The sequence below is a fragment of the Flavobacterium calami genome, from assembly GCF_038290035.1.
Classification (GTDB): Bacteria; Bacteroidota; Bacteroidia; order Flavobacteriales; family Flavobacteriaceae; genus Flavobacterium; species Flavobacterium calami.
Map to the genome: position 1 here is coordinate 1 of NZ_JBBYHS010000001.1, position 57,671 is coordinate 57,671.

Consider the following 57,671-nt stretch of genomic DNA (forward strand, 5'->3'; position numbering starts at 1 on the left):
ACAAAAATATAAAAAGTTAAAAATGAGGAAAAGAGTAGAAACAGCAATTAGTGACATCAAGAAAATGTTTCCTAGAACAATACATGCAGTTACACTTGAAGGTTTTCTAATAAAGTTAACTCTGTTTGTGTTTGGACTCCAATTAAACAAATCAATTAACTAGCAACTTGAATTAACTAACTAAACTAACTTAATAACAATGACAAAAATGAAACGCTTACATGCAAATCAAAGCTTTGCATCCCTTTGTTTTTTCTTCTTTTTTCTCTTTGCGAGTGCTCAGCAGAAGGAAATTCAGGGAATTATAACCGATGTGAATAAAAATCCGCTTCCCGGAGCCACTATCCTTGTCAAGGGAACAAAAAATGGCACCAATTCAGATTTCGATGGTAAATTTTCAATTAAAGCAAATTCAGGCGACCAGCTGATTGTTTCTTTTGTTGGATTTTCTGAAACTAAACTAACCGTTGACAGCTCTAAGTTTGTTACAATTATACTAAAAGAAAATATAAATAATCTTGAAGATGTTGTAGTAGTAGGATACGTAAAGGAGAAAAAAGCGGATATTGCCGGTGCAATCTCGGTAGTAAAAGTTTCTGATTTAGCCCAGGAATCAAGCCCAAACGTATTGACTGCACTGCAGGGAAGAGTAGCCGGTATCCAGGTAAATTCAGGAGGTACTCCTGGAGGGAATGATTCCCAAATCACCATCAGGGGACTTACAACCGTGAATAGCGGATCTGCTCCTTTATGGGTAATTGACGGGGTGCAGACCACTAATCCAACTGCTTTAAATACTGACGAAATTGAGTCGATGCAGGTCCTAAAAGATGGTGCCTCTACTGCTATTTACGGTACTTCTGCGGCCAATGGGGTTATTGTAGTAACTACTAAAAAGGGTAAAAAAGGAAGTTCTGAATTTACTTTTAAATCAGAAGTGACTGTAAATATGCTAAGAGATAAAATCAAAGTTTTAAATGCGCAGCAATGGGCAGATGTTGATTATCAGGCGCAACTCGGAGCGGGCATACAAACCCCTTCACATCCAGTTTTAATCAACAACGGATCCGGATTTACAATACCTCAGTACCTTGACCCAAATGGTGTGCAAAGCTCAGCTGATACCGATTGGGTTAAAACAATAACAAGTCCTTCAGTTTCTACCAATAATGACCTTTCATACCGAAAAGGAACAGAAAGATTGAACTTATACACCAGTGTTAATTATGCCAAAGATAACGGGGTTCAGCGTTACACGTATTTTGACCGTCTTAATCTAAGATTAAATACCTCGTATACTTTTTTTGACAAAAAATTGACACTTGGTGAGAATTTCCTTTATTCCAAATTTAATGAGGTAAAGGCAAATGAATATGAGAATGCTATTTTGCAGAATCCAATTATTCCTGTGTATACCAATTTAGGAGACTATGCAGCGCCGCTTTCAGGAGGATTTCAGGATAAGCCAAATCCGTTGGCCAATTTATGGGGCAATAGAAAGAATAAGCAAATGAGCCAGAGAATATTAGGAAATGTATACGGAAGTTATGCTATTATTCCTGATTTGGTTTTCAGTTCTACCCTTAATTTTGACTACGGTACATTTAAATTCAAAACTGCCTCAGAAGCATTCTCAGTAAATGGTGCAATTCCATCAACTTTCCAGAATATAACTACAGAGGATACCAATAATGATTATCTGGCGACCATTTTTACAAATACTTTAAAGTATGATAAAGATTTCAATAAGCACCGTATATCTTTTTTGCTAGGAGTAGAGAATACTGCGAGACAGGACAATGTTCACAGCGATCTTGTAAGAGGAGTAGATATTACGGATCCTTCAGGATATATTATCAGGCCTGATGCTGAATATCAAACGATAAAAAATGAAACAGAATTTTATAAGATATCGCAATTTATGTCAGGTAAGTATATTTATGACGATCGATATATCTTATCAGGAAGCGTTAGAAGGGATGGTTCTTCACGATTTGGACCTAACAACAAATTTGCAATATTTCCTTCAGCGGCAGTGGCATGGAATATTAATAAAGAGAGTTTTTTTCCAACCAGCAAATATTTTTCCAATGCTAAATTCAGGGCTTCATGGGGAGTAAACGGAAATGACCAGATTGGAGATTACCTGTATTTGTCAAGTTTTATAAACAATACAGTAGCCGGTGTAATTGAGTACTCTGATTATGATATTGAAGGTGACGGTTTCGGTACCCTTGGTGGAATATTGCAGACCAGACAAGCAAATCCTGATATCAAATGGGAAAAAACAACACAATATAATGTTGGCTTTGATTTAGGCTTTTTTAACAACAAACTTCAGATGCAAACGGATTTCTTCATAAAGACTACGGACGACTTGATACTTAACCCTATTGCTCTTGCGGTAAGTGGAGAATCAAGACCGCCGACGATTAATGCAGGAAGTGTAAGCAACAAAGGATTTGAAGCCGTACTTAGTTATAAAGACAAAATCAAAAATGATTTCACATACGGAATTGACCTTAATTTATCCCAGTACAAAAACAACGTAGAGAGCCTGGATACAGAATCAAATTTTCTATTAAATAATAGTATCTCTATTACAAAACAGGGCAGCCCTATCGCTTCTTTTTACGGACTGATAGCTGATGGAATTTTCAGGACTCCCGAAGAGGTAGCAGTTCATGCAGATCAGCCTGGTAAGGGCTTAGGACGTATCCGTTACAGGGACTTGAATGGTGATGGTGTGATCGATCAGAAAGACAGAACCATAATAGGGAATCCACATCCGGATTTTATATACGGAATCAATTTGTATGCTTCTTATAAAGCTTTTGATATATCGATGTATTTTGATGGGAAACAAGGAAATGATATTTACAATACGCAGAGAAACATAGGTGATTTTGCCTACTTCGGATATAACCACGGAACCAATACACTGGATGCATGGACACCTGAGAATGCAAATTCAAATATCCCGGCATTATCGACCTTGAATTCAAATAATGAAACGCAGCCATCCAGTTATTATGTGGAAGACGGATCTTATTTAAGGCTTAAAACGATCACTATCGGATATACATTGGATCCAAAGATCGTTAGAGGTTTTGGAATGACATCCTTACGTTTTAATTTGATAGGTCAGAACTTGTTTACCCTGACCAATTTCAGCGGATTTGACTATGAGGTAGCAGGGTTAAGTGCAGCAGGTATTGGAATTGCAGGTTACGGAATTCCGCACTCTAAGTCCGTAACATTTGGTGTAAATGCAAATTTTTAATTAGAAGAAAATGAAAAAGATAATTATAACAGGTTTATTAATAACAGCATCATTATCATTTAATGCATGTGTAAATGATTCTGACCTTGATGTAAAGGAATACAACGTAATTTCTGAGGCTAATATGGATGCTGAGCAGTTAGTTGTAGCGGCTTACGGTGCCTTGGATTATAGATTTAATACTGGACAAGGGCGTGATGACAGGCCATTTGACCACGCTCCTTCGAATTGGATATTCTCAGATATCCGCTCCGGGGATTCCTATAAAGGAGGTGGCGGTACAGGGGATAATCCGGCAGGGGGAACACACCAGATTGAAACGCATGATTTATTCCCGTCAAATGAAAACGGATATAATTTATGGAGGGCACTGTATTTTGGTTTGAAAAGAGTAGATACAGCCCTTCGTGCTATAACAGCCAAAACGACGGCAGATTTTCCAAACAGGGATATCAGAATTGGAGAATTAAAAGTTTTGAGGGCTCATTTTTATTTCGAGGCAATGAAAAATTTCGGTTCAATTGTATGGTATGACGAAAATACTCCAATTGATCAGATCAATAAAATCCCAAATACTTTTGACACTGCTTTTATATGGTCCAAAATTGAAGGGGATTTAAATGAAGCAATAGCTCTGCTTCCTGCAAATCAGGCAGATTTGGCCAGAGCAAATAAAATGACAGCTTACGCTTTTTTGTCAAAGGCGCAGTTGTATCAAAAAAAATGGGCTGATGCCATTACCAGCGCCGACATGGTAATCAATTCAGGACAATACGCACTAGTTGCGGATTTTGAAAAATTAAATTCTGAGCCTGGATATGGAAATCGTGAAAATATTTTTGCGATTCAGTTTTCGATTAATGATGGTTCAACTTACGGGAATGTGAACATGGGGGACTTACTGAACTCTCCTGACAGTCCTGGAGATGACCCTAACCATCCATATTTGAACGGGGATGATTTCCACAAACCATCACAGAACCTGGTAAATGCTTATAAAACAGGAGCCAATGGACTGCCTTTATTTGATTCTTACAATAATTCAGATGTAACTCCGGCGGACAATGTAGATCCTAGGCTGGATCATTCTGTTGGAAGACCAGGCATTACATGGAAAGACTGGGCAGCAATGCCGCAGCAATTAAACTGGAGCAGAGATATATCAACTTACGGACCATTTGTTGCCAAGAAAAATATGATTTCTCCTAATTCATCAGGTATGGCATCTAATCCAAATGGTTTTCCATGGGCTTTGGGTAATCTGGACTTTCCAATCATTAAATACAGTGACCTGCTATTATGGAAAGCCGAGGCGCTGATAGAATCGGGACAGAGTGCTGCAGGTATTACCATTATAAATACCATCAGAACCCGTGCTAAGAATTCACCTTACGTAAAAGATTTTAATGATCATTCCAAAAATGCGGCCAATTATGTAATAGGATTATACCCTACAACACTTTCACAGGCTGAAGCTCGTGAGGCTTTGCGAATGGAACGCCGATTAGAATTGTCAAATGAAGGTCATCGTTTTTATGATCTGGTAAGATGGGGAATTGCCGAGCAGTATACCGCTTCTTATATTGAGGTGGAAAAAACCAAAAGAACATATCTGCAGTCCGCTTCTTTACAACCAAAAGAAGAGTTTATGCCTATACCGCAGATAGAAATTGATGCAAGTTCAGGTATCTATAAACAAAGATCGGGATATTAACTTACTTAACTAAAACTAACTATAACATGAAACCAAAGAAATTTTTTATGGGCATTAAAGCAATTGCTGTTTTAATGCTGAGTATTCTAATGTTTAATTCCTGCGCAAGCGATGACAATTTTCAGGACAGGGTCCCTGATTATACCAATGCCATTATCCAATCTTTTAAGGTAGGGGCAAAATATGCTGAGATCAATCACACACTGGGAACTATAACAATGACACTGCCATCGGGTTCTGATCTTACAAAAGTTACCCCTGAGATAAGACTTCCTGAGGGAGCAACAATTACTCCTGATGTCAACGGAACATTTGACTTTTCGAAAGGCTCAATTGTTTTTGAAATCAAATCAAGCGACGGCGCTAACAGAAAATATACAGTATCATTGGGCGTTTATGGAGATCCAAGAATATTGTCCTTTTCAATTGGGGATAAGGCTGGTGTAATTGACCAGGCCACAGGAAAAATTACCGTTCAGGTGGGAAGCCAGGATGGCGATATTACCAAGTTAGCGCCAAATTTTGTTCTCTCTGAAGGAAATACAGTGGATGTATCATCGGGTGTTGCAAGAGATTTTTCAAAACCACAGACCTATACAGTACTTTCAAACAATGGATATACGGCAAAACAATATGAAGTAACTGTTACTCAAACTGCGGCACCTGTAATTTCTACTTTTGAAATAAATGGTGTTCAGGGAATTATTGATAACGGGGCCAATTCAATTTTAGTTGTTTTGCCTCCGGGAGCTGATCTAACGGCATTAAAACCAACTATAACTGCACCAATTGGACAATCTGTTTTACCATCTTCTGGTTCAGCTCAGGACTTCTCAAAAGGAGCGGTATCCTATGTGGTAACCAATACTGAAAATTTGAAAAAAACATACTCAGTATCAGTGCAGTCTATTCAGCCTACCAAGGTAGCTTTTATTGGAAATGCAAGTTCTGTGAGCAATATTTCAGAGCTGGATACAAAAAAGGCAGCACAGTGGGCAGCCACTACTTATGGAGCTGATTTTAAATATATTTCGCTAAGCAGTTTAAATGCAGCGGAATTGGCTGATGTTAAAGTTTTATTTTTCTATTACGATAACACAGGAACTACAGATTTGCCTGATGGGGGAGCCATGACAGCTAACCAGGTTGCTATTTTAGCAGATTTTGTAAAAAGCGGAAGAAATATGTTTTTGGCTGGTCTTGCCAACACATACTTAGATGATATGGGCAGAATACCTTTTAACCCAACGACAATTGGAACAGGCAACGGTACAGATAATATTGAGTACTGGGGACTTAACAACACAGCAGGCAAGCCAACAAATGTTACAGGACACCCTGCCTTTGCAGGGATTACCAGTACAAAAATAAACAATGCTCTTGGAGATACTTTTGCTTGGGATTTTGTTCCATTTTTAGATAATGGTTTTAAAGAAGATCATAATGCAGTTTGGGATTTAGGCGGGATTCCTGGTCTGAAAGAACAGCACTGCAGTGTTGCAAGAGGCGCAGAATTTGAAAAATTAACTAGCTGTACTATTTTAGGAGATTGGCAGTTTATTCCGGATATGTGCGTTGTCGTGGCTGCTGAATGGCATCCTGTAGGGGCATGGAAAGGTAAAATCATTTCTATGGGCGGCAGCTCTTACGAGTGGCAGACAAACGACGGACGAACTAATAAATTTCAATCTAATATTGAGAAATTCACTAAAAATGTAATTGATTATTTATTGCAATAAATAGCAATTCCAAAAAGTGATCTTTTGATTTAAAATAAAAAAGTATGAAAAATTATAATAAACGAACATTTTTCTATCAAGTGGTTTTATTTGGTTTTTTATCATTGCTGATTATCTCTTGCGACGCAAGGGATAATTACAATGATGATGCAGATTCCAAATTAAACATCTTAGAGAGTGTTAGTATCAATGGCGTACCGGCTTCAATTGATAATTTATCAGGGGTAATCAGCGTGGTTCTTCCCAACACCACTAATTTGGAAGCGGTGCTTTTGGAAACAGAGACACCATCGGGAGTGGTAAGTTTACCCGCATCAGGAACAACTGTCAATCTAAAGAGTAATGCTTCAATAGCTGTAACTTTCAGTAACAGCAAAAGAAATTACGTGATCGACTACAAAATACTTCCAAGCAGAATTGCCTTTATTAACGAAGCTTCGGATATTGCTGGTATTGCAGATGATGACACCAAAGCTTTTGCGCAGTGGGCAAAAGAGACCTATAAGGAAGATTTTGTATATATTGCTTTTAACGATTTGACAATACAATCCCTTGCAGAGGTTAATGTGCTATTGTTTTACCATGATCAGGTGGGAAGCTCTGCGCTTCCATCTGCGATTTTAAACAAAAAAAATGTAATTACACAGTTTGTTGTTGAAGGAGGAAAGATGCTGACAGGTGGAATGGCCAATTCCTATATAGCCGAGATAGGAAGGGATAAAAGCGGGCTTTTGACTATTCGAAGCAATGGTGCAGGAGGAAACAATAATGATATCTGGTCTATAGATGCGGGTGTGAATTTTCAGAATGACCAGCGCAACAGCCCTGTTTTTAATATTACAACTGTAATTTCCACAGATTCAAATGGTTATTTCCCTGTTATAAATGGAGGTTTTAAAGAGGACCATAACACAATGTGGGACTTAGCGCCATTATTGGCACCGGGCCATCAGCTTGGCCAGTTTGCTGAATTCCAAAGGCTTTACGGTGGGAAAGTCCTGGCAACATGGAGCGGTGTTTCCGATGATGCGGTTGCTGGCATTATTGAATTTATGCCAACCCCTGTATTCGCCGGGACAATAATCGGAATTGGTTTTGGAGGTATGGAATGGTCGATGAATGATGGCAGAATAAATACTTATGATAATAACGTAAAGGGTATTTACCGTAACTCAATTGATTACTTGAGAACAAAATAATTAAATTAAAAAAAGTAAATTTTTAAATCCAAAGGATATTTATTTATTAAATATCTTTTGGATTATATAATAGCATAAAATATGTCAAAAATAACCTGCTTCGGAGAAGTTTTGTGGGATGTTTTTCCTACACACAAAAAAATTGGGGGTGCCCCTTTAAATGTTGCTATAAGACTACAGTCTTTAGGCAATCAAGTGTCCATGATCAGCGCCGTTGGCAATGATCAGAATGGAGATACCCTGATTAATTTTATAAAAGACTCAGGAATCAGCACAGAACTCATCCAGGTAAACTCCGAATTTGAAACCGGAGAAGTAAAAGTAATGCTTAATGAAAAAGGCTCAGCGTCTTATGATATTATGTTTCCAAAGGCATGGGATAAAATTGAACTTCATAACAACGCAGTCGAAGCAGTTAAAAATTCTGATGCATTTGTATTTGGAAGCCTTGTAGGCAGGGATTTATTGTCCAAAACGACCCTATTGCAGCTTATTGAAATTGCAAAGTATTCTGTTTTTGACGTTAACCTGAGAAAGCCTTATTATACTGCTGAACTGCTTATAGAATTATTGAAAAAGGCCGATTTTATCAAATTCAACGATGATGAGCTGTTTGAAATCAGCCGTTATATGGGATCAAAATACAATTCATTGGAGCAAAATCTGGAATTCATAGCCAACCATACCAAAGCAAAAAGCATTTGTGTGACAAAAGGAAGGCATGGGGCAGTTCTGCTGCATCAGGGAAGACTGTTCTATAACAGCGGCTATGAAATCAAAGTAGTGGATACAGTTGGAGCTGGTGATTCTTTTTTAGCTTCATTAATCAGTAAATTATTAAATGAAGTCAATCCGCAGGAGGCAATTAATTTTGCATGTGCCGTTGGTGCTTTGGTTGCCCAGAGCGAAGGCGCGAATCCAAACCTTAAAATTGAGGAGATTGAACGTTTTATAAACCCTTTCATCTAAAGAAATAGTATTTTTACTTTTGGTTATTTTTTTATTCTATTGGTATTTATCGATGGAATGTTTTGACATTTTCTTTTAGTGCTATGGCCGCTTCTTTTACCTGGTAAAAATTGCGGGCATCACAAAAAAATATACAATTCAGATTTTTTGATAAACAAGTTCAAATAGAAAATATGAAAAAAAATACACTAATAGGGATACTGCTGATTTTTATAAATTGCATGTACTCCCAGCAGCCAGTACTTCATCTCAATTATAATGAAGCGTCTGGTGTAAGTTCCATCAAGAATGCCATAGACAATAAGCCATTTGTGATAAGCAACACATTCGGCAAACCCGAGAGGATTGAGGGGATTTATGGAAACGCACTGAGAACAGACGGATTTTCCACCTGGGTGTCAGGGGATTTCGCGACACCTCTTCAAGGGCAGGCAACTATTGAAACCTGGATTTCATTGGAGTCTTATCCTTCAGATGAAGAACTGCCGTATAATGGCCTGACTCCTTCGGCTATTGTTTCACAAAGAAAGGACGGAAAAGGTTTTTCATTAAGCATAAATACTTTTGGCGAGTGGTGGTTCGAGGCAAACCTTTCGGGCCAGCTTTATAAAGTCAAGGCGCCGGCTAATTTTCCTTTATACCAATGGGTGCATGTTGCCGGGGTTATTGACGCAGGGGCAGGCACTTTAAAACTAGTACTCAACGGCAATGTTGTAGCATCAACAGCAATTCCTGCCACTGCGGTATTTACTAAAGCCGATACGCCATTGCTTGTTGGCAAGAGTGAAGTCAACAAGACGATGGGGATTTTTTTGATCAACTGTATCAATGCCGCGATTGATGATACAAAAATTTACGCGCGTGCAAAACCAAATTCGGAATTGCTATCTGATTACACGGCGGGAATTGCCTCTGCAGCCACTACAGGAGAGCAGGCAATCGCTGTACCGGAAAGCAGATTTGAAAACGATCTTTTAAGACCGGTTTATCATGCCATGCCGCCTGCAAACTGGACCAATGAGCCACACGGTCTTGTAAAATACAACAATGCCTATCATATGTTTTATCAGAGAACCCCAAACGGACCTTTTAAAACACAAATGCACTGGGGACATATGACCAGCAGTGACCTGGTACACTGGGAGAATAAAAAAGATGCATTATGGCCGACTTTGGACATCGGGGGAACGACAGGAACCGATATGAAGGGAATATGGTCAGGTGACGTGATTGTAAAGGATAATGTAGCGCATGCCCTTTATACAAGCGTGAATCATGGTAGTATGTATAATCCAGGAATTTCACTGGCCACAAGCAGTGATGCCAATCTAGAGAATTGGACGAAGAAAGGACCGGTTATTAACAGACAATTTGTTAATGATTTTAGGGATCCTTACCTGTGGAAAGATGCCGCAACAGGCAATTACAATATGATAATCGGAGCTGCAGTGGGCAGCGGAGGGGGTCTTGATTTTTACAGTTCGCCGGATTTGGTGACCTGGAACCACAAGGACCAGTTCTCCACTGTAAACTACGGGCAAATGGATATTGGTTCTGTAATATGGGAGATGCCTGTTTTTGAATCTCTTGGAAATGACAAATATTTACTGATCACCAATCCAATTGGCGGGAGTGTGAATAAATACGGGCCTTCAAAATATACAAGGGCTGTTTATTGGATCGGTACATGGAATGGAGACAAATTTACCCCGGATTTTATTCAGCCGAAAAATTTAGATATTATACATGGACATTTATCGCCAACGGTAACACGAAAAGCAAATGGTCAACTTGTAGGAATAGGTATGGTGGATGAGAGAAGATCATCCCAGGCGCAGCTTAATGCCGGCTGGTGCCATACCTATAGTTTGCCGAGGGTCTACTCTCTACTGCCTGATGCAAAGACTTTAGGACAGGCTCCTGCACCTGAATTACAAAGCTTAAGGCTGGCAGGGAGTAAAAGATCCTTTACCAATTTATCGGTTAATGGAACCCATCAGTTAAATGCTGATGGCAGTGCAATTGAAATTGTGGCTAGTGTGAATCCATCGGCAGCAGCCACGCAGTATGGGATGAATTTTGCAGTTTCAGCAAGCGGAGGCGAGTATACAAAATTGTATTATGATGTAAATACCAAACAGATAGTATTGGATAAAAGCCATTCAAGCCTGTCTTCCGAGAATGAAGAAAACACACTCATAAAAGGGGACTATGACGAGGCAGCATTTGGAAAACCTGTCAAATTCCAAGTTTTCATTGACCATTCCATTATTGATGTCTTTATAAATGATGCTGCTGCATTTTCAAGCAGGATATATCCAACAAAAGCGGACAGCAAAGGCATTCAGTTGAACTCTGTGGGAGGAGTTTCGATTTTTACTAATGTTGAGGTTTATAATCTGGACAAAGCCTTTGGTATAGCCCAGACGAAAATTAATATATCAAGCGAGAGTGTTATTGCAGAACACGCTGAAAATGGTAAAGAGTTTTTTGTTTCAGTGAGCAATAATACATTTAAAAGTACACTTAACCCTTCTCTTTGGCAGGTAGAAAATTTACCGCAAGGTGTCCAGGTTTTAAGTATTGCAAGAGTTTCGGATACCAAAGCTAAAATTGTCCTTCAAGGCAACAGCACCAGTGATTATGATACGGATCGTTCGGTAACACTTTCCGTACCGGCTTCTGAATTTACAGAAGATAAGGTACCGTCAATGGTCACAGGTACGGCTGTTATTTTCAAAGCAATACAGGAAGCTATGACAACGTTAACCCTTTCCTCGGCGAGTGAACTTAAGGAAGGTTTCGAAGCGGGAAAGGAAATCGAGGTCAAGGTTTCCAATAATAAATGGGCGACTGTTTTAAATTCCGGATCCTGGACTTTGCAGAACCTGCCTTCAGGACTGCAATATAATATAAGCCGCATTGATTCAACCAGGGTAAAAATAATCTTATCTGGAACTGCACAGGACTACGACAAGGATATTACCAATTTTACTGTTACGGTTGCTTTGTCAGAGTTTCTAAACAGTGATCCGGAAATAACCAGTACTACAGTCAGCGTAAATCAGGGTATTGTATTTAAGGCTGTTAAAGGAGAGCTGGTGTATGATTTTGAAAGCGGTGATCTGGCCAATTGGTCAGTGGTGAGCGGAAATGCTTTTTCAAATGCGGATGTAACCAATAAGACCGACTGGTTTGCAGGGACATTTATGCAGCAGGGAACCTATCATATGTGGGGATTTCTGGATGGTGAGGATGTTCAGGTTGGAGAAATGAGAACCGGTACATTTACCCTTGAAGGAGACGGAAAGATCAACTTTTTAATCGCTGGGGGAAATGATATAAACAATTTATATTTGGCTCTTGTTAATGCCTCTACCGGAGCCGAACTGATGAAAGCCACAGGAGATAATTCCGAGACCTATAAAGCAGGTTCATTTGATGCAAGCGCGTACAAGGGTTTAAATTGTTACCTGAAAGCAGTTGACAAAAGCACGGGTGGATGGGGACATCTAAATCTGGATGCCATCAGCGTTCCTGTGCCGGATAATGCCGTTATGCCTTTGCCGCCAAGTCTGGCTGTAACAGGAGTGGTGATGAATCCTTCAAGTTTTTCATTAGCAGTAGGGGAAACAAGAACCATAACAGCTTCAATATCGCCTGAGAATGCCACAAATAAAAACGTTACATGGTCTTCTTTGAATACAGCTGTAGCGGAAATTGACGCTCAGGGAAAAGTAACTGCTAAATCAACTGGTACTGCAGTATTGAAAGTTCAAACAGTCCAGGGTGGTTTCACTGCTCAAAGTACACTTACTGTTACCCAGGCCCCTAGTTATCTTAATTACGATTTTGAAAGTGGCAATTTATCAGGCTGGACAGCTACGGGCGATGCTTTTTCAGATGACGATGTAAGCGAGGATAGTGTTTTTTGGGGTACTATTCCATTCAACCAGCAGAAAAGGTACCATTTATGGAGTTTTAAAAGCGGAGGGGATGCCCAAACAGGCAGTATAAGAACAGCAGATTTTAAATTAGGGGGTGATGGCAAAGTATCTTTTTTAGTAGGAGGAGGCCAGAATTTGAATTCGTTATATATCGCTTTAGTCAGGGCATCGGACAATCAGGTTTTATTCAAGGAAACCGGTAAAAATTCAGAAGCCTATACGGCTTCTTTTTTTGACGCTGCGCAGTACATCAATGAAATCTGTTATATAAAAGTAGTTGATAATACAACTGAAGGATTTGGGCATATTAATATTGATGATGTAAAGATCCCAATTGAACCCCTTTCAAATATTGCGGTAAGCGGAATCCGCGTTAGTCAAACCAGCTCTGAATTGAACATAGGCGGTACGCTGCAGATAACCGCAGTAGTTAGCCCACAGGCTGCTAGCAATAAGGCTGTGGTTTGGAGCTCTTCAAATTCGCAGGCAGCAACTGTTGATACTAGCGGTCTGATAAGAGCTATAGCTGCAGGGAGCGCCACAATTACCGCTACCACAGTTGATGGCGGGTTTACTGCGGCAGTTGTCATTACAGTGAAGCCAAATCCGCAAAACAGCTATTTAACTTATGATTTCGAATCCGGTGATTTAGCAGGATGGACCGTTAGTGGGAATGCCTTTTCAAATGCAGATGTGACAAGTGATTTAAACTGGTCATGGGGAGGCCCTTTTAATCAACACGGAAGCTATCATTTATGGTCTTTTAAAGAGGGCGAAGACAGTCAGACCGGCAGTATTCAGACTCAAAATTTCAGACTTGGAGGTGATGGAAAGATTACCTGCCTTGTTGGCGGAGGATTTGATATCAATACCTTGTATCTAGCGTTAGTAAGGGCTTCTGACGGGGCTGTTCTAATGAAAGCCACCGGGGATAACAACGACAGCGAGGCTTATGTCTCCAAAACACTCGACGCACACGATTTTATAGGTAATGAATGTTACATTAAAATAGTCGACAATGCAACGGGAGGCTGGGGCCATCTTAATGTAGATAATATCAGGATTCCGGTGCAAAGTTCCTCAACAGCAAAAAGTTTGGGTTTGGGTGAGAATAACCTGGAAAGCAGCGTTACAAAACTAATGGTATATCCTAATCCATCTACAGATGTTTTCTATATCAATACAGATGAATCTATTACAGTTTCAGTGAATAATATGTCTGGTGATATTATACTTCAAACACATGAAAACCGAGTTGATTTAACAGGTTACGCATCGGGAATTTATATCCTAAATGTAAACACATCTTTGGAGAACAAAACTTTTAAGATTATGAAAAAGTAACATTAATCTGATATTACATAAAGCATTAAGCATAGTGTCCTTTAATGTGGCACTATGCTATTGTTAATTTCCCTGAATAGTACTCCTGTTTCGGGCAAAGGATTTTTCTGCCTGACAGTTTGAATTCTGGCTGCAGTCCCCCAGCTTTAATGCCAAAATTTTGCCTGAAATTGGGACGGCCAGCCGAATCTTTCTTCTTTAAGGGAAGTTTTAGATATTCCAGAGGCCAGAAGCAAAGGGGTATTGTTTGAAAAAATATATAGCATACTAATAAAAAGAGCAACAAAATGAAATCAACAAAACATTTACCACTGTTATTATACAGCAGCCTCTTGTTTTCTATAACCGGATGCATACCTAATTCGGCTATGGGCCAGGCACCTGCGTCTTCAATTACTACTGTGGAAGAGGAGCAGCTCTATCGCCCTAATTTTCATTACACCCCTAAAAAAGGTTGGATGAATGATCCCAATGGTATGTTTTACAGCAACGGAACTTATCACCTGATGTACCAGTATTATCCGGATGATAGCGTCTGGGGGCCAATGCATTGGGGGCACGCTGTGAGCAAGGACCTCGTTAAATGGGAAGAGCTGCCAATAGCGCTTTATCCTGATAATAAAAAGTATATCATCTCGGGAAGCGCGGTTGTTGATACAAAAAACACTTCAGGTTTTGGTAAAGGCAATGAGGTTCCAAATTATAGCCATTTATACCCTGCATGATGCTGATAAAGAGAAACGAGGGGAATTAGATGCACAAACTCAGGATTTGGCTTATTCACTTGATGATGGCTATACATGGAAAAAATTTGATCAAGGGAATCCAATTATCAAAAACCCGGGAATTAAAGATTTCCGCGATCCAAAAGTATCATGGGATGCGGCGCACAACCAATGGATCATGGTACTGGCGGCACAGGATAAGGTCCAGTTTTATAAATCGGCGAACCTTAAAGAATGGGAATATCTATCTGATTTTGGGAAAAACATCGGTGCCCATGGCGGAGTTTGGGAATGTCCTGATTTCTTTCAGATAAAAGTGCAAGGATCAGAGGAAAAAAAATGGGTTCTGATTCAGAACTTAAATCCAGGAGGCGCCAACGGCGGCTCGGGCGTGCAATATTTTGTTGGGGACTTTGATGGCAAAACCTTTACCCTCGATACAGAATTTGCCAAAAGACTCGGCAAGGAAAAAGTGGTCTGGCTGGATTATGGAAAAGATAACTATGCAGGTGTCACCTGGAATAATATTCCGGATTCCGATGGCAGAAGATTATTTATCGGATGGATGTCCAATTGGGATTATGCCCAGCAGGTTCCTACCACAGCATGGAGGAGCAGCAATACGATTGTGCGTGAGATCCAGCTGATGAGAAAAGGAAATGCCTACAGTTTAATAAGCAATCCGGTCAGGGAAATCAATAAATACATTTCTAAAACAATAAGCGGGAAAAACTTAAAAGGCAAAGGAACCCTAACGGTGCCCGAAGCAGCTGAAATAGATTTATCAAAGGCGATTATTGATTTTAAATTGACAAACCTAAAAGCGGATAACTACACATTCACACTTTCCAATAAAGCGGGCGAGCGCTTAAGTTTTGGAATAAATAATAAGAAGGGTTATTTGTTTGTAGACCGTAGGGGATCAGGAAGAAAAGATTTCTCTGAAAAGTTTGCCTCTGTTATCAGTAACGCTGATATAGAGAAAAAACAGAAAGAGGCCGTTTTTAAAATTATTTTGGATAAAACTTCAATTGAAATATTTTACAATAACGGAGAAAAAGTGCTCACTGAAATATTTTTTCCCTCGGAGCCTTTTACTGAAATTTCGGCATCTTCCAAACAGGGTATTGAAATTTCTAATCTTGTATTGAGTCAGATAAATATCAATTGATTGAAATTTGATAAAGAGATAAAATATAAACCGATTAACTATAAGTTTGATCGGTTTTTTATTTTTGTTAAGACAATGTTTTTATTTGGTTTACGATTTAATAATGAGCTAGTTACACCTTTAAATCCAATTTTTGGTGTAGTAATGTTTCGAACTTAAGTCGTTAAATAGTTTTATTACAGTGCTTTAAAATTGTTTTAAATCTAAATGCACCGATTCTGCACCTTACATCCGACATATGTATTTGAAAATTTTCTCAGTCTCAAGTATTATTCGTATACAGTTTCGAACCTAAAGCCGTTAAGTCTTGATTTTGCTGGGTTTTTAGTTTTCTAAAATTGGAAGTGCCACGATTCTGCCACAAAACTCAGATTAATGATTTTTATAACATTTATTAGAAATAGAACTAGTTTTTATTTATTTGAAAAACAAGTAGTTATACTTGTTTTAGGATTAATGCAGTTCGTTATATTTGTTTTAGTGTTTTAAAAAGACACTATTTTTCGGATTGTTAACAAAATGCCCTAGCATTAAATAATCAAGTGAAATAATTATGGATAATGTATTTAAAGTTGTTAGTGCACTCTACGCTAATACTTACCCATCTGTCAATGCAGTTGGGCCGACAGGGAAGAAAAACAACACCATTTTAATGGGCTCTTTTGTCAAACTGCTTGATGGTAAAGTTGGGCAATGGCAGAAAATTTATGCTTTCGGAACAGAAGGCTGGATAGACGAAAATCAACTCAGTAACACCAGTGGGTTTAAATGTTTTTTTGTTGATGTGGGACAAGGAGATGGCGCGTTAATTGAAATTGGAAATGAACAAGAAGGTATGAAAATACTCATTGACGGTGGACCTTCTGATAATCTTGCCCGATACCTTAATCACTACCAGTATAAATACTATTTCAATAACAGTAAAAAGGTTCGCATAGACTACATATTTATCAGCCATTTTGATAAAGACCATTACCAGGGACTTATCGATATTATTAATGATCCTCACTATGAGTTTGGTACTATTTATCATAATGGCATCGGTAAGTTTGATATTGATAAAAAACCTTTCCCTGCAGAGTACAATACCACATTAGGTGCTACCGTAAATGAACAGGGAATAAGATATTTGAAAACACATTGTAATGACCTTGACGACTTAAATTCCCTGCAAGCTGCTGGTGGCATGCAAAACCTGCTTGAAAAATTTTTGCTAGCGGTCAATTCAGCTTTCACGCAGGGAAGATTGAAGCATTTTAAAAGAATTGATTATAATACTGAAGATTTGTCCTGGGTTATTAACGAAGTTTCATTTAAGATAAAAATTCTTGGCCCTGTAACTTCACAAATATCTTCCGGTTTAGCATATAAATATTTTGATGATCCTGCTCATACGGTTAATGGTCACAGTTTAGTTTTAAAATTGATTTATGGAAACAGGAGCTTTCTTTTTGGAGGAGATCTCAATATACCTGCAGAAGATCATTTATTAAATCACTATCAGGATGAAAATCCATTTGAAGTTGATGTGGCCAAGTCCTGTCATCACGGAGCGTCTGAATTCACAACAGATTATATGGGCAAAGTAAATCCCTTGGCTACAGTTATCTCCTCAGGTGATAATGAATCCTATTCACATCCACGAGCCGATGCTATTGGTTGTGCGGGCAAATATTCGAGGTCCAATAGACCACTTGTATTTTCAACAGAACTGGCAAGATCCTCAAACGTCGAAACAGATGAAGTGCTTTATGGCATGATCAATCTTCGTTGCGACGGGGAAAGAATTATTATGGCTCAGATGAAAGAGTCTCACTCTAAAGGAAATGTATGGGATCTTTATGAAGAAGAATTGAATCCTTAATGAACTTCAAATAGTAGGCCAAAATGTCTCAGACTATGCTAAATAGAATCATGGCAACAGTTTTAAATCAACCTTTCACAAAAAATGGAATGAGTTTTTTCTAACCATAAAAAAGCCTTAGAAATCTAGATTTCTAAGGCTTTTAAATTTTACTAGAGCGGAAAAGGTGCTCGAAACTTCATAGAAAATAACTAAAATGAGCAACTTTTTAATATACTCTAACCTCGACTAATTAAGTTTTGATTTTATTGGATTTTTGATCATTCAAAATATCTTGTGCCATGATTATACCACAATATTTGTGACGACTGTTTATTGGTAAATTCGCCTTAGCTCATTGTGGCAGAAAAGGTATTAGGTAAAGGTCGTTGGCTCCATTCAAAGGCCGCAAAGCAAGTAGTCGGAATTCGTTCATATGTTTGAAGTATTTAAATGAAATTCATTTTATCATTTTGAACATCGTTTAACTGCATGTAAATTATTTGTTTTTTTTTATTCTATTAGATCATCAAATAGGCGAGATACAGGTTCAGTTCTAATTCCATTGTAAGTACTTTTCTATGCATTCTTTAAAATTGCATTTTTTTAAGTTATGACCTGTTCCCTTATAACTCTTGACATGCCATCAATGTTAAAATGACATGTGATAAGTCAGCAGTGGTTCATTAAATTTCTTCAAGTATTTTCTCTGATATATTTTTGTACCTGTAATCTTTGAGCATTATATTAAAAAGATTCCAATAACATCTGGCGCATTTCTTTACTTTTTGAGTTGTCATGGAATATCTTTCAGTTTATATTACTGATCCAAAGCTTAATGTGTGGCATTTGTCAATTTTAACGGCAATATTAGGATTGGGTCACAGACAGGGGCAGGGTAGGAGGATACAAGTCAGCCGAAGTAAAATTATGGAAATGACGCATGTAAATACACTGCCGACTTATCACAAATATTTTAAACAGCTGCAGGATTTAGGTTATATTAAATACAGCCCGTCTTATCATCCGGGTTATAAAAGTGTAGTTAAACTATATAAAAAGAGGCTATCTCAGAATTGTTGAGATAGCCTCTCTGATTTTAATTACGATATGAAAGCGAGTTTCAAGAAGTTATGTTGTATTTGTTTTTAATTGCCTGGATTTCTTTTTCAAGTCTTCCGAGAACCGCTAAATCTGGTTTTGAAATCTTGGAAGCGTTTTTGTTCAGCTTTTTATTCAGAATAGACATTTCACGGCCGATTGTAGCCTGCTCAGTTATAGCATATGCCTCAGTCTGTTTTACCGATGCATGACCCAGCAGTTCTTTAACTACATTAATAGGGACGTTGTTATTTAATGTCACAGTGCTTCCAAAAGTACGGCGGGCCATATGCGTGTTTAATGTAAAAGGAAAGCCACACAAGACTGCCACCTCTTTTAGATACTCATTCATTTTCTGGTTGGATGAAACAGGAAGCACGGTTCCACGCTGGATACACAGCGGGTGCTCTTTATATTTTTCAACTATTTTCAGTGCTTGGGGAAGAAGAGGTACATTAAATGATGAGTTTGTTTTCTGCCTTTCGGACATAATCCATAGATTTCCATCTATGCCTTCTTTGATATCAGTTTTCTTTAATTGATAAGCGTCTATGTAAGCCAGGCCAGTGTAGCATTGGAAGACAAATACATCCCTTACGACATTGAGCCTGTCAGTTGTGAAATAATGACTTTCAAGTTCGTACAATTCCTGTGCGGTGAGTGGTTTTTTTACCAGTTTTGTTTTACGTCCCTTAAAGTTCTTAAATGGGTCCTTGGTGATTAATTCTTTATCAATGGCGCGGATTACAATCTTTTTGAAATTTGCAATATACTTTAGGGTTGTGTTGTTGCTGCAGTCGCGTACAGTTCTAAGGTAAAACTCGAAGTCCTTTACAAACTCGAGATTCAAATCCGCAAATTCAAGATCGTGCTTTTTAAGCTTGAATTTTATAAACGCACAAATGGTTTTTAGTAATGGTAAAGCGGTCAAGGGTGCCTTTTGCATAGCCTTTTCCAAGAAGCGCCTCCATTTCATCATTATGCTTTTGAAATTCTTCGAGCACCTTAATCTTTGGCGCTGTCCTTCCCAGAACCTCGTCCATAATTTTCTCAGCGGTTATGGTTTTGCCGCTGTACATCATTTCGGTTTTGATTTCATTGATTTTTAAAGTCAGCGAATCCAAAAAGAAGTTCAGCGACTTTGCATCTTCCTTTGAGCCGACCGCTCTTTCGAACCTTTGATCCCATCGTGTATTATCCTATTTTCTCTTAGTTGAGCTTTCCTTACGGATACCGTCAACAGTGATTCTGAAATATACGATCCATTCTTTACTTTCTATTTTGGGTCTTTTTAAAAAGAATCCCAAACCAAAACTGCTTTCCAACATAATCCTACTTTTTAAATTAATAAATGTAGAATAATATTACTGCCAAATCAAGTCGTTAATCTCGTTAACCCCTATGATATAAGGGATTTTTACTGTTTCTGGTGCACTTTTCAGCGCGCCGGAAAGTGCACCGATTCTGCACCTTTAATTTTGTGAGCTTTTATAAATATTGAAAATAGGCCTTAAACGAAAAAAACCTGCAAATCGTTGAATTTGCAGGTCTTCAGACATTTTTTATGGCTTTTTGAAAAGATTGAAAACTTTATGTTTTCCACCTTTTCGGCCTTTCCGTGGGGAGAGCAGGATTCGAACCTGCGAAGTTCACACAGCAGATTTACAGTCTGCCCTCGTTGGCCGCTTGAGTATCTCCCCGATCTCAGCTTGTTGTGCTTTGTTGTTCTAAGCGGTTGCAAATATAGTAACGTTTTTCATGTTTGCAAACAAAAAATGAACTTAATTTTAAGTTATTTTTTAATTGTTTGGTAGTGAATAAAATAAAACTGTACATTTTATCAAATATTTTAATTTTTTATTTCAATAAGTGAATTATGATTCTTTTTCACTTAATTAATTGAACACCTAATCATAACTCATCTAAAATTTATCCCGGAAGGATATCGAATATATTAAAAAACGAGTTCTGAAAAATAGTAAAGATTTGATAAAACATTAAATGACTGTAACAACTTTTTTAGAGTATATTACACAAGCTTTTTCACGTGATTATTTTGGATATATTTAATTTTGAAAATTAAACAAAAGTTAATTTATTTTATTTAATGTATTTATTCTTAAAAAAATAATTTACTTATTTAAAAATAATTAAATATTTAACAAAAAAATCAAGTATTTTTGAAAATATATACTGAATAAATATTTTACAGCGTTCATTTTGACGATTATTTTTGCTTTTTATCGAGTAAATTTCTTTTGGAATAAGTTTGAATATATTTTAGTAGTATAAAAATTATAAAATACCCCAAATCCTTTCATGAAAAAACTACTACTTATCTTAACCATTACCATTTCTTTAGAAATGTTCGCGCAGACTCCCATTTATGAATTTAATTTCAACGGTAATTTGCACAATACTGAAAACACAATTTCGTTCATGGGAACAGAAAATTATGTAACTGATCGGATGGGAAAAGAAAAAAGTGCTCAACGATTGATAAACAAAGCTTTGGAAGCTGTAATTGATAACCTTCCGCAAAAGGACAAACCCAGAACTATAATAGTCTGGATCAAAATGAATGACATTTCTGCAGCAAATTATATTTGGGGATATGGAGAGGCTTCAAGTTCTCAATATTTTGGACTCTTGCAGCAAGGTACCGCAACTCCTAATGCTGATTTAAGTCTGGCCGCCTGGGGATCTTCAAATGATATCATAATAAATGTTCCTTTGGTAAAGGATACTTGGTATCAATACAGTGTTACGTTTGATGGGAATGTTTCAAAGATATACCGAAACGGAGAATTACTAAAATCTGAAAAACTTTCATCACTTAATACACAAGGAAATATTTTTAGATTAGGTGAAATTCATACTAAAATTGGTATTAACGCTGATTTTGATGATTTAAAAATTTATAATAAAGCTTTATCTGAGAAAGAAATACAGACATTATATAGTATTGAAAAACAAACTCTTTCTGTTGTAGCAGTAGTAAATGAAAAGATCGAAGCAGCTGGCAAAACTCCACAAAATACAACTGCAACGACTATCATAAAATCAAATTCACTGGATACAAAAAAAATAGAAGTATTTTCTCAGGGAAAGAGAATACTAAGTAATGATGCCAGGGAAATAAACTTAAATGAACTTCAGGAAGGTATATATTTGTTAAAAATTACAAGTCCTTCTTCAAAAAAAACGACATCTAAATAACAAGAAAGGCCATTCATTAATGAATAGCCTTTCTCTTTTTTATTCTAGTTTTAAAAAATTGTAATTAAAAAAAAACAGAAATAAAATAATTTTTAAAGTATTTTTTTAAAGTAAAACTTTTACGAATTTTTTGAATTACTTTTTTTTGGTGTATGTCTCTTAAACAATTCAATTCATTTGTCTTAATAACAAGAAAATAAATTTCACGGCTTATCCTTTGGTTTGGTATATCTCTTATAGAAAGTTTTCAATTTTAATTCCTTTAATCATTAATCCTTTTGATAAACTGATAAAAACAATTCTAGTGTTTAACCCTCGGTGTTACTCTTCTTTTTTCTGTAGTTGAAACATATGAATAAATCATTTGCCCATTATTTTGTGTTTTGTAATTCGAAACCATCAAAAAATGAGCGACAAAATTTTTAAATTTTCTCAAAAAAGGTCATTTTTTAGGTTAATAAATCAGTGAAAGAAAATCAATCTTTAAATCAATAAAAAAAAATGTATCTCATTGATTTCTAGGTTGTAAAATTACTTCTTTTTTTTAAAAGCAAATGTTAAAAAGTGTTATTTTTTACTTCGGAGTAAGAATTATTTATTAGAAACACATTGCAGGGTAAACTAAGTGTGGGACAGGAATAGGTAAAAATGTAAAAATGGTTTATTTTTACACTTTAAAATTTAAAAATAAACATAGTAATGGATTGGATAACCGCAAGAGAATTTGAAGATATAACATACAAAAAATGTAATGGTGTTGCAAGGATAGCTTTTAATAGACCAAATGTCAGAAATGCATTTCGCCCAAAAACAACTTCAGAGCTGTATCAGGCTTTTTATGATGCTCAGGAAGATACTTCAATAGGAGTAGTTTTGCTTTCTGCAGAAGGTCCTTCTACAAAAGACGGAATTTATTCTTTTTGCAGTGGAGGAGATCAGAATGCGCGAGGACATCAGGGATATGTTGGTGATGACGGACAGCATCGTCTGAATATTCTTGAAGTGCAGCGCTTAATTCGTTTTATGCCAAAAGTAGTAATTGCCGTTGTTCCGGGATGGGCAGTTGGTGGCGGACATAGTCTTCACGTGGTTTGCGATATGACACTTGCCAGTAAAGAACACGCTATTTTCAAACAGACTGATGCTGATGTTACCAGCTTTGACGGTGGATACGGATCTGCATACTTAGCCAAAATGGTTGGACAGAAAAAAGCACGTGAAATTTTCTTTTTAGGAAGAAATTATTCGGCTCAGGAAGCTTTTGAAATGGGTATGGTAAATGCCGTTATTCCACATGAAGAACTTGAAGCAACAGCTTACCAATGGGCACAAGAGATACTTCAAAAATCTCCAACTTCTATAAAAATGCTAAAATTTGCCATGAACCTTACTGATGACGGAATGGTTGGTCAACAGGTTTTTGCAGGTGAAGCAACGCGTCTGGCTTACATGACCGAAGAAGCAAAAGAAGGAAGAAATGCCTTTTTAGAAAAAAGAAAGCCTAATTTTGGCGAAAATAAATGGTTGCCATAAAACAGAAAGCTTCAGGCTGTTAACCTGAAACTTGAAACCTGAAACAAAAATTTAACTAAAAAAACAGAATGAAACATTGGATAGAAGCCGCCAGATTGCGCACATTACCTTTATCAGTTTCCGGAATTATAGTTGGAAGTATTTATGCTTTATCTAATCCAACAGAAACAATCAATACACCAACTGAAGTGTTCAGCTGGAAAGTTTTTGGCTTTGCTCTCTTGACAACATTAGGCTTACAGGTTTTGTCTAATTTTGCAAATGATTACGGAGATGGTGTAAAAGGTACAGATAATGCAGACAGGGTAGGGCCACAAAGAGCTATTCAGAGCGGAATTATCACTGCCGAGGCGATGAAAAAAGCCATTATCATTACTTCTTTGTTGACATTGCTATCTGCAATTATCTTAATTTATTTTGCTTTCGGAAAAACTAATTTTGTGTATTCTCTCTTTTTCTTATTGCTGGGAATTGCTGCAATTGCCTCAGCAATTCGTTATACAGTTGGTAATTCTGCTTATGGATACAAAGGATTTGGAGATGTATTCGTTTTTATTTTCTTCGGACTCGTTAGTACTTTAGGGGTGAACTTTTTACATACGAAAGAAATCGATCCACTTTTAATTTTACCGGCTATTTCAATTGGTTTACTGAGTGTCGGCGTTTTAAATCTGAACAATATGCGTGATGAAGAATCAGACAGAAAATCAGGAAAAAACACAATCGTAGTTCAGATTGGTGGAGAAAAAGCTAAAATTTACCACTTTTCAATAATTATCACTTCGATGATTTTAGTCGTTGTTTTTGCTGTTTTAAGTGATTACAGGTTTGATCAGTATCTTTTTTTATTAGCTTACATACCTTTAACTAAACATTTAATTACAGTGTATAAAAATCAGAACCCGAAGCTTTTGGATCCTGAATTAAAAAAATTAGCGCTAAGTACTTTTTTACTTTCTGTATTATTAACAGTCTGTATGATTTCATTAATTTCTGACATTATTGTAAATCTATTTTTAGGAGGAAGATAATCGTTTCACATTAAAATTTTATAAAATGAAAATTACATATTTCGGCCACGCATCTTTAGGAATTGAAGTAGGAGGGAAGCACATTATAGTTGATCCTTTCATTACAGGAAATCCACTGGCATCAGCAATTGATGTAAATACATTAAAAGCAGATTACATTTTGCTTACACACGCACATGGCGATCATGTTCTGGATGTTGAGACAATTGCAAGCCGAACGCAGGCTACCATTGTTTCAAATGCAGAAATTGCCAGTTATTATGCAAAACTGGGTTTCAAAGCGCATCCGATGAATCATGGCGGTAGCTGGAATTTTGACTTTGGAAAAGTCAAATATGTAAATGCTGTGCATTCCAGTTCATTTCCGGATGGCAGTAACGGCGGAAATCCGGGTGGTTTTGTTATCGAAGGGGAACACAAAAACATCTATATTGCAGGTGATACAGCCTTAACATTCGATATGAAACTCATTCCAATGCGTACAAAACTGGATTTAGCAATTCTGCCGGTAGGAAGCAATTTTACAATGGATGTTGAAGATGCCATAATTGCATCGGATTTTGTAGAATGTGACAAAGTTCTGGGGTATCACTATGATACTTTTGGCTATATCGAAATCAACCATGAAGAGTCAATCCGTAAATTTTTCGACAAAGGTAAAGATTTAATGTTGCTTGAAATCGGTGAATCTATAGAACTCTAACCTTTTAATTTCAAGTATAATAATCAAAATCAGGAGCTGTTTCCTGCTGTCCGCTGTATCTTTTTCCTGCTAAAGAAGCAGGAAAAAGGATGCCGCTTCCATCAGGGCTAAGACTTCAGTTTTCATAAGAAACTTTCTAAATCATAGTTTCACCAAAATTCTAAGGTAATACTAAAAAATACCTTTCTAAATCTGTGTTATTTAATACCAGAACTCAAAAATCTAAAACAAAAACAATGTCTAAACAATTCGAATCATTAGGAATTTCAGCACCAATTTTAAAAGCTTTAAACGAATTGAATATTGTTGAGCCAACAGAAATTCAGCAAAAAGCAATTCCTTTACTTTTATCTGAAATTCACGATCTGGTTGGTTTAGCCAAAACAGGAACCGGAAAAACAGCAGCTTTCGGATTGCCTTTATTACAATTAATTGATACAAACTCATCAGTTATTCAGGCTGTTATACTAGCACCTACAAGAGAACTTGGTCAACAGATTTTCAAGAATCTGGAAGATTTTTCTAAGCACATACCCAATATTTCTATTGCGTCTACTTGCGGTGGAATCCCGATAAAACCTCAAATAGAAAGACTTACACATCCAACACAAATTGTGGTGGCAACACCGGGACGTTTAATTGACTTAATTCAGAGAAAAGCAGTCGATTTGAAACAAACCCAATATTTGGTTTTAGACGAAGCAGATGAAATGGTTGCTATCCTTAAAGAAAGCTTAGATGAAATCGTTGCAGAACTTCCTAAAAAACACCGCACTGTATTGTTTTCTGCAACCTTGCCAGGAACTATAAAACAACTGATTCAGAATTACTTAAACAAAAATGTAGTTCAGGTTAGTGTCGATATGGAAACTACCGGGAATCAGGAAATTGAACATGAGTATATTGTAGTAGATCCTATTGAAAAATTAGATGTTCTGATGCATTTTTTAAACTCCAGGGAAGGAGAACGCGGAATTATTTTCTGCAAAACAAAAGCAGCAGTCAATAAATTAGCTAAAAATTTGGCTATAAATCGTTTTTCATCAGGAGCGCTTCATGGTAGTTTATCTCAGGGAATCCGTGACAGAATTATGGAGCAATTTCGTGAAGGGCATATCAATATTTTAGTAGCAACCGATTTAGCTGCCAGAGGAATAGATGTAAAGCAAATATCCTATGTCGTAAATTATCATTTGCCTGACACTTACGAAAATTATGTCCACAGAAGCGGAAGAACCGCAAGGGCAGGAGCCAAGGGACTTTCATTAACCGTTTTACAACAGGAAGAAGTGCCTGAAATTGCCGATTTTGAAAGAGAATTAGGTTTAAAATTTACTGAATTCAAAAAACCTTCAGCAATAAGTCTCGAAGAAAACAATACGCTTTTATGGGCGAAACAAATTTTTAAAACCAAACCAAATCATGACATTTCTGCGGATTTAAAAACTAAGATAAAAACTGTTTTTCATCATCTTACAAAAGAGGAGCTAATTGAGAAATTATTGGCTAACTATGTTTTACAGAATAAGGTTGAAATAACCGAAAAAGAAGGTAAAAAATCCAAAAAGTAATAATCGTAGAAACTGGTTTGTTATAGATTTAAGCTTTAAAAGAAAACCTCAAAAAAGATATTTTAACAATATCGTTATAGTTTAAAAATCTGTTAAAAAAAACAAAAAGAAATGTTTTTGACGTTTTGCATTCCTAATTATTGTTGTACTTTTAAAAGGTATTTTAAAACCTACATAACAATATTAATAATATGAATATAGTCATCATTGGAGGTGGTTTTGCAGGATTAAATCTGGCAAAAGAACTTGTAAATCATCCTCAGATACGAGTAACGCTTGTAGATAAAAACAACTATAATTTCTTTCCACCACTTATATATCAGGTTGCAACAGCTTTTTTAGAGCCATCAAGCATTAGTTATCCTTTTAGAAAATTTTTTGCAGGAAAAAAGAATCTCCAATTTCGTTTAGGCGAATTGTTGTCTGTTGTTCCAGCGGAAAACAAAGTAATTTTAAGTAACGGTGAGCTTACTTACGATCATTTAGTTTTTGCTACAGGAGCTGAAACAAGCTACTTTGGTATGGAAAACGTAATGAAGAACGCCATTCCGATGAAGACCTTAAATGATGCCATCGTAATGCGAAATACATTGCTTAAGAATCTGGAAAAAGCAGCTATTTGCAAAGAAATCCGTAAACGACGTAAATTATTAACGATTGTGGTTGCTGGTGGAGGCCCGACAGGAGTAGAGGTCTCTGGTATGTTTGCTGAAATGAGAAAAAATATTCTTTTAAAAGAGTACCCGGAATTAGAAACTACTGCAAGTAATATTTATTTGGTTGATGGTGGTGATGCTTTGCTTGCGCCAATGAGCGAAGCTTCTCAAAAAGATACTTTAGACGCACTTACTAAATTAGGCGTTGTAGTTAAATTAAACAGCAAAGTAACAGATTATGTGGATGATACCGTTTATTTTGAAAACGGTGAGACTATTAAAACTAAAAACTTAATTTGGGCTGCCGGAGTTTCTGCTAAAATATTTGAAGGCATGTCTTCGGAGAGTTACGGTCGTGGAAGACGAATGGCAACTGATGCTTTCAGTAAAGTGAACGCTACAGAAAATATTTATGCAATTGGAGATACCGCTATTTTAACAGCAGATGCAAATTTTCCTAACGGACATCCGCAGGTAGCACAGGTTGCGATTCAGCAAGGAATAAATCTGGCTAAAAACTTTAAAGCTTCACTAGAAAACAAACCACTTAAACCATTTATTTACAATGATAAAGGTTCAATGGCTATTATCGGAAAAAACAAAGCTGTGGTTGATCTGCCAAGTCCAAAGATGCATTTCAAAGGATTTTTTGCATGGTTTATCTGGCTGTTTGTGCATTTGATTTCATTAATCACATACAGAAACAGATTAAACACATTTTATAACTGGATGGTTGCTTATTTTGCCAGAGATCAGTCTCTCAGAATGATAATCAGACCAGATAAGAAAGTTTAAAAAAATCCGGAATTTATTTCCGGATTTTTTGCATTTATAATTTAGTGTGAAGTTTGAATATTATCGTTGGATGATATTTCTATTTTTTGTTTGATAAAACGTTTTCCAATATTTAAAATAATAAAAGCAAAAATAGTTGTCATAGTCATTATGGCTACCATTGGAACAACAGAATCTTTAACAAAAACGCCAATCATAAAAGATATAAAAGCACCTATGCCTAACTGAATTGCACCCATCAAAGCAGAAGCGCTACCGGCGTTTTTAACAAAAGGAGCAATGGTAAGTCCGGCTGTGTTTGGATTTGAAATTCCCAGGCAGCCTAAAAACAAAAACAGCATTCCGATGGTTTCATACAATCCCAAAAGATTATTCAGAGAAAGTATCAAAAAAACAATACTTATTATGGACTGTGAAATCAAGGCGCCAAAAATCATTTGCTCACTGGAAAATTTCTTTAACAAAACCGAGTTTAATTGACTTGAACCAATAAAACTGACAGATAAGAAGGCGAAAATCCAACCATAAGTTTTAGCATCAACATGATAAATATCCATAAAAATAATAGGAGAAGCAGCTACATACGAAAATAATCCTGAAAAAGCGATTGAACCTGTAAAGGCATAAGTGTAAAATTGTGGTTCTTTTATTATTTTTAAAAAATTTGAAATAATTGGTTTCGGTTTTAGAGAAATAGAAGTATCAGGTTTGTAAGTATTTGGTAATCCTAATTGAGAAGCTGCTAAAATTAAAATTCCCATGCACATGAGTATCAAAAATACCATGTGCCATCCATAATCAGCTGTTACATAACCTCCAATAGTCGGAGCAAGCATTGGTGACAATCCCAAAACCAGCATTAACAAAGAAAAAACTTTTGGTATATCTTTTACAGGAAACAGATCCCGTACCATAGCTACAGAAGCCACTGTTGCTGCGCAGCTACCGATAGCCTGAATGAACCTAAGAACTATAAAAGTATCAATATCAGCTACATATACACACCCTAAAGAAGCTAAAATATAAACCAGTAAGCCAATAAACAGCGGTTTTTTACGGCCAAAGCGATCCAATAAAGGCCCATAAAGCAATTGTCCGGCTGAAATTCCGATAAAATAACTAGATAAACTCATGGAAACTTTTGCCACAGTTGTATTCAAATCTTCTGCAATTCCGGAGAAACCAGGCAAATACATATCAATTGAGAAAGGACCAAGTGCTGTTAGCGAACCCAAAATAAGGATTAATTTTATATATTTTTTTGTTGTCATTTTCTTAAATGATTGCTTTTAATTTTTTGCAAAGGTAAAGATTTCATACCTTGTTAAATAATTAAACTAATTTTTAAACAAGCTTTGATTATGTTACGCAGGGATTTGTTATAAAACATTTTAAAATATTAATCTTAAAATTTATGAATTATGAAAAATTTCATTTTGTTATTAGCTTTAATTTTCTCGACAATTTCATTTGCACAAACCATTACTTCAAAACAAGAAGAAGCAAGTACGGCTCAGTATGATCTTCTAAAAAAAGTAAATGAATTTTATCCGGATATAACTTTAAACAAGACAATCACAAATTTTTATGCTGATGGTAAAATAATTGATTCACAGCAACAATTTAATTTAAAGGGAACCAAATTTACAAGCTATAAATTAGGTATTGAACCAGATAATAAAAAGTTATTATTTGAATATGTATCTGCAGAATCCGGAAAAGTTTACGGAGATGTAACAATTTTCAAGGGAAATGCTTTACGAACAACTTTTTATGAAGAAAAAGGCGAAATTGAAGTTTCTTTAAATGGAAAAGCTGTGTATTCTAAAAAACTTTAAAAGAATATGTAATAAAAGCGTGTATTTAGCGCTTTTATTACATATACACTCTGAACTATAATTTATATTATGTAAAATAGAATTTCTGTTAAACTTTTCACTTTTTGAAATAATCAAACGTTTTATTCTCTTCTATTTTTAAATTAACATAATTTAATGGCTGTATAATGAGAAATATTAGGTGTAGACAGCTACAGTCATTATGTTTTTTTTTTATAAAAAAATAAAAATTCATAAATAATTTGTTTTAGCTATCAATATGAAATAGTGATTTATTATTTTATTATTTTTACATTTGACTATATTAAATTTACTATGAACACAATTGCTGAGCATATAGCGGATTTTTTAAAAGAATATCCACCTTTTAACAATTTGACATTTCAGGAACTCTTTGATATTGCGACCAATATACGTGTAATAAATTTAGAAAAACACGCCGTATTGTTTCAAAATGATGATGCACTTCATGATAGTTTTTATGTTGTTTCTTCGGGAATTATAAATCTTACAACAATTGCTGATGCCGAAGAAACTATAATAAACAAATGTCATGAAGGCGATGTTTTTGGTCTGCGTCCTTTTTTTGCAAAGAACAACTATATGATGACAGCGAAAGCACGTGAGGAAAGTATCGTGTATGCTATTCCGATTGCTGTTTTCAGACCCTTTGTTGCAAATAACTCAGATGTTTTAAATTTTTTACTTGAAAGTTTTGTTACAAATTCACGTCATACAAAAGATAGTGTGAATTCAGGTAGCAAATTGGTTTCTGAAGGCGTTTTTTATGCAGATCCGCAATCACAAATGCAATATATTCAATCTCTTTCTTATAATAATTCACCACTCACAACCACCGGTGATAAAATAGTTAAGGATGTTGCTATTTTAATGACAGACTCAATGGTTGATAATATTGTGGTTTGCGAAAATAATAATCCTATTGGTATTTTAACTGATGCCGATTTATCTTCTAAAATTGCTACTGGTCGTTATCCAATTACAGAGAGAATAGATAAAATTATGTCATCACCTGTAGTTACCGTTATTGAGAATGTTTCTTTGGCGGAAGCTCAGTTATTAATGCTGAAACACAATGTAACTCATTTATGTGTCACAAAAGACGGTACTAATAAATCTGCTGTAAAAGGGATTATTTCTGAACACGATTTAATTGTTGCTCAGGCCAGTAACCCGGGTGTGTTAATTAAAGAGATTAAGCGATCGCAATTACCAAAAGATTTAAAACAAATTCGTGAGCGATTATCAGATTTGATTCAAAATTCAATTCAAAAAAACATTCCGATTTCACACATTTGTAATGTGGCCAGCGAAATAAATCTGGCACTTATAAAGCGCGCAGTCGAGTTAACAATTTTAGATTTAGGCTCCCCTCCTGCTCGTTTTGCATGGTTAAGTATTGGAAGTCAGGGAAGAAAAGAACAGCTTTTGCTTACAGACCAGGATAGTATTTTAATTTTTGAAGATGTTACTCCGGAAAATTACCGGGAAGTTAAAGATTATTTTTTAAGACTTGCCAAAAGAACGACTTCCCTATTAGAGAAAGTTGGTTATGAGTTTTGTCCAAATGGTCACATGGGAAGTAATATGTTATGGTGTAAATCATTGTCTGACTGGGTAAAACAGTATAATAGCTGGATGAATACTCCAGGTGAAAACAGTAATGATCTAAGCAGTATTTTCTTTGATTATGAAATTGTTTTTGGTGAACCTAAAATCGAAGAGGCTATTGAAAATGTTATTTTTAAGAATGCAATAAATAATCCGTTGTTTTTTGATTTTTTAGGAAATGATGCACTAAAGAAAAATTCACCTTTAAGTTTTTTTAAAAAATTTATTCTTGAAGAAGAAGGGCCTCATAAAATGAAGTTTGACATTAAAACAAGAGCATTAATGCCTTTGATTGATGCTGCAAGATTATTGATACTTAGTGCAAATATCAAGGGGATTAAAAACACTTATCTCAGATTTAAACAACTTGCCATTTCTGATTCAAAAAATGCGGAAATATATTTAAGTTGTGCAGAAGCATTTTTAACGCTGTTAAAATTCAGAACCGTTGAAGGAATAAAAAATGATGATTCAGGTCAATACATAAATATAAAGGAACTTTCTAAAACAGATAAAGAAAAATTAAAAAATGCGCTTGCTCCAATGCGTGATCTGGAGGAATTAATTAAAAGCAAATTTCAACTTACACAATTTTCATAAATATGCTGGACTGGCTGAAAAACATTAATAAAGAATATCCTGATTTTTGGAAAAACTATCTCGGTAAGTTTGAAACCAAACCTAATCGCTTTGTAGTTCTATGTACAGAAACATCTGGATTAAATCCTGTAAAAGATGTAATATTGTCTATTGGCGCTTTTGGGGTCGTTAATGATAGTATAATTATTCAGGATAACTTTGAAGCTGTTTTGTTACAGTATAAATATTTACATGATAACGGATTATCAAATGAATTTATAATTGAAAGTAAAATGACAAAGCTTCAGGAAACTGAAGCTCTTCAGAAGTTTATAGATTATTTAGGAAACGCTGTTTTAGTCGGTCACCACATTAATTTTGATATTGAAATGATAAATGCGGCATTGGAAAGACTTGATTGTGGCAGATTAAAAAACGAAGCTTTGGATATTGATGTAATGTATAGAAAACTAACCGACATCAATGATAAACAATTTTCACTAGATGATTTATCTGAAATATATAAAATTCCAAAAAGTGACAGAAATTCTTCAGCAGAAGATGCTTATAAAATTGCTTTGCTATTTTTAAAATTAAAATCCAGACTGGGAATCAAATAATAAAAACTCATATTGAATTTCCAGTCTAAAATAGTTAATTCAAGCAAATGCAGGATTTTTATCACTTCTATTAAAAAAAAAGCTCAATTAAATAATTATTTTATGAGCAATTATATCTCCTAGATTATGCACTAATTCTGTTAGAGCCTAGGCTATTCTGCGAGTTGCGGGGACATCGTCATGAATTAAACCCTGCTTTCTTAATGCCATCGATGTATATTTACAGTAATTTTGTACCATATTCTAAATCATAAGAAGCACAAATTGTCTTAAAAGGAAGTTAGTTAGGTTTGTGTACAGGTAACAAAGCCAGCATCTAACCAACCTGCCAAAAGCATTCTGAAGAAAGATCCATGCCTTTCTGTCCTTATTACCTTATCAATCTTTTGTCTATTTAAGGAATTCAGCAATAGCACAAGACATTCTCCTCTTCGATTCGGATCATTTAAAAGAGGAGTAATGTCTTTAAATAAAATTCTTTTTTTAGGAAAGTACTGAATATCACGGATATAATTTTTTATTGTCATTTTTTTTAAATTTTATATCATTTTTTGTTTGCACATCCCACATTTATGCTTATATTTGCACCCGCAATAAGCAATCAATAAAGCTACAAAAAAACAGCTAATTGATAATAAAAAGGCCTCGTGGCGCAACTGAATAGCGCATCTGATTACGGCTCAGAAGGTTACTGGTTTGAATCCAGTCGAGGTCACTTAAGGAGACAACTATATAGTAGTTGTCTCTTTTTTTATACTCAAATATCTAGGTTTTTCAAGCCTTTACATCCTAACATTTTATGGTTCGATATTTTCGCAAGGAATCCTTAGTCTGTTTGAAATAAACAGTCTAAAACTAACTTTATCTGAGATTTAATAGAAGCTGAACGATGGTTCGAAGTCCCTTTAAGGATATAGGATTTTTTTCTCTTTTGGTTTATCGTAATTTTTTGATACTAAATATAGTAATTCCAAAATAATTTTGGCTTCCTTCTCATCTACCTGAATACCGTTCTTTGAAAGAATAATAACGGCTTTTTCTACTGAAACATTCTTCTCAATGAAATTCATTTTTTTTATTGGTTTTTCGGTTACTTTTTTTTGATAGTATTTTCAAAAATGCTTGATTTAGATTTAAAGAAAGTGTTCCTGTTTTAAAATCAATATTAGTAGGTGGAATAAGATTTACCAGATGCCTTTTGTCTGAGGTATCAAATTCAGAAAATCTTTGAAAGATTTCGACTAACGCTTTCTCTTCTACTTGATTTTTTTTATCGATGGCTTTTAATTTAACGACAATATCACGTGCTTCCTTTTTAAGATTTTTGGTACTGACTTGATTCTCTTTTTTTAATTCATTGTAGTCATCAATTTTTAATATTCCGTCTATAAATAATTTTCTGCCTCGAGAAAGCGTTACTCCCTCCTCTTTTATTTTCCTCTTTAATACTTTTTGAGCGTGTAAATAACTTGCTTTCTGTGTCTTTATGTTCTGGTCTTCTAAAATGTCCTTAAATAATTCAATTGCATTATTTGAGAGTATCAATTGTTGAAGTTTATTTTGATAACAATCATTAAGAAATTCCGCGTCTATTCTTGTTCTGCAGCCATCACGGCAATGATAGTATGGATATTTTTTTGATCGCCCTTTTGATAAACTTCCGCCAAGCTTTCGATTACAAACAGGACAGGTTAAAAAACCTCTAAGAAAAAATAATGATTGTAAATCATCTCTTTTAGCAGTAGTTCTTCTCTTTGTATTAATAACAAACTGAACCTGATTAAATAAAGACTCTGCTATTAAAGGTTCGTGCAATCCTTTTACCATCTGCTCTTCACTAGAGTCAAGTTTGACCGGTATAAGCCCACAATAAACTGGATTGTGCAAAATCCTGAAAAAGTGGGATCTTGAACATATTAAGCCTTTATCATTAGCTATTTTCATGATTTCAGTTATTTTATGATCATTCTTGGCAACTTGATAAAAAGCCCATTTTATAATTTCGGCTTCAGGCTCTTTAGGTGCAATAGCTTTTTTGCCATCTATTGCTGTCAAATTCATAAATCCTAATGGTGCCTTACTAGGATATCTACCCATCAACTTCGCTCGACGAATGCCATTTGAAGTGTTTTGAGCTCTCCGAGTATTTTCTGCCTCCGGAACAGCTAAATATACAGCCAGCATAACTGTGCTTTCCGGTACAGAGAAATCAATTGGCTGGTCAATAGCCTTTGCTGTTGTTTTATATTTCCGAAGCTTTCCAATCATTTCGTAAGCACATTCAATATTACGACTGAATCGATCCCATTTAATAAATATTATATTTTTATCTTCTTCTGATGATTTCTTTTTAATTTCTGAAAATAATTGATTCCATTCTGGCCTATTGAAATTCTTTGCAGAGAAATCTTCACGATAAATTCCTTTGACTTCGATATCGTAATATTTACAATACTTCAATAGTCTGTCCTCCTGTTCTGGCAAGGAGTAACCTTTTCTTTTTTGTTCGTCCGTACTTACACGAACGTATAAATAGGCTGACTTCATATAATTATATATTTGTTAGATTTACTAATAAATAATTTTAAATAAATGAAATAATTAATTAAAAACCATTTCATGCACTTTTTGCAGCACAAAAATTAAATTTTAAAAATCGATATATTATCCCGTATCGATTTAAAAAACGATAAAAAACCAGTATAGAATATGCCGCTTCAATTATCTCAAACATGTTCATGCAGATAATCTAAATAAACAATTGAAAAGCGAAAATTTAAAGATCAATAGTTTTGGTCTCCCAGCTGATAAAGATTTTTAATTTTTAAAAGTTCTTCCTTCTGCTCATCAAGCAATTTCTCTACTTCATCAAACATGAATTTTAACTTCTCTTTATTATTTTCTGATAATTCAAAATTATTCAAATCAATAATGCCTCCTTCTTCAATTTTATATTTATTCAGGACATCTATAATTTCTAGAAATTCCGACTCTTCTTCACTCAGAAACGTCTTATTTTCTTTCATCCATTCTTCATCCTTGGCTAAAATCTCTTTATGCAGGTTTATCTTGACAATTTTTTCAAAAATCTCATCCGAATTGCTTACAACTACATCGGCAAAATTTGCCCAATGATTATCTCCATTCAGCTTTTGAAGACGACCCAGCCATCTTGGAAAAATGCTGTCCTGCTCCTTTTCCTTCAAGGTCTTTAATATTTCTATAACAGGCCGCAGATCACCTAAAGGTTTCCTGATTGGCAAGGTTTCCTTTTGCGACCACAGTTTCAGGATTACGTCACAGCATTCCTTTTTTAATATTTTCTTTTCTTCTGCCGTCTTGGTTTCATCAATGCTTTGCATTAATTCTGCTAAATAATGCGACATCCATCTCGCTAAAGTATTTGCAGAATATTCTAAATTAAGCTCCTTTACAAGCTTTTTACCCAATTTTATAATTTCGTCCTCTGAGTGTTTTGACTGTTCCATCTGGTCTGATTAAATATAATTTAACACGGTTTCTATTATCGTCTTCTCTTTTTCTATATTCCCGCTCTTCGAGCTGCCTGTCTATGACACATCTTATTATCAGTGATTTTTGTTCGGCTCGCAGAAAATTTAAAATAAATTCATCTTTGACACTAAATATACTTCCGGAAGTACGAAGCTCTGTATCGTATTTTCTATGGCGGTAATCTTCATTATGTATTTCATTCCAGTTTTCAGAAATGCTTATTAAACTATTTTTAATATAGCTTTTTTTAAATAGATTATCATACTCAATATTAAAAAGCGCATCCACTTTCTTGCCGAATTTTATGTATCCTTTGGAAGTACCATTAAAAAAAGGGTCATCCGAATCAAGTCCTTCATACTCGGTTCTAACATCAGTTAACCATCCGTTTAAAAAAAAACCATCTTGACAAATCGATTGTCTGTCATATTGACTAGTATCATCATTTTCCTCTTCGTAAGGAATTGTGTAGTCATAACTGTCTTTAGTGGAATGCAATGCCCTCAATAAGGCATCTGCACCTTTATTTGAAACCAGACAAGAGCGTACCGAAATGGTTTCCTCATTAACCCCCACATTTCTTTTGATTCCTCCATTGACGATCAAAAACGTATTTTTGCCATTATTTAAGAATCCTACAAATTCATCAAAATATTCTTCCGGTATTGAATCTCTCCATTCTTTATCAAAATTAATTATATTATTCTTCCAATATTTATGCTGTAAAGGCACCGGATCCCTCAGATCCGACAGCCAAAAATTATCAAAGGAATTTGCCTTCGAATCCAGCCAGCTCTCCCAGGTTTCCCATGCAGAATCCGACTTTAGTAAAGCCTCATTTTCTAATAAAAAATCAGCAGCACAATACATGGCGTGATATTCAAGATAAGTAGAGAGACTTTCTATTTCTGGAATATTTCCCTTCTGATTTCTTGTTTTATGCCAATCACTTTCATATAACTGTTCTCTAATATAATCATCTTTATTTGGATTACCTGTGTACCCCCACTTCTCAGTAATAAACATGTCTGCAACATCTGCAACATCATATTCAGAAAGATTGAAAAGATCTCCAACCCTATTGTACCAGTACGGCAGCGTATCTAGTGCGTCAAAATCGAATTGCCATTCTTTTTCTGATTTCGACGAATATTTCCTCTGCTCCCTTTTGTACTTTTCTTCTTCTATATATTCCAATCTGCTTTTATTAATCTGCTGGATGTCTTGAAATTCTTTATCTGAATAAATAGAATTATCAAAAGCATAAAGATCAAGACAGGTCTTTTTAATATAATGACGGATAAGAACATGAGGCAGCCGCTCAGATATAAGCTCTTTGTAGAAAAGATCCTTAAAAGCAATAATTGTAGACGGATTTTCAATAGAGATTCTGTTTAGTGCAATCCACAGGTATAATTTTGATGACATCCAGTAAAAAATAAATTTCTTGTTCTGAAATGGAAAGCACTCAGTTCGGTTCTGGCTGTCAAGCAGAATTTTGATTATTTTAACATCCCCAAAATTTACCAGTCTTCTGATAGAATGCACAGCTCTCCATCTTAATTCTTTTGACGGATGTCCAAGAATAAATCTCAGCATCTGCGCAATATTCTCATCAGCATTAGCTGTGGGGATTAATTCTTCTGTCCAATTACCTTCTGCTATATCCGATTTAATCTTTAAGTTCCATCTTTCTAAAACCCATATTAAAAGCTCTTCATTAGTTTTTTGAGAAAGTTTTATTTTAATAAGTTCAAAAGCGCTGTATATAGATTCATCTGACAATAAATCTATTTTCTGCGGCAGTATTTCAACTAAATTATCTGCCAATTGCAGATCATCAATGGAAAATAAATTGGCGAACTGTCTTACTGACCATATACTGAACCTGTCCCCGTGGTCAAAATGATTCAGCTTGGTAAGTAAGACGTATTTAAATTTTTCTTGCTTCCAAATATTTACTCCAGGATAATAACTCCAATCATTTATGGCTTTTTCGATTGTATTTTCAAATGCATCGAAATTAAGCAATTTGTCATCAACATCAACTAATGCATCTAGAAATGAAATATATTGGTCCGGAGAACATTTGTTTACCACATCTGATAAAAAATGCTCAATAGCCCAGCGCTGATTATAGCTGCTTTTATCATTTGAAATAATAAAAACAATAGCCTCTTCTATTCCTTTAATGGAGGTATAATTTAATTCATCTAAATTGATGTGGTGCAGGAAAACTTCTTTTTTAAAGATGTCAGTTTGTGTAGTGCTAATTGTTTTTTCTTTTAGTAAATCTAAAAAATCTACATATTGTTTTACATCCGATACAGCATCGCGTTCCAAAAATTTTCCGGATTTGATTTGTTTGTATATTCCTGTGACAAAACTCTGGTCTTTAGCCAACCTTAAATCGTTAAATAGCGACCGGACAAATTTGCTTTTCTGATCGGAATCTGCAGCATAGTCAAATTTATCAATAAGTGAACTGTAGAGTAGTTCCAATTCTTTATAATTGTAATTTGTCTTTAAGGAAAGTAGTGAACTTGCAAGGATATGGTCTATAAATCCTTTTTCTAGAGCAGTTCCCAATAAGGAAATCATCTCGTCTCCTAGATCAATCATATTTTTATGATGCCACCTACATGCCGATGCTAACATCGAGGGCATATCAAAATTGGCTATTCCTAATAATCCCACGTTATAAGGAAAAATATCTTTGTCATAACTGCCAAGCTTTACGTCGCAATATTCAATAAAACGGGAATACTCGTAAGCAAGCTTCGGATTGGCCTCTACAATTCCAATCTCTGATAAATAGTATATAGTTTTAATCTGGGTAAATGCTTCAGAGTCTATATCAGAAGTTGCCTTGATAGCTTCATCAAAAAAATATTTGCTAAAAAAATTATCCACTTTACTGCTTAAAATCAAGCATTTAATATAGCTATCTACCGCTTCTTTTCCTGCCATTTCTGAATCCTTTATAATCTTGTCCGACTCACTTAAAAGAATAAGCGAAACCTTCAGCAGCTCCTTTTGTAAAGATATTTTACCTAAAACTTCTAATCTAAGATTTAGTTTATTGGTCTGGCCATCAAAAGATTTAATAATGAATTTAATTTTATCTGCTTTGGCATCCAGAAGAAGAGCTGTTTCAGTCAGTTTTCCTGACAAAAATAAAAATCTGTCTTTCGCCTGATATCGTGATTGATATCTGAGCTCATAATCACTGCAAATACTGTCGCAGATCTTCTCAAATTTAGATAAGCAGTCTGGTTCGTTGACCCTTCCTGTCAATATATCTGAATGCAGCTGGTAAATAGAGATTGCATATTTAAAAAACAACGCAAATTCTTTTTTATCATTCTCTAATGAATTTCGTTTTTCATATTCTACAACTTTGGATATATTTTTAAATTTTTCAGGATAGAAATTTTCAATGTCAGCATCTTCATTATTTAATGATAGAATCAGGGTTTCCTTAAACAGGTTTATATCCATTGAAATCTCCTCATTCTCATGAGAATAACTATTCCGAAAAGATGGAATTCTTTCCAGCTGTTTTGTTTTTATAGAGTTCAGAATATTCAGTATGATTTGTGAATCAATTTTATGGTAGGCCAACACTCCGCAAAACTGAATAATTAACTGCAGAAAATTTTCTTCAAATTTTATTTCTATTCTGTTCAAGACGATACCGAGAAACCTCGCAATGGAATCTAAATCAAAATCTATAGATTTGTTATGTTGAAATAATTTACAAATAATAAACAGTTTTACGTCTATACGGAAATTAGGATATTTTAGCCACTCCTCGATCTTCTTTTCTGGTGAAAAGCAGAAAACATTATCGATTAAATAATTCCCTGCTGACAATCTAACCCCTTTCGGCTTCCATGAGTTTATTGTTCTGATTGCTCTGGTCAGTCCCAAAGTCTGTAATACAGCTTCCGTCTCGTAGGCAATATCAAGACTGCTGATAGGATAATCGCTTAACTCATCTTTTTTCTTCTGGCGTCTCCAATTTAACCATTCTCTGGCCGTTTTTAAATGTTTTAATACTATTTCTTTATTCTCAGGACTCCTTGAATATATTCCGGCCAATTTCAAGTGAAACGCTCCTGCCCAAGGTTTTTCATCTGATTTTAGTTTAAGCCTCGACAGCGAAACTTCATCTCCAAATCTGGAAACCAGGTCTGGATACTTAATCAGTAATTGACTAAGTGCTTTGTCCGTTTTTGATTCTTCAGCCGCAATAAATAGTAATTTGAAATAGGTTAGATCATCGTGAATATCTTTACTGACCTTCAATGCAAGCTTCGTTCTATTTACATAAACTTGCTTGTTACGTATAGGATCTTTTGGAACAGCCAGAAATTTTCTATTGAGTACAATATCTGTCAGCTCCTTCTTATATTCAGATGTAAATAAAAAACTGCCTAAATTAACCGAAGCATACTCATCTGTTTCCGATTTAACTATAAGTTTTTCAGTAATCTGCTGGCGTTCTTCTAGAGTGATTTGGTATGTTTCACTTATATAATTTTCAAAATCCTCATCCCTGAAACTAAAGAAGTCTTCATCTAAAATCAGTCCGTTCCAGATATCAGCAGAAAGGTCTTTAAGAAAATTTATTTCAACTTTCATTAACTCTGACAGATATTCAATAGGAACAGGTCTTGGCAATGCTATCAATAACTTAAAAAAGAGATCTACAAGATTTTTTTTATCTTTCCCAATTCTTATTAAAGCTTCTTCAATTTTATCTAATATTAGATTACCAACCTCTTTTCCATTTGGTTTCAGATAATTAATCACCTCATTAATACCTTCCTTTTTAAGGCTTAAAGAGTAAAACTGCACTCTAGGAATTCCTCCAGTATATTTATGAAATTCCAATACTTCCTCATCTGTAATACCTGAAAAATTATTTTTTGCAAAAAGCTTAGTCTCCTCAGTACTAAAAGGCTTTAAATCTATGTCTATAAATTTGTTTGGAAGGTTAAGAGTAGCCTTTCTATATGTTCTGCAAGTAGCTATTATACGGCAGCCGTCAGGAATTTCAATATTTAAAATATCTTCAACAAAGCTCCTTTCCCCACTATTCTTTGAGGCTGTAATGCTGTTATCTGCTGCATCGATAATAATGACTAAGTACGCCTGAGGATTTCGCAATCTTATGATTTCAATCCCATTGCGAATCCTTTTTATAAGCTCTCTCAAATAAACATCATCGGATTCGTTCTGTAAAAGCAGGAACTCCGTGCCGATATTTTTTGCTAGTTCATTTGCTAAAAATAGTATCGCATTTCGATGTAAGTGCCTTTTGTCTTCCGGATTCTGGTACTTACCTGCTCCGTAACAATCAAATAAAACGCATTCACAATAGTCAGGCAGTGCATTTTTTATTTGCTGTACAATAGTTGATTTTCCCATACCTGCCCCTCCATGAATGCAAATTGGCAGATGGAATTCATTATTACCGATTACTGCTGTAATTTCATCCAGCTGTTCTCTTTGAATTAGTTTGACATTATTTTCAAAATTTTGGGAAACCGGAAATAAATTTTCTATACTGCTAAAACCAAAATTTGCCACTATATCGATCATCGTCATTGTTCTTTCTTCACGACTTTCAGGCATCATTTTATCCCAGATCAATTTAAATAATGAGTTAAACTGGTTATTAGACTTTAAAGAAGCCTTGGAAATTGACCTGACCAGTTCAAATTTCAACGACTGTCTTGAGCTTGTCCCACAATCCTCAAAATCCAATAACCTAATAAAATCAGTAAAATCCTTTAAACTGAGTTTTGAGGCAGTTCTTAATTTTGTAAAAGGTTCTTTTGGTATTTTAGGAAATTCGCCCAATACAGCGTTAAAACTCACCTCTCTTTTATTTCTGTCTAAAAACTTCTGGATTAAAGTAATATGATCTAACTGCGAGACATTGATATTTCTATTACTGACTAATTTTATTTTAATTTTTTTTATAGCTTCCTCTCTCCCAAACTCATCCAGAAATGTTTTAAAAATGGAAGCTAAGCGATGGATAATCGAACCATCATAAGATCCTGCTTTTTTGCCTTCATATAATTTGGAATAGGTGAAATTTTCATTTACTCTTCTGGTACTATACTTTAATTGCGATATTACGATTGACTCTGCACTTGCAAAATCATCGCCACCGAAATACTCTGTTAAATCAATTCCAAGAAATTTTTCGCCGTACGGATCTACCTTTTTTGATAAATTTTCTTCAACACCTTCAATTGTGATTCCTTTTAATCCCTCATTATTGAAATTTAGCAGTTCTAGGGATTTTTTTATAGTCCACATTATGTGAAAATCATCTCCTGCGCTTGATAGATCCGCATCAGGAATAGCCTTTCTATTTGTCATATTAAAGAGGTTTTAAAGCTTACATTATATTATTGACTAACCAATTATTTATTTCGGCTCATTGCAATGTTTTAAAAATAAAGATCTTTTGAATTAAAACGAATAAATTATAATTTTTAAAGATACAATATAAGCTAAAATTTAAAAAGACTGTAGCTGGTGAAATACTTGTTTTATCTTGTGGGTGAACATTAAATTTTCAATATAAAATTGGTTCTTGCTTTCTTTTGTACCATTTTTTTCTTTCTAAAATATTTTTTAGGAAAGGGAAAAAAGAAGCTTTTAAACCCTAACACTTAAATTGGAAATCATGAAAATCAATAAAAGACTTACAAAATATGTCGCTTTGGCAAAAGTGAATTCAGAAAGACAGGTCGTTAATTTCTCAATTGCCCTAAACAAAAGCTATAGACTCAGAAACGAAACCGAACCTATAAAGATTTTAAACTATATCTACTGCTTCTAACGTATCGACTTTCGTGGCCACAGTACCTTAAAAATAATGAAAAGCCATAATTACTTTCTCATTTCAATCGCGCGAAATCGCTAAAACACACTTGAAATTTTTCAGTGCGCTTTTTTTAAAAGATCTGCTATTTTCATCTGAACAATATTCTTCTTGTCTATTCCCAGTAAAGCAAGCGTTTTCTTGTGGCCATCTTTCTCTGCCTCTCCAAAATACGAAACATTCCAGATCGTATTGGCTTTAAGCTTTGATTTTATTTCCTCAAAATATTTCAGGTCGACCTTAGACATGGAATGCCCCAAAACAATTACCTTTTCAACATCATCAAGGTTTGAAAAGAATTTCGTGTTCTCCTTGATAATTTCTACTGTGTTCTTAAAGGCTTTTGTATAGTAGGACAATATTTCCTCTCGCGCGCTCTCATAAGAGTAGTCGTACTGGTCTGCCTTGGCCTGCTCCCATTCAAAAAGCTCCTCTTGGCTGAGCCCTGCCGGAGGTGCCTCCTCTTCAGTCTCAAAATTCGCGGGATCGGTTCCATGCCCCAAAATTATTCTGCTCTCTTCCACCGCTGCCTTTTTATGAATATAGGTGATTCTCTCATCCTCTATCCCATAAGCCTCTGAAAGCGTGTCAGTGTAGTTGAAGTTCAAAAGATGGCTGTCCCTTTCAATTTCAATAAGGGCACTTTCAGGGATGCTGACATAATCGGCCTTTAGGATGAAATTATTGAACTCGCCGATGAGGTTTGTGGTCAGATCCTTAATAATGAGCTCCATCTGCTGCTGGTATTGGTGCCATTCGCGGTCTTTGAAATCCTCTGCAGAGGGATTGGCTGCCCAATCGGAATTGTCATCAAGTACAGAAATGTAGTCCAGGTCTGCAAGGGCCTCCTCAAAATGCGACCATAAACCATACTCATAGTCAGTAATATCAGGATCGGTGATATCCGGAAGGCCGTAATAGGTAAGCAGCAAATCATAAAGCTCTGAATTGCTTTCTTCAAGATATTGAGCAAAACTCTGATATCTGGTGTCAAGACCATGGTGGATATCAAAGCCATTGCCGATAATGTAAAGTGTCTTCATTCTGTAGGTCTTTTATTTTCTCTTTTTTTCTTGTATCTAAAAATGCTCTTTTTCTTGCGCTTGCAACAATACTTCCTAGGAAAAGTATTCTGCCAGAAAATCGTTTGGATTTATTCCACCTTGATCAAGGCTGCGCATTGCGTTAAGAGACTCGCTGTCCGAAGGCCATATAACAAAGGCATTGGAGAGGTCAAGAAGCTTGGTTTTCTGGATTTCTTTTGCAAAAGGCGCATTGTTCCCCTCTTCATTGTTATACATAAAGGTAATCGCGCTTGCAATCAAATCCGCGCACTGCACCCCGAACTCATCCTTTGAATCCACCATCTGCAGATCGCCGATCTGAGGTGGGAAAATTGTCACCCTCTCATCATAGCCTATTTGGGTTTTATCCGCCCCACTTTCAGCCAGCTGCCTTGTGTGATCAAGATAATCACTGTAGTGGCTAATCTGCTTGGATACATCAAGTTTCACATCTATAGGGGAATTATGGAATTTATACCAGCGATCGCACAATACCAGAAAGGTTGAAAATGTTACGTCAATGGTATATTTATCCGTAGAATCCAATATCTCGTCAATATATTTTCTGCTTTCTAAAACCGGCTCCAGCACGCTTTTCTCCTCCACTGAATCCAATAGTTTTGCTACGGTTTCGTAAAAGCTCTCTATCGACTCCTGCGTTTTGGTTCTGATCATCTCAACAAAGTATTTTATTAGATCCATATACAGTTCCCCATCCCAAAAAAAATTTCCAAAATAGAAAAGATAGTTCATGTAGAAAATATTATTTGCCTTGACATAGATATCATGCCCTCGGTGATGCATGGCCGTCTCGATCAGCTGATCGGTAATCTGCCCGCAGACATTGAATTCCTTGTGTACTGACGAAAACATCACCCTTGATTCGGTGATATACTCATGGTTGAGGAACTGCAGTATCTTTTTCCTGCCTTCAATGCTTTTCCTTAATTTCTTGAAATGCATCTCCCCCTGCACTCCAAAAATCTTCTCAAGCTCCTCAAGCTCCTCATTATTGAAACTCACCGATGCCAGCACAAACACTTTCTGGTCTTGGTTCAGCATATCCTGTCCGGTGTTTCCTGACTCGTCGAAATAAATGGTTCTTTTTGACATAAGCAGTCTGATTAAAATTATTACGGATCCATATAAAAAACGGCTAAATATAAAGCAATCCCAATGAACTGGAAAGCGTAAAAACACCTGTTCCTTAGCACAGGATTTCTATCTACTCTATCCAATTTAGCTGTTTTGAAACAGTTTTTCACTTCGTATTGGAATCTATCTCATTGGCTGTAACATAAGTGATGAAATGAATGCCGATTTTTTTACTTCTAAATATTAGAAAAATAAATGAATATATTTTTATCTTTAGACGGCTGCTTTAAATTAAATACCAACCTAAAGACCAATCTTGCACCATGTCAATTGCTACTCAAATAATACTCCCATTTTCTTCTATTTTTCCAGATGAAACGCCTAAAGAAGTAAATGAATATCTACAGGGAATTCCAAAGGAAATCTTGATGACTGCTGGTTGTTTTTTTCTTGGATTTAATAATTTCGGTTCGCAATACAGTGATCCTGAAAATTTTATAAAAATGCACCTAGGTAGCAATTCAGCACAGATTGAAGAAGCCACAAAAAACATTAAAGCATTTCTAGCTGAAAATGGATATGTTACAGAAACACCGACAATACTATTTGTCGTAAGCAGTTTAAGGCTTTTTGAAATTGCATTCCAGCTTGATGAGAGGAAGCAGAATAAGACTCAAAAACAGAGCGAGCTGGATATTTTCAAGGCTTACTTGGTCCTAAATGGGAAATTGTCTCAAAGATCTCAAACCATTAGCCAGATTGAACAGCTTTTTCATGGTCATAAGAGAACTGCTGCTAATCTGCTCTTTAATCAATTTGACAGGAATGATCTGATTAATTATAATAAAAGCGAACTCTACTCAACTCAATTATTACGAGCAGTGATGTTTTTTGAATTCTTAATCCAAAGGGAAGACTGCTATTTGCTTCTACAAGAATTTTACCGTTATTTTGGAGTTAAGGACTATAAAGATTATCTTAAAAGACTGCTAACGCTTGCCTTCGCCGTTATCACTGCGGAAAATGAAGCCCATACAGATATTAGGTTAGATGATGATGCGCAGGTATATTTTCTAGATAGATTGGCAATCAATAATATTGAAATTATAGATGATTTTGATTTTAAAGCAATCAGGGCAAATCCCATATATAAAGTTGCAGACGGAATTTACAGAATAATTTCTCCCCTTTTTGCAATAGAATTAATTTACAACGGATTATTCTGGAAATTTAAAGAAGTTTACAACCAAATGCCTGAACACAATAGACCTAAAAATCTGCAAGGTTTGAAAACTCTTGATTTTTCCGAAAAATATGTGCTCAATAGCATCCTTCGCAAATATTTTGGAGACCGATACATTCAAAAGACAGGGAAGGAATTGGATGGAAGATATGACGGTGCTCCCGACTACTATGTTAGGAATTTGGATAATATAATTTTATTTGAATCAAAGGATATCATGATTAATGCTGAAGTAAAAGAATCACTTGATTTTCTAAAAATCCAGGAGGCATTAAGTGAAAAATTGTATAAAAAAGCGAACGGAAAACCAAATGCCGTGCTCCAGCTAATTAAATCAATCACAAAAATACTAAGCAAAAAACAGGGTTTTGACAACGATTATTCTGCCGATGAAGCTATTATCAATTCAGTAATAATATTGCATCACCGGATGTTCAATAACGCCGGACTCAATAAATTCATAAATTTCTGGTTTCAGGAGGAACTGCAGATTTTAAAAGATCAAGGATTCAATATCACCAATGTAAGGCCACTTGTCATTATTGACATAGACACATTGATTTTTAATCAAGATGTATTTGCTGATCGATTTCTCGATTTGGAATTGTGCCTGCGGGAATACCAGACCAATTATATTGGATACAGTCCTGAAACGAATCGGAATTCAAACTCAAATGGATATATCAGCACCGCTTATAAGAATAGTTTTCTGCCATTTTCTAAATATTTAGAAAATAAGATTAGCCAGATGGATCTTCCTCCCATACCTAGAGAAGTAGCGGTAAAACATTCTCAAATATTCAATTAAAACATTATAAGTTAATGAGATACTATCTGGACACTGTAGCTATTAGAAAATTGAGCAAAGATCTTAATGACCTAAAAGAAAGTTGTTACACATCGGCCCTATGCATTTTCGAATTAATTTCGGGAATAAACCAAAAAGAATTTTCAGCTAGAAAGAAGGCGATGGAAAACCTATTAGCTTCAGATATACCAATCATCTGGGAACTGCCTGAAGCCATGAAAACTTATGCATTTCCAATTGTTGAAATCATTGAGCACAGAACTTCAGGATTAAAGAATATTTCTTTGCAGCTGTTGGACAGCACCGATTTTAATGATTTTGAATCAAGGACTAAAGACGAACTTTATTCGCTAGACTTTTTCTCTGATCTAGACAGCGTTTATTCAGCCGGTTTTATAAATGGAACCAGCAGAGGCAATCAAAACTTAAAGGAGATCCTTAAGCATATAAGGGAGAAAGATGGCGAAGATTTTGAAAAAATAGCAAAAGAATATTTAAAATCTTTAGCTTTCGATCCAATAAACAGTCAGATAACCATAAATGCAATTGCGGACTATCTGGCTAACCATGTAAATAAAGCGGGAGATCAGATGGAAGTTTCGGAAGTAATTCAAAGCTATAATGGAAGCATTGATGTTTTCATAGATGCATTTTCGCTCTTTACTATACAGAAAAGCACACTGTTTAACAGTCCCTCAAAGAATGATTTCGTAGACCTGCATCACCTTTTATACCTGAAAAATGATCGAAAAGATTTTATTGTCACTGACGATAAGATGATCTTAGAGATTACTCCTCAGTCGCTTTCAATTCATGAATTCAAAAAAATGCTTGAAGGTCCTCGACTTTAGCTCAGGCGATCAGCGCTATCCATACTGCTAGTGGTGAGTTAGAATACTTTAATTTGTCCTTTTTCCAGCCATTTTGGAATCCCATAGTCCAAGGCCGAAGGATGCTGCTGAAAAACAAACCGTAAATTTCGGAAAACCGAATATGCTTCTTTCATCACTTCCTTCTGGCGCTCAATATACTTGGAATCATATTCATTTTCGTTTATCCTGTGAGCGGGTGTCTGCCTTTCTCTTCTGATTTTTTTTAACGGCTTAAACAATTTGGCTGCTGTTTCTTGGTCCTTAAATTCATATTCGCCTCTCAGCCATTCCTCAAATAACTGCAGAGTCCCCTTCCATTGCTTTTCCACAATCCCCTCTTCCACTTCTTTATATTCAAAAAGTGCAATCTTCCCTTCAAAAAAGTCTTTATCGATATTCTCGGAAATCATTTTATCAAGCAGCAATATAAAATCATTATAATTTTTCAGTGTAGGAACAAAAAAAAAGGTAAACTCTTTAGGCCTTTCCTCGCTTTCAAAAGTTTTTCTGAAAATAGTCTTGCTAAAAATCAGCTGTGTCAATTCATTGATCGCTTTCTGTTCTGCCAGAAAGGCTGAAAAAATAGAATGTGAAGAGGACCAATTCCCTTCAATGGTATTTTGGCGGTATTCTTCTAACATTGTGCATTTTCCCGATTTTTCCTTTCCTTTCCAATACATCTGGTGCTCCGCCGTCAAATCTTTTAAATATCGTAGGTACACCACAGCCAACCTATTATTGTTTTCGTCAACGCCTAATCCGAAGCTTTTTAAGAAAACATTGTCTTCATCCCTTAAAATCGCTTTGCCATTTTCATCATAACGGCACGAAATCCTTCCTGAATAATCCTTAAAATTAAAGTCAAAACGTGGATCATTGAAATACCTGTCCAAAACTTCTATTTCAAAAAATACCGGTTTAAGCTGCGGCTCGCCTAAGGCTAACTGCTGGATATAAAAAGCATTGTTAAATCCAGCCACATCTCTGTTAATTTTCAGATAATCACTGCTTGGATATAGGCAGATCGGAAATTTCGTCCTCTCAAATCTAATTTCAACCTCTCCAATTTTTTGAATTTTCACTTTGGTGTCTTTAGCTTGTTCAAGAATTTGAATTTGTTTTTCGATCGGAAAAATGCCAAAGCCTATGATGTGGGGATTAGTACTGGATTGGATGGTAATGCTGCCTTCGTTAACAAGCTCTTTTATAATATTTATGGATTTTTCATACTCAATTTCCATTTCTTTGGAAATGCTTCGAAGCGGAATTCCATTAAAGTCAGACGATTTAATAAAGAAATTGTAGACTAGATTCAAAATTTTATCTTTCATTAAAAGCGGTTTTAAAATATTACATTGAGAAAAAAAGATATAATTACAATATAAAATCTGGACCAAATTCAGTGAATTCTGCTATTTGTCCTTCATAAATATTTCGTGTACTCCCACCTTTTACTATTTTTTCTTGATGAACGATAGATCCAACACTAATATATATTGAAAACCCAATATCAGGTTTTTCCATAAAATATTTTTTATCCTCCTTATTTAGTATAAAGTTATTATAATAGAGACCTGAATCTTTGTTTATAACAGCTTTATTATATACTGTTATGGGTTGTCCGCAACTTTGAGTATTAAAAATGAAATTTTCCAAAAAGTCAATCGTATAGTCTAATTCTCCTATAAATTGATTAATGTAAAAACCAATAAAAATCGGTTTTTCAATTTTATCGTAATATCTGATCTTAAAAGCCTTCTCTAATATTGCTACGAAAATGGGATCAAACTTTTGAGTTACGTCACTGTTCACTTTAGTCAGGAGTTTTTTGAGCTGTTCAAATCTGTCAAAATGATAATTATACCATTCTCTTTCCTGTAAATTAAAAACAATTATAGCTTTCAAATATTTTTCTACGGCTATACTGGCAAGAGTCAGTCCTTGAACTATATAATGGTTGTTAAGCAGAAAACGAGCTGCAATATAATCTCGGTATGCAAGTTCAGTAAACGAATATCCAGTGGATAACTTTTCCATAAATGTAATTGATCTGTCCATAATGTTGTGTTTTTATAATTTATAAAATCAGTCATAATGATTAATGATCCGAAGATATTTATTCAGTACGCAGTGATTTTGCGTAGTTAAATAATATTACTTAGATTCAATTAATCTTAAAGCAAATCTTACCTGTGAATACATAATTAGAATCCACTTCCTAATAAAAAGTAACTTCCAAAAAATCACCCTACATCTTATATGTATATTTCGCGTTCACATATCCAAAATTACCTGATTGGATTACCTTGACCTGCAACCAATCCCCGTCAATACCTATAACCATTAAGAGATCATACCTTTTAAGGTTTTCTATTACTACATATTCATTTCCTGGTCCTTCACGTAACTTAAGGTTTTCAGCATTTACGGCTAGCATATCTTCAGTATTATAGATATTTACCGCTTTTTTATTCACAGGTTCTTTCTTTCCTTTGGATTTCGCGGACGTCTCGGAAGTAAAAGAAACTGGTGCAGATTTTTTAGAAGGATTTGCAATCCTGCTTTTTGTAGCTTTAGGTTTTTCGGTATACCTGACGGGCTGTGAATACGAATTACATACCCCGCAACTCCCCCCGCTGGAACAATGTGCACATCTGCTACAGTTCGAACAGGCACTGCAGTACGCGTTCCCCGTACATCTGCCGGCTTCTTTAGTTTTTGCATCACAACAGATTGCCAACATCTTATTGTTCTGCGCACTGGAGGTTAATACTGTAAAAAAGAAAAGCGTATAAGCAACTATTTTTTTGATCATAATAAACCGTTTTATTTCAGACAAACGTAAAGAAAGCTTCTCAAAAAAATATACGGTTTTCCGTAATTTGATATTTCACTTGAAAGGCAATTAATCCATTAATTACAATATTTAGAAAAAAATACATCTTCCAATAAAAATAAGAGTAATTTATCAAATTCAATTTGTTTGTTTTCAGCAAGCCCCCCTCAATACTTCTAAAAATAACCCGCAAAGCACTATATCGATTTCAAACAGCTTCACTATCAGTAAACGCCAAAAGCATAAAATCTATTTGACCAATACTTTTAGCAACCTCCCGCAAAATATCATCCGTTGAATTTTGTAAAGGTTCAATACTATCAGCAAGCAGTACAAAATTATTTGTAATGAGTTTATAAAATTTTCTTTATTTGCTTCCATAATCTAAAACATTTTTAATTGGTTCGACTTTGCAAATAGATCAGGATTTGTGGTGTAAAAATTAACAACTCGATTTGTTACCTTACAAACTCCTTTCTTTGCAATACATATTTTATTGTTAATTCTTAACTCTCTACAAAACCAACAAATATTTGACCTATCAATATTTAATTTAACAGATAACATTTTCATTGATTGAGGTTGCTCGAAAAAACCTTTATAAACACTATTAAATTGGTCTTGAAAATGTTTACCTTTAACTTGTCCGTCACTATCAGTATTAAGGCTTTGCGTATTTATAGTACTCATAGCCTTATTTTTTAAAGGGGTTAAACATTCCAGTAACTCCGCTTTTTTGTAGTATCTGCGGTTTCCTATTCCATGGGCTATAACTTTGCCTTTATTTGTCCAATGCCATAACGTACTACTGTTTATTTGCAGATAATCGCACGTTTGCTCTCGGGTTAATAACTCATCAGTTTGAGTGTTGAAATTGTTTTTAAAGTCTTCTAATTGACTTTTAACGCCCTCTTTGATTAGCTCTGTTAATGCTTCGGGACTTACATTTTGAAGTAATATTGAATTTGTCATCTTGCAAGTATTGTTGTTATACTTTGCAAAATTGCTCTGATTTACAATCAATTAAAGGCACACTACTAAGCTCAATTTGTGCTTTTTTCGTGCTTTTCTTTTAATGCTTCTTTAATTGAATTGTAAAGCTTTGCTTTTCTACTTATTTTCCACTCTAATTGTCTATTGTCAATTTTGTCAATACTAATATTGTATTTTTCTTTTTCTAAAAACTTTACAAATTCTACTTGACTACAAACTAAAAAATCTGTTTCCATCGCAAAAAATAAAAAGCTAAAATTTGCAAGGTGTGTAGTTTCATTTTTATACAGTTCAAACATTTTAGTAAACAATGTAAAACTAAAATCATTTTTAAAAATCTTAGTATCTTCATTTTTGACTAATATCTCATCAGATTTAGTGGCTGCAAATTGCTCGGGTTGTTCTTTTAACAAAGGTGTTATTTCATTAATAAAATCCTTTTCATCAGAAAACCATTCCTTTAACATTTTACGGTATTTCTGTTCTTCAGTACTAGAATTATTTTTATAGCCTTTTTTAAGTTTTAATCTTCTACTATTTATTACAAGTTCCAGTTTAATTTTATTTGCATCAGTTATCAGACCTTTCTCGTAAAGTGTCGTTCCATTAATTTGAGTTAACAAATTGTCTGTTAAATTTATTAAAGCTTTAATTAAACTTTCTTTAGTATGCATTCTTGCTTTAGATACGCCTGAGTAAATATTTACTTCGAAACTATTTTTTAAAAACGGTAAGTGTTTTTCAAAATGATTTTTTAAATTTCCAAAATAACTATTTAACTCAAAAGGAAAGATATTTAGCCAATTTTGATATGTATTAAGAAGAACACTAATATCTGTTGGATTATCTTTTTGTTTAGTATTTATAAAAGATCCTAAATAATTATTAACGAATTTCAATCTATAATCTAACTCTTTTTTTGAAACCGTATCTGATCTCATATTTTTAGTTGTAGTTAATAAATGAAGAGTACAATTATAAAAATTACCTAATTGAAAAGCTTCTCCGTAGGGAAAACTTCCGTAACTATCAGAAGTATAATCAATATAGTCTATAATTTCTTTTTTCCAGTTTTCAGTATCTACGTTATTTAAAATATGATGATATGTAAACATTATTTTATTAGCAATACTTTCAGTAATGCTAATAAAATCATCTTTTTTAAACATTGGCAAATTAACTAGTTTTCTATGCTCCTCACAACAAAAAGGGAAAATCAGGAGTTTCTCTTCAATCTCTTTAATTAAAATCTCTTTGTGTTTACAACAATTTTCACAAGTTAAAAAAGAGTGTTTACCATCTGTAGGAACAGTTTCAAAAGGCAATTCAAAACTTCCTCCTTTAAATTCAAAGATTTCTGTACCACAAAAATCTATTTTTTTTAAATCATCAAAGAAATATGTAATATGCCGATTTATAATTGCCATAAAAATTAATTAAATTTAAATTAACTAATGTACGAAATGCACTCCTAAAATTAACTTTATTTTTTAAAATAATTAGTTATTTCTATTGCTAAATCCTTGTTGCTTTTGCATTGTACCTTTTTCTGCCACAAAAAATTTAAGCTTTTAATTTAGATAACTTCATTGTTAAATTTTGATGCGAATATTTTCAGAATTATAATTTAAATTTACTTTTACTATTTGATTTAAAGTTTAAAATTATTCAAAAAAAATTGAACTACTAATTACTATTATAAGAAATCATATCTTAATCAAATTAACCATTTTAACATCTAACCCCCACGATACATACAAACCGCTATCTATTCAAAATGCAAAACAATTTTCTTACAAATTCAATTAAAAATAAGCCAATTTCTTTAAATCTTGCATAAAATGATTTGGATATTGTAACGTAGAGGTCACAAAGCCAAATGGCGCCAATTGTCTTCAATTGGCGCCATTCTTTTATTTAACCCTTATCAATAAATGAGTTTGACTCGTTTTTGCTTTATTTTCTTTATAAAGAAACAAACTTCAGAAAAACATTATTTATATGAAAAACAAGATAAATTTAAATTTTAGCGTTCGATAACTTAACAGGATTCGAACACCAAGAACAGAGCTGAAATTAAGTTTTACATTTTCAAAATTTGATAATTTCCTGTCTTCCCTTATCAATCTTTTTTAAGAAAAAAAGCCAGCAGTCTAAAACACACTGCCGGCTTTAAAAATTATCTTAATTTCAAAAAAATCTTTTCTCTCTTCTTACATCTTTTCAATACTAGGAGGGATCAATTTATACATCACGGGCGTTACAATCCGTGATAATATTGTAGAACTGATTAAACCGCCAATTAACACAATTGCCAATGGTGCGATCAAAGGATTTGAGTTTAATGCAATCGGAATCAAACCGCAAATTGCAGTAATTGAAGTCAGCACTACAGGCAGAAAACGTGTTTCTCCTGCAATTGAAATAGCTTCATCGATCGAATGTCCTTCCTGCCTTAACTGATTGGTGAAATCTACCAGCAGCAAAGAGTTCTTTACCTGAATTCCCGAGAGACCTATAAAACCGATTATAGCAACCAAAGACATCGGACTTCCATTGAGAAGCAATAATAGCACGCCACCTAAAATCCCCAGCGGAATAATAGATAATACAATAATAATTCCTTTAAAAGTTTTAAACTGCAGCAGTAAAACCGCCACAAACAAAAAGGTACTCAAAATAATTACGGCCAAAAAATTACCGCCCAGCGCATCGCCTTCGGATTCTTTTTCACCTGATAATTTATAGTAATATCCTTTTGGTATTTTCAATTGATCCAGTTTTGGAACAATGTGCGTCAATAAATCATTGGCATAATACCCTTTTGCCGATAAAGCGGTTACTTTTGAAAAGCGTGATTTATTAAAATGGTTAATCGCCGTTGGAGAAGTTTCAAACGAAATTTCAGCAATCTGGTTTAGGGCAATCGGAGTTCCCTGAAGGTTATTTACGTACAAGTTTTTCAAAGCGTCAAGGTTCGAAAATTTATCTCGGGGCAATGTCAGCGTAACATTTCTGGCATCTCCCCTATCATCTATATAATCACCGACTGTTAATCCTGCTACCGAAAGACGGATTACCTTATCTACATCGCTGGTCAATACGCCCAATGTTCTGGCTTTTTCTTTATTGATTTTAACTTTAACATCAGTTTTATACGTATTCAGTTCATTGTTGATATACACGGTTCCTTCCTGATTTCTAAGAATAGTCTCTACCTGTGAAGAAAGCTTACGTAAAACTTCCTGATCTTCACCAAATAATCTTACGACAATATTAGCTTCTAATGGTGTTCCCTGTTCAAAATCTTTTACCTCCACTTTTGCGTAAGGCATCGTTTTAAATTTATTTCGAAGTTCTTCAATCAAAGCTGTTTTCTCTGATGGTTTAGCTTCATCTTCGAGCTGGACAAAAATCTGCGCAAAATCGGGTTTTCTGTCCTGGGGATGCACATTGTAATAAATCTGCGGATTTCCTTTACCAACGTTCGAAGTGTAATACACAATTTCCTTATGATTTTTAAGCTCTGCTTCTACAATTTTGGTCACACGGTCACTTTCTGAAATATTGGCCTGAAGGGGCATTTTTATATTGATAAGAAACATCGGTTTTTCTGAAGTTGGAAATAATTTAAACCCCGTTACTTTAAACAATCCAAAAGCAGTGATGCTTAAAACTATAGAAATAGCAATAGTTGTTCTAGGATATTTTAATGCTTTGGGCATAATATCACGATACGCTCTGGTCAGGAATTTTTGCAGATACTGAAGAAAAATATTTCCTCCCGCATGATCGTGCGTTTTTAAAAATCGGCTTCCTAAAAACGGCACCAATGTTAAAGCTACAATCATCGATGCCAGTACACTGGTAATAACTGCCATTGGAAGACTTCTGATAAATTCTCCCGAAACATCCGGCAGGAAAGCCAGCGGTAAAAATGCAATTATAAGTGTTGCAGTACAGCCTACAACGGCAATTCCGATTTGTTTGGTACCTTTAAGGACTGCATCCATTTTAGAATGTCCTTCCCGCAGCCATCGCTCTATGTTTTCGACTACCACAATACTGTCATCCACCAACAATCCTAAAGCTACCACAAGACCAACAATACTTAACTGATTTAAAGAAAAGCCAAAAGCATTCATTGCAATTAATCCCAATGCGAGGGATAACGGAATGGAAATCATCACAATTCCCGAAGCTCTTAAACCTAATGGAAGTAATGTCACAATTACCAAAACAATTGCCAGCGTAAAATCAAAACCTAAATGTCCCAAACGCTGCGATACCATATTCGCCTGATCGAAGTTTTTTACTAATTTGATGTTTGAGGGTAATTCTTTAGAAAATTCATCTACAATTGGCAGGAATTCTTTCTGCACATCTGTAATGTTTACATTGTCTTTCATTCCGGCTGTCACTAGCACACAACGGTGTCCGTTGATGCGGGTAATATGATCGACGACCTGTGACTTGTAGCCTACTTCGGCTACATCTTTCATATAGATTATTTTACCGTTAGCATTGTAAATTACTGTATTGGATACATCGTCCGCATTTTTAAATTTACCGCTAGTTTTTACATTAAATACTTTACTGCCTAAATCAATGCTTCCTCCTGGAATATCGGCCGCTTCGCTCTGCAGGCTTGCCATGACTACATTTAACGGAATTTTTAATTGGGCCAACTTTTCAAGCTGTAAATCAATACGAATTTCCTGCTCGGGAAATCCAGCATATTTTACATCTTTCAGATTGGTAATTTTCTCAATTTTAGATTTAAGTTTATCCGCTTCATCGCGAAGTTTTTTGTCTGATGCATTTTCTGAAACCAACGCTATCTGAAGGATTTTCACATCAGAAGAAGCAATTTTTTCGGTTTTTATCTGATAAATATCTTTTGGAAGTTCGCTGTTTTTAAGAGCATTCATTTCCGTAGAAATCTCCTGATATTTATTATCAACATCTACTCCGTATTTAAATTTTACCTGAAAAGCTGCAACACCGTCTTCTACTGTGGTTAATATTTTTTCGATGTTTTCGAGTCCGTAAATTTTATTCTCGATTGGTTTTACAACCTGCTCCTCCATATCCTTTGGACTTGTCCCGGGATAGATTACCGTAA

At 35.0% G+C, this 57,671-nt stretch carries 38 protein-coding genes, 2 tRNA genes and 1 pseudogene (1 of these 41 running past the window's edge); 24 read left to right on the forward strand and 17 right to left on the reverse strand.

Annotated elements, in window-relative coordinates; translation table 11 throughout:
• The 11 genes and pseudogenes from AAEO57_RS20830 to AAEO57_RS00050 form a co-directional block, all read left to right on the forward strand.
• Positions 1–163: pseudogene (locus tag AAEO57_RS20830) on the forward strand (IS982 family transposase); the annotation flags it as partial.
• Between the two features lie 45 nt (positions 164–208).
• Positions 209–3,283 carry a SusC/RagA family TonB-linked outer membrane protein gene (locus AAEO57_RS00005; protein WP_341688205.1) on the forward strand — a complete coding sequence of 1,025 codons (3,075 nt, stop codon included), beginning with the start codon at positions 209–211 and terminating at the stop codon, positions 3,281–3,283.
• Between the two features lie 10 nt (positions 3,284–3,293).
• Entirely contained in the window at positions 3,294–4,997 is a 1,704-nt protein-coding gene (locus tag AAEO57_RS00010) for a RagB/SusD family nutrient uptake outer membrane protein (protein WP_341688207.1), read from the forward strand.
• A 26-nt stretch (positions 4,998–5,023) separates the two neighbouring features.
• The gene (locus AAEO57_RS00015) at positions 5,024–6,736 is read left to right on the forward strand and encodes a DUF4960 domain-containing protein (RefSeq protein WP_341688209.1); all 1,713 of its coding nucleotides are present in this window, start codon (positions 5,024–5,026) and stop codon (positions 6,734–6,736) included.
• 44 nt (positions 6,737–6,780) lie between these two features.
• On the forward strand, positions 6,781–7,935 hold the full coding sequence (locus tag AAEO57_RS00020; RefSeq protein ID WP_341688211.1) for a DUF4960 domain-containing protein: 1,155 nt from the start codon (positions 6,781–6,783) through the stop codon (positions 7,933–7,935).
• Between the two features lie 81 nt (positions 7,936–8,016).
• Positions 8,017–8,904: a carbohydrate kinase family protein gene (locus AAEO57_RS00025; RefSeq protein WP_341688213.1), complete on the forward strand. Its 888-nt coding sequence runs from the start codon at positions 8,017–8,019 to the stop codon at positions 8,902–8,904.
• Between the two features lie 173 nt (positions 8,905–9,077).
• Positions 9,078–14,195 (forward strand): Ig-like domain-containing protein, encoded by a 5,118-nt coding sequence (locus tag AAEO57_RS00030; RefSeq protein ID WP_341688215.1) that lies wholly within the window; start codon positions 9,078–9,080, stop codon positions 14,193–14,195.
• 458 nt (positions 14,196–14,653) lie between these two features.
• Positions 14,654–14,920, forward strand: coding sequence for a glycoside hydrolase family protein (locus AAEO57_RS00035; RefSeq protein ID WP_341688218.1), 267 nt, complete (start codon positions 14,654–14,656; stop codon positions 14,918–14,920).
• Positions 14,883–16,091, forward strand: coding sequence for a glycoside hydrolase family 32 protein (locus AAEO57_RS00040; RefSeq protein WP_341688220.1), 1,209 nt, complete (start codon positions 14,883–14,885; stop codon positions 16,089–16,091). Before AAEO57_RS00035 ends, AAEO57_RS00040 begins: the two co-directional genes overlap by 38 nt.
• A gap of 553 nt (positions 16,092–16,644) precedes the next feature.
• Complete coding sequence (locus AAEO57_RS00045) at positions 16,645–17,955, forward strand: ComEC/Rec2 family competence protein (RefSeq protein WP_341688221.1); 1,311 nt, start codon at positions 16,645–16,647, stop codon at positions 17,953–17,955.
• A gap of 777 nt (positions 17,956–18,732) precedes the next feature.
• The gene (locus AAEO57_RS00050) at positions 18,733–19,017 is read left to right on the forward strand and encodes a hypothetical protein (protein WP_341688223.1); all 285 of its coding nucleotides are present in this window, start codon (positions 18,733–18,735) and stop codon (positions 19,015–19,017) included.
• A 40-nt stretch (positions 19,018–19,057) separates the two neighbouring features.
• Here the strand turns inward: AAEO57_RS00050 and AAEO57_RS00055 are convergent, their stop codons facing one another.
• The 3 genes from AAEO57_RS00055 to AAEO57_RS00065 form a co-directional block, all read right to left on the reverse strand.
• Positions 19,058–20,011, reverse strand: coding sequence for a site-specific integrase (locus AAEO57_RS00055; protein WP_341688226.1), 954 nt, complete (start codon positions 20,009–20,011; stop codon positions 19,058–19,060).
• 223 nt (positions 20,012–20,234) lie between these two features.
• Entirely contained in the window at positions 20,235–20,363 is a 129-nt protein-coding gene (locus AAEO57_RS00060) for a hypothetical protein (RefSeq protein ID WP_341688228.1), read from the reverse strand.
• A gap of 291 nt (positions 20,364–20,654) precedes the next feature.
• Positions 20,655–20,735 (reverse strand) — tRNA-Tyr (locus AAEO57_RS00065).
• A gap of 619 nt (positions 20,736–21,354) precedes the next feature.
• Between AAEO57_RS00065 and AAEO57_RS00070 the strand changes: the two genes are divergently transcribed.
• The 6 genes from AAEO57_RS00070 to AAEO57_RS00095 all read left to right on the forward strand — a co-directional run bounded on the left by AAEO57_RS00070 (position 21,355) and on the right by AAEO57_RS00095 (position 28,543).
• Positions 21,355–22,254 carry a LamG-like jellyroll fold domain-containing protein gene (locus AAEO57_RS00070; protein ID WP_341688230.1) on the forward strand — a complete coding sequence of 300 codons (900 nt, stop codon included), beginning with the start codon at positions 21,355–21,357 and terminating at the stop codon, positions 22,252–22,254.
• Positions 22,255–22,953: 699 nt separating this feature from the next.
• Positions 22,954–23,787, forward strand: a complete 834-nt coding sequence (locus AAEO57_RS00075) for a 1,4-dihydroxy-2-naphthoyl-CoA synthase (RefSeq protein WP_341688232.1) — start codon at positions 22,954–22,956, stop codon at positions 23,785–23,787.
• 68 nt (positions 23,788–23,855) lie between these two features.
• On the forward strand, positions 23,856–24,818 hold the full coding sequence (gene menA / locus AAEO57_RS00080) for a 1,4-dihydroxy-2-naphthoate octaprenyltransferase (protein WP_341688235.1): 963 nt from the start codon (positions 23,856–23,858) through the stop codon (positions 24,816–24,818).
• A gap of 25 nt (positions 24,819–24,843) precedes the next feature.
• Positions 24,844–25,521 (forward strand): metal-dependent hydrolase, encoded by a 678-nt coding sequence (locus AAEO57_RS00085; protein ID WP_341688237.1) that lies wholly within the window; start codon positions 24,844–24,846, stop codon positions 25,519–25,521.
• Between the two features lie 236 nt (positions 25,522–25,757).
• On the forward strand, positions 25,758–27,092 hold the full coding sequence (locus AAEO57_RS00090) for a DEAD/DEAH box helicase (protein ID WP_341688239.1): 1,335 nt from the start codon (positions 25,758–25,760) through the stop codon (positions 27,090–27,092).
• A 191-nt stretch (positions 27,093–27,283) separates the two neighbouring features.
• Positions 27,284–28,543, forward strand: a complete 1,260-nt coding sequence (locus AAEO57_RS00095; RefSeq protein WP_341688241.1) for an NAD(P)/FAD-dependent oxidoreductase — start codon at positions 27,284–27,286, stop codon at positions 28,541–28,543.
• A 41-nt stretch (positions 28,544–28,584) separates the two neighbouring features.
• Here AAEO57_RS00095 and AAEO57_RS00100 read toward each other — a convergent pair whose 3' ends face one another.
• The gene (locus AAEO57_RS00100) at positions 28,585–29,814 is read right to left on the reverse strand and encodes a multidrug effflux MFS transporter (RefSeq protein WP_341688243.1); all 1,230 of its coding nucleotides are present in this window, start codon (positions 29,812–29,814) and stop codon (positions 28,585–28,587) included.
• 150 nt (positions 29,815–29,964) lie between these two features.
• On the opposite strand from AAEO57_RS00100, the gene AAEO57_RS00105 reads away from it, so the two are divergent.
• The 3 genes from AAEO57_RS00105 (at position 29,965) to AAEO57_RS00115 (ending at position 33,212) form a co-directional block, all read left to right on the forward strand.
• Positions 29,965–30,381 carry a hypothetical protein gene (locus tag AAEO57_RS00105; RefSeq protein ID WP_341688245.1) on the forward strand — a complete coding sequence of 139 codons (417 nt, stop codon included), beginning with the start codon at positions 29,965–29,967 and terminating at the stop codon, positions 30,379–30,381.
• 315 nt (positions 30,382–30,696) lie between these two features.
• Complete coding sequence (locus AAEO57_RS00110) at positions 30,697–32,613, forward strand: DUF294 nucleotidyltransferase-like domain-containing protein (RefSeq protein WP_341688247.1); 1,917 nt, start codon at positions 30,697–30,699, stop codon at positions 32,611–32,613.
• A 2-nt stretch (positions 32,614–32,615) separates the two neighbouring features.
• Positions 32,616–33,212 carry a 3'-5' exonuclease gene (locus AAEO57_RS00115; protein WP_341688249.1) on the forward strand — a complete coding sequence of 199 codons (597 nt, stop codon included), beginning with the start codon at positions 32,616–32,618 and terminating at the stop codon, positions 33,210–33,212.
• 284 nt (positions 33,213–33,496) lie between these two features.
• Here AAEO57_RS00115 and AAEO57_RS20835 read toward each other — a convergent pair whose 3' ends face one another.
• Complete coding sequence (locus AAEO57_RS20835; protein WP_423972131.1) at positions 33,497–33,739, reverse strand: type I phosphoribosyltransferase; 243 nt, start codon at positions 33,737–33,739, stop codon at positions 33,497–33,499.
• 114 nt (positions 33,740–33,853) lie between these two features.
• Between AAEO57_RS20835 and AAEO57_RS00125 the strand changes: the two genes are divergently transcribed.
• Positions 33,854–33,927, forward strand: a tRNA-Arg gene (locus AAEO57_RS00125).
• 190 nt (positions 33,928–34,117) lie between these two features.
• On the opposite strand, the gene AAEO57_RS00130 is transcribed toward AAEO57_RS00125, so the two are convergent.
• From AAEO57_RS00130 to AAEO57_RS00145, 4 genes are all read right to left on the reverse strand, one after another.
• On the reverse strand, positions 34,118–34,282 hold the full coding sequence (locus AAEO57_RS00130) for a hypothetical protein (RefSeq protein ID WP_025572058.1): 165 nt from the start codon (positions 34,280–34,282) through the stop codon (positions 34,118–34,120).
• Positions 34,269–35,759, reverse strand: coding sequence for a recombinase family protein (locus tag AAEO57_RS00135; protein WP_341688255.1), 1,491 nt, complete (start codon positions 35,757–35,759; stop codon positions 34,269–34,271). Before AAEO57_RS00135 ends, AAEO57_RS00130 begins: the two co-directional genes overlap by 14 nt.
• A gap of 236 nt (positions 35,760–35,995) precedes the next feature.
• A complete protein-coding gene (locus tag AAEO57_RS00140; RefSeq protein ID WP_341688258.1) occupies positions 35,996–36,700 on the reverse strand; it encodes a hypothetical protein in 705 nt (234 codons plus the stop codon).
• Positions 36,654–43,127, reverse strand: coding sequence for an ATP-binding protein (locus AAEO57_RS00145; protein ID WP_341688260.1), 6,474 nt, complete (start codon positions 43,125–43,127; stop codon positions 36,654–36,656). The genes AAEO57_RS00140 and AAEO57_RS00145 overlap by 47 nt, the downstream gene beginning before the upstream one ends.
• 310 nt (positions 43,128–43,437) lie before the next feature.
• On the opposite strand from AAEO57_RS00145, the gene AAEO57_RS00150 reads away from it, so the two are divergent.
• Complete coding sequence (locus AAEO57_RS00150; protein WP_341688262.1) at positions 43,438–43,593, forward strand: hypothetical protein; 156 nt, start codon at positions 43,438–43,440, stop codon at positions 43,591–43,593.
• A 101-nt stretch (positions 43,594–43,694) separates the two neighbouring features.
• Here AAEO57_RS00150 and AAEO57_RS00155 read toward each other — a convergent pair whose 3' ends face one another.
• Positions 43,695–44,678 carry a bacteriophage abortive infection AbiH family protein gene (locus AAEO57_RS00155; RefSeq protein ID WP_341688264.1) on the reverse strand — a complete coding sequence of 328 codons (984 nt, stop codon included), beginning with the start codon at positions 44,676–44,678 and terminating at the stop codon, positions 43,695–43,697.
• A gap of 75 nt (positions 44,679–44,753) precedes the next feature.
• Positions 44,754–45,812, reverse strand: coding sequence for a DUF3800 domain-containing protein (locus AAEO57_RS00160; RefSeq protein WP_341688266.1), 1,059 nt, complete (start codon positions 45,810–45,812; stop codon positions 44,754–44,756).
• A 305-nt stretch (positions 45,813–46,117) separates the two neighbouring features.
• Here AAEO57_RS00160 and AAEO57_RS00165 point away from each other — a divergent pair, with 305 nt between their 5' ends.
• Positions 46,118–47,845, forward strand: coding sequence for a hypothetical protein (locus AAEO57_RS00165; protein ID WP_341688268.1), 1,728 nt, complete (start codon positions 46,118–46,120; stop codon positions 47,843–47,845).
• Positions 47,846–48,006: 161 nt separating this feature from the next.
• Complete coding sequence (locus AAEO57_RS00170) at positions 48,007–48,696, forward strand: hypothetical protein (RefSeq protein ID WP_341688270.1); 690 nt, start codon at positions 48,007–48,009, stop codon at positions 48,694–48,696.
• A gap of 38 nt (positions 48,697–48,734) precedes the next feature.
• On the opposite strand, the gene AAEO57_RS00175 is transcribed toward AAEO57_RS00170, so the two are convergent.
• The 6 genes from AAEO57_RS00175 to AAEO57_RS00200 all read right to left on the reverse strand — a co-directional run.
• A complete protein-coding gene (locus tag AAEO57_RS00175; protein WP_341688272.1) occupies positions 48,735–50,048 on the reverse strand; it encodes a hypothetical protein in 1,314 nt (437 codons plus the stop codon).
• Positions 50,049–50,091: 43 nt separating this feature from the next.
• Positions 50,092–50,775, reverse strand: a complete 684-nt coding sequence (locus AAEO57_RS00180; RefSeq protein ID WP_341688274.1) for a HEPN domain-containing protein — start codon at positions 50,773–50,775, stop codon at positions 50,092–50,094.
• Between the two features lie 190 nt (positions 50,776–50,965).
• Positions 50,966–51,532 (reverse strand): SH3 domain-containing protein, encoded by a 567-nt coding sequence (locus AAEO57_RS00185; protein ID WP_341688276.1) that lies wholly within the window; start codon positions 51,530–51,532, stop codon positions 50,966–50,968.
• A gap of 405 nt (positions 51,533–51,937) precedes the next feature.
• Positions 51,938–52,525, reverse strand: coding sequence for a helix-turn-helix domain-containing protein (locus AAEO57_RS00190; protein WP_341688278.1), 588 nt, complete (start codon positions 52,523–52,525; stop codon positions 51,938–51,940).
• Between the two features lie 71 nt (positions 52,526–52,596).
• A complete protein-coding gene (locus AAEO57_RS00195; RefSeq protein WP_341688280.1) occupies positions 52,597–53,973 on the reverse strand; it encodes a hypothetical protein in 1,377 nt (458 codons plus the stop codon).
• A 786-nt stretch (positions 53,974–54,759) separates the two neighbouring features.
• Positions 54,760–57,671, reverse strand: the 3' portion of a protein-coding gene (locus AAEO57_RS00200; RefSeq protein ID WP_341688283.1) for an efflux RND transporter permease subunit. Its footprint extends 139 nt past the window's final position; the window shows 2,912 of its 3,051 coding nt (coding positions 140–3,051); its start codon lies off the right edge, out of view; it ends in the stop codon at positions 54,760–54,762.

Coding starts and splice junctions, on each gene's coding strand:
- AAEO57_RS00035 (WP_341688218.1), top strand. CDS start 14,654: ATGAATGATCCCAATGGTATGTTTTACAGCAACGGAACTTATCACCTG.
- AAEO57_RS00020 (WP_341688211.1), top strand. CDS start 6,781: ATGAAAAATTATAATAAACGAACATTTTTCTATCAAGTGGTTTTATTT.
- AAEO57_RS00025 (WP_341688213.1), top strand. CDS start 8,017: ATGTCAAAAATAACCTGCTTCGGAGAAGTTTTGTGGGATGTTTTTCCT.
- menA (WP_341688235.1), top strand. CDS start 23,856: ATGAAACATTGGATAGAAGCCGCCAGATTGCGCACATTACCTTTATCA.
- AAEO57_RS00085 (WP_341688237.1), top strand. CDS start 24,844: ATGAAAATTACATATTTCGGCCACGCATCTTTAGGAATTGAAGTAGGA.
- AAEO57_RS00100 (WP_341688243.1), bottom strand. CDS start 29,814: ATGACAACAAAAAAATATATAAAATTAATCCTTATTTTGGGTTCGCTA.
- AAEO57_RS00105 (WP_341688245.1), top strand. CDS start 29,965: ATGAAAAATTTCATTTTGTTATTAGCTTTAATTTTCTCGACAATTTCA.
- AAEO57_RS00180 (WP_341688274.1), bottom strand. CDS start 50,775: ATGGACAGATCAATTACATTTATGGAAAAGTTATCCACTGGATATTCG.
- AAEO57_RS00110 (WP_341688247.1), top strand. CDS start 30,697: ATGAACACAATTGCTGAGCATATAGCGGATTTTTTAAAAGAATATCCA.
- AAEO57_RS00070 (WP_341688230.1), top strand. CDS start 21,355: ATGAAAAAACTACTACTTATCTTAACCATTACCATTTCTTTAGAAATG.
- AAEO57_RS00050 (WP_341688223.1), top strand. CDS start 18,733: ATGGAATATCTTTCAGTTTATATTACTGATCCAAAGCTTAATGTGTGG.
- AAEO57_RS00090 (WP_341688239.1), top strand. CDS start 25,758: ATGTCTAAACAATTCGAATCATTAGGAATTTCAGCACCAATTTTAAAA.
- AAEO57_RS00150 (WP_341688262.1), top strand. CDS start 43,438: ATGAAAATCAATAAAAGACTTACAAAATATGTCGCTTTGGCAAAAGTG.
- AAEO57_RS00015 (WP_341688209.1), top strand. CDS start 5,024: ATGAAACCAAAGAAATTTTTTATGGGCATTAAAGCAATTGCTGTTTTA.
- AAEO57_RS00185 (WP_341688276.1), bottom strand. CDS start 51,532: ATGATCAAAAAAATAGTTGCTTATACGCTTTTCTTTTTTACAGTATTA.
- AAEO57_RS00010 (WP_341688207.1), top strand. CDS start 3,294: ATGAAAAAGATAATTATAACAGGTTTATTAATAACAGCATCATTATCA.
- AAEO57_RS00095 (WP_341688241.1), top strand. CDS start 27,284: ATGAATATAGTCATCATTGGAGGTGGTTTTGCAGGATTAAATCTGGCA.
- AAEO57_RS00115 (WP_341688249.1), top strand. CDS start 32,616: ATGCTGGACTGGCTGAAAAACATTAATAAAGAATATCCTGATTTTTGG.
- AAEO57_RS20835 (WP_423972131.1), bottom strand. CDS start 33,739: ATGACAATAAAAAATTATATCCGTGATATTCAGTACTTTCCTAAAAAA.
- AAEO57_RS00055 (WP_341688226.1), bottom strand. CDS start 20,011: ATGAAATGGAGGCGCTTCTTGGAAAAGGCTATGCAAAAGGCACCCTTG.
- AAEO57_RS00155 (WP_341688264.1), bottom strand. CDS start 44,678: ATGAAGACACTTTACATTATCGGCAATGGCTTTGATATCCACCATGGT.
- AAEO57_RS00140 (WP_341688258.1), bottom strand. CDS start 36,700: ATGGAACAGTCAAAACACTCAGAGGACGAAATTATAAAATTGGGTAAA.
- AAEO57_RS00005 (WP_341688205.1), top strand. CDS start 209: ATGAAACGCTTACATGCAAATCAAAGCTTTGCATCCCTTTGTTTTTTC.
- AAEO57_RS00135 (WP_341688255.1), bottom strand. CDS start 35,759: ATGAAGTCAGCCTATTTATACGTTCGTGTAAGTACGGACGAACAAAAA.
- AAEO57_RS00045 (WP_341688221.1), top strand. CDS start 16,645: ATGGATAATGTATTTAAAGTTGTTAGTGCACTCTACGCTAATACTTAC.
- AAEO57_RS00170 (WP_341688270.1), top strand. CDS start 48,007: ATGGAAAACCTATTAGCTTCAGATATACCAATCATCTGGGAACTGCCT.
- AAEO57_RS00160 (WP_341688266.1), bottom strand. CDS start 45,812: ATGTCAAAAAGAACCATTTATTTCGACGAGTCAGGAAACACCGGACAG.
- AAEO57_RS00195 (WP_341688280.1), bottom strand. CDS start 53,973: ATGGCAATTATAAATCGGCATATTACATATTTCTTTGATGATTTAAAA.
- AAEO57_RS00040 (WP_341688220.1), top strand. CDS start 14,883: ATGAGGTTCCAAATTATAGCCATTTATACCCTGCATGATGCTGATAAA.
- AAEO57_RS00145 (WP_341688260.1), bottom strand. CDS start 43,127: ATGACAAATAGAAAGGCTATTCCTGATGCGGATCTATCAAGCGCAGGA.
- AAEO57_RS00060 (WP_341688228.1), bottom strand. CDS start 20,363: ATGTTGGAAAGCAGTTTTGGTTTGGGATTCTTTTTAAAAAGACCCAAA.
- AAEO57_RS00175 (WP_341688272.1), bottom strand. CDS start 50,048: ATGAAAGATAAAATTTTGAATCTAGTCTACAATTTCTTTATTAAATCG.
- AAEO57_RS00075 (WP_341688232.1), top strand. CDS start 22,954: ATGGATTGGATAACCGCAAGAGAATTTGAAGATATAACATACAAAAAA.
- AAEO57_RS00130 (WP_025572058.1), bottom strand. CDS start 34,282: ATGAATTTCATTGAGAAGAATGTTTCAGTAGAAAAAGCCGTTATTATT.
- AAEO57_RS00190 (WP_341688278.1), bottom strand. CDS start 52,525: ATGACAAATTCAATATTACTTCAAAATGTAAGTCCCGAAGCATTAACA.
- AAEO57_RS00030 (WP_341688215.1), top strand. CDS start 9,078: ATGAAAAAAAATACACTAATAGGGATACTGCTGATTTTTATAAATTGC.
- AAEO57_RS00165 (WP_341688268.1), top strand. CDS start 46,118: ATGTCAATTGCTACTCAAATAATACTCCCATTTTCTTCTATTTTTCCA.